Here is a 57671-nt window from a genome sequence, read left to right on the forward strand (position 1 = left end):
TAATGACATATCTTATATCAGTTTTTTGAGTTTACACAAAACTTGAAACGGTCTCCTCACCTTTGGAAATGAAGAAATCTCTTTAAATATTCTGTTTAATAATCCTTGTAATGATCCCCACTGCAACATTCCGATCTTCGTCAATATGTGTCACAACAAAGGACACCTTATCTTTCTTTCCAACGGTGCGGCTGTCGTAGCAACTGTGAGCAATGGCGTTGACACCCAGTTCTAACCGGACGAAAACTGTTCCTTTGTGGATATCTTCCACCGTTCCGGCATATTTTCCCTGTACCCGACAATTTTTCAGATTTTCTTTGCTGGTGTTTCCTTCCACGCTTTTTACATCTGCATGGATGGAGAGCGTTTCCGGGGAATCTCCCTGGATAGTTAAGATCCGGACCAGAATATGTTCCCCTACCTGGAATCGTTCCCTGGCATCACCCAGCCAGTCAAAAGACAGATCTCTTGCAAGGATGGAAGTTTCTACACCAAAGATTTCTGCCCGGACTACTTTTTCAGCAACGGCAATGACTCTGGCCTGCACAATACGGTCTTCATGAATTTTTGTCTGCCCGGAAGAGTCCTGATCAAAATAGAAAATCTGACGTTTCTTCAGCATAGCATCTTTCCGGCTGGCAACGATGCTTCTGGATTTGGTATCCAGTCCTTTGATTACAAAGTCGATTTCACAACCAAGCATATTGTTAAGGACTTTGTTCTGTCTAAGAGAGAGATCTCCGTAATCATGAGTTTCATCCTGGATCAGATTGATCATCATTTCCGAGATAGGGATGACTGCCCGATAATCTTTATAGTAAATAATTGCTATTAAGCTGCCGGCTTCGGTCTTTTCAATACCGCCCAGAATGCCGGTGAGAATTTTCCGGGTACGATAGGCATTTTGGATGTCATGCCAGATTAAATCCGCTTTTGATTGAGCAGTTTCTAATACAGTATCGGAGTCAAGGGTTAAAATAGGGGTGTTCAGGTTCATTGTTTCGTTTGCCATAAATGTTATCTCCTTTCAAAATGTGTTATGACATGATGGAATCTTTATCTAAAGGAACCATGCCAGAGTCGGGGGAATCTTCTATAAAATTTTCCTGAAGTAAATCCTCCATAAAATCATCGGGAGTAGGTTCCTGATAAACGGGTTCGGATGTAAAATGTGGTTTCTGTTTTGCTATTGACGCAGAAGATGAACGGCGTTTCCTTTTGGCAGATTCGAATGAGGGCTGTGGTCGATAATCTGTTTCTTCCGAGGAACCATTTTTGCGCCATTCAGGTATGTGTTCCGATGCTTTTCTTGGTGTCAGCTTTTTGGCATCTGGATGTAGGGTATAATCGTACTTTTCTACTTTTAGGACTTTTTGCCCACGTAGGATAACCAAGGCAGTATCAAGTGGGAGCCGCAAGATTTCATCTGGTGTTAAGAGTTTTCGTTTGCCGATAGATTTTGTTTGCCGGTATTCCGGTGTATAGTCGGATACCCGCCAACTATTGAGCTGCTTGGCTTCGCTGCTTACCCCTACGGTTACATCGCCGCTGCGGTTACTGATAAAGGTAGCAGTAACTTCATCTGTGCAGCCCAAAAAGAGCTGAGTGTCACAGTTGCCGATAATTTCCTGCCATTGGTTATAAGGATAGCGGTTCTGCATCTGGGGTAAATTCTGAAAGATGCAGGAAATGCTGAGATTCCGGCTTCGGATTACACTGATCTTCTTATTCAATTCCAGGATAGCTCCGGTGTTAGCAAGCTCATCAGCTAGTATATGTACAGCAACAGGAAGTTTTCCTTCTTCTCCATACTTATCTGCATAACGGACCAGTTTGATGAAGATGAAGGTCATAAACAGGGAAGATAAAAAATCGAAGGTGCTGTCTTGGTCTGAGGTAATGCAAAAGTAAGCACATTTCTGTTTCCCCGGAAGTGTCAGATCAATCTCATCATAAGAGGTAATCTGCCGAATGAGTTTATTCTGAAATACCTGAAGTCTGGCACCCAATCCGATAATAACTCCGCTTCGCACGGTATCACTGGCTTGTTTGTAGATGCAGTAAGGAACTTTTGCTGGATGGGACACTGGGAGCAGATCAAAAAGACTGTTCAGCTCCTTTTCGGAACTCATGGTCAGCAGCTTATAAACCTGTCCGATATTTCTGGCTTCCGGCGGAAATCCCTGATCCACATAGAGAACCAGGGCTTTTAGCAGGTTCATCTCCGCATTATCCCAGAAATGATCTCCTTTTCCGGAACCTGTATTCTGGATGATGACATCTGCAAATACCTGAGCCATCGTTTCCTGTCCATTGATTTCACCCAGGCAATTCCAACTATCCGAGTTTTCCGGATTGACCAGATTAAATGCTTTTACTACATAGCCCTCGTTTTCCAGATAAGCAGACATGCTTTCATAGAGTTCGCTTTTGGGATCGGTAATGATTAAACTTTCCCCGGAAGCGTTGTTGCCTTCCTGCCCTCTGGCGACACACTGGAAAATCATATTCCTGGCAAATGCCCTGGATTTCATGGAACCGCTGGCACCATACACGGCGATATTTTTATTCATTCGTGTTTGATATGGAAGACATACGGCTTTGCCATTCAATTTTCCTAAAATGGTTCCTTTATTTTTCTTTACATCTCCGGTCAGTTCCAAAACTTTCATCATTTCATCTGGAGTCATGAATCCGGATGTACCGTAGGTTCCTTTTGTAGAGTAATTTAAGTTCCGGTCATGGTCACTAATCTCCCCGTTTCTGTCATATCCCATACGCATAAGTAAAAAAGTAAGAAGCCCAAAGAGAACCAGGCAAAGAAAAATCCCATACAAATTGTATGGGAAATCGGTAAGGGCAGTATGAAAGCATACCAATGGGTGTAAAGAAGCTGCTTGCGGATAGGTTCCGTTGCCGGCAAAGTTTCCGGCAGAAGTCCATTCCTGATAGTTTTTAATAAATTGTGCTGCGTATCCTCCGGCATACAGAGTGCAGACGCTTATGGGAAGCAAAAACAGGAACTTCCACCATTTACGGTTCATTGAAAAACCTCCTTTTAAACTTTTGAAAATCAATGCTGGAGAAGTGTATATCTGCAGTTAGGTATTTTTTCAGGCAGGGAAGCTGAAAGTCAAAGCAAATCAGGTTCCCGGATAGCCCATATACATTTAATCCAGTATTGAAGCGGTTGATACGCTGCATGTCAAAATCATACGCAAGCAAAATAGGGTTTTCCTGGCTGTCTATTCCATCATGTTCAATTGGCAGATCCTCACGCTGGGGAAAACAGTCGGACAGTAGTAACTGATTAAGCTGCATCATACGCTGGGGTTGTACCAATAAACGGAGCAGGTATTCTCCGTAGCTGTTATTGGGCAGGAAATAGAAGTGTTCATACGCAGTATCCAGCATGAACAGTGTTTTTTTGTATCCCCCGGTACTGGTAAGGAGACGGAAAGCCATATCCATATCACTGCCGGTCATGATGGCATAAACGGTAGGCGGGCCATGGTAAGGAAGTCCTTGAAGATAGTGCTGCAAAAAAGCATTGAGTCGGACTTCCGTTTTGTATTCCCATTTTAGAAGTGTATTTCCGGTATTATAAACAGCATAGACACAGTGAGGAGCCATCAGGATTCCCATACTACGGGAATTTTTGATTTTAGTAGTGGATGCTCCAAGATTTTTTATTTCCCTAGAAGAGTAAAACAGAGGAAGGCTTCGCATAGGAAACGTAGCCGCTTCGCCGGATTCAGAAAAAAGCAGGGGCTTTTCATCTGGAAAGAATGGGATTCCAGCATGGGAAAGCGTCAAATAGGTTTCTGCTTTTTGATGAAGTCGCAGCCGTCTTGGTAATTCGCTACGTATGAGGTTGGTTTCTGCATTTCCGGTTAAATAGTTTTGAAAACGACAGGGATTTTGCGAAAGCAGCAGTTCTTTTGCCCGTTTGGTAAGGCGATAACCTCGTAGGCCATCTTTATAGTGTGTTCTTATAAGCTTACTCTGCTTTAAATCTGTAACCACCTTCTCTGCATAGGAATCACTCTCAATCAATCTGTTAAGCTGTCCGGAAGGGAATTCCCCACATAGTCCAACCATTTCTAAAAGCTGATATTTTATAGAATCGGTTTTTATCAAATAAGCATCACCTCAGTTCGATTTTTACCTATGACAGCCTATACTTGGGTAAAGTAAGGGCGGTATTAAGCATAAAAAATGCAGAGAATATGGCTTCTTTGCAGAAAAATTACCTATATCGGAAAAAGAAAGAAAAATATCAGGAAATTTCCGATATGGTTTTGATAGACGATTTTCTATTTTTCAGCCAGCCAGGAAAGATTTCCGGTTTCATTACAAAGATAACGGTGTGATCGTAATTCCCCAGTTCTGTAGTGTGATAGGAGTCGCAAAAGAGTCCCGTATCATCAACCAGAACATAGGAAGCGATAGTATCTAAAATCTGTTTGAACTCCAAATTATCGTAATCACGTATCCGTTGTAAAGAAAGGCTCTGGTCATAAATTTGACTAAAACAGACCACACATCTTTTATATAACGGAATAGAATGTTCTGTCACATAAGTCTGCAAGGCAAGGTTTAATGGCTCATGTAGAAAAGCGGTGTTGGTTCGCAATTTACGTTTGGGCAGTAGTCCTGGCATGGTAATGGAAAGAACACTATTTGAAAAAGAGATTTTGATTCCCTGCACAGCCGCAGCCTGTTTCAGATAGTCTTTCTTTCCAGTGTCAGTTGTGGTATATACCAGATTTCTGAGCTGGCAGGCAATCCTTTCAGAACGTAGGGCAGCACTGATACTCAGCTCTTCGTATTTGTCGGCATACGCTTGAATATCTGTTGTTTTCAATGCAAAAATAGTGTTGTGAAGTTTTTGGACTTCATCATCAATGCTCTGTAAACGGTCAAAAACAGTTTTGGTGTTCATACATACCTCATTTCTTTGCATAATAGCTGACAGATCCGGTAGAGGAGTCTACAAGGCAAAAGGCAATCACGCCTGTGATATGAATTTTTGCAGCCTGTTCTTCTGTTTCTAATACAACCAGCCGTTTCGCATCGCTTTTTGTCTGGCTTTCCATGACATGATTGATAAGATATTCTTGTTCCTGGGGGACATAGAGGACTTCATACCACTCATCTTTAGAGAAAAAGTTCAGTTTCACAGGAAATTCACCGTCAGTATGGTACACAATGGCTGTTTTGAAGTCCAAAAGCACCCAAAAGGATGCAATCATGCCATAATCAGGATTGTTTGCAGATTCCTGGCTGTCGAAGAGAAGCCCGTTCTCCTTATCATAGATAATGCGTTTTTGTTTTACCAGACTTGTGATCAGAGATTTGATAGACTCTCTGTTTTTGGAAAAGAGCCGTAAGACCTGTTCATATTGCAACGAATGGTAAGTTGTAATGAACCGGAGCAGTTGGGCACCTTCCCCTTGATAGATTTCATTTCTTGTTTTCATGGTAATCTCCCTTCATTATATAATAGGAAGTTTTACTTACACTGTACGCACAGAATACGTTTTATTTTAGGGGAAGTACGCTGTACGTACTGTGTAAGTATTGGCTACTGTCAGCGAAAGGTTTACGGGTACAAAAAAAGCACCGATTAAGGTGCTGGGGAAAATAGGAATACTATAAGCAATACCTATTGTAACATGGGTAAAATTACCCTTCAATCGCAGAAGTGTGCCAAGTTGTGGCATATTTAGGAAATGATAAAGACAGTTGAAAACCAATTAGGAAGAAAAAATGTCAATCTATACCAAAAATAAAGACGAAATTCGGAGATAGGATATAATAAAAATCAAGATACTTAGGTATCAAAAGACCCTAGTTCTGAAGAAAGGAATGGTGGATATTATGAGAAAATTTGACAGAACAAATATGAAATATAACAACCCGGCTGGAGATCTTTTGACAGAATTAGAAGCAGCAGATTTGACAAGTAACAAAGTTGATAGTTTAGCTTCATCAGGTGTGGTTTGCACAATTTCTGTTGAATGCGGAAGTATTTTTACACTTGCTTGTTGCTAATTAACCAAAGATGATTTTAGAACTAGGGCCTGGATTAAGAGAAAGGGAGATAACATGAAAAAATCTAGTTATTTATCTGAAAGAGTGTATGATGCTATTCCGTCTGAAATAAATATGGAGTCTTTAGAGTATTGGAAGAAAATACTGAAGGAGGAAGGATTACAATATGTAAAGAAAAACCACCTTGAGTATTTTTTTGGTTTTATAAATAATTGTGCTTTTAGTAGCCACGAGAAGAGTCAACCACGAAATTTTGTGAAATTGTCTTTGAACAAAAAGGCGTTTAGGCATGAGGGTGAGAAAATGGTTTTCGGAGCATTTTATGATCCTTTTGTGCAAGAGGCAAATAGACAGCTTAGAGAAATAGTTATACAAAGACGATATATCAATGAATCGATTCTATTTGATTTTCAGCAATTTTTGTTTAATTCGCTTAATAATCTTTGTATCCGAACTTTAATTTATGAAATGCATATATGTGGACAAGAAGGCGTGTTAAGGGGAAATGAATCTGAACAGTATCAATATTATATCGACCATTTTTTAAAGGATAAACAATATTTGAATGATTTATTTTCGCTTTATCCAGTGTTAGAAAGAAGGATAAATGAAATTATACAAAATGCGATAGATATTTACAAAGAAGTGATAGAGCGCATTGAGAAAGATGCAGATGTTTTAATGAAAAAATTTAATATCACTGAAAAAGGATTTGTCGTAAACCATCTTTCGACAGATTTTTCTGATTCGCATAAAAAAGGGAGAAGAGTATTTTGTGTGGAATTTGTATCGGGAGATAAAATTTTATATAAACCACGAAGTTTGCAAAATGAGATTAAGCTACAAGAGATTACAAATTATTTCTATAGAATATGTAATTTGGGAAGTTATGAGTATTCTATACTTGATAAAGAAATGTATGGTTGGTGCGAAATTGTAATACAAAGAGATTGTAAGTCTATAGAAGAACTTTCAAGATATTATCAAAGAATAGGGATTATTTTGTTTATAAATTATCTTTTGGAAGGAGGAGATATTCATTTTGAAAATCTCATTGCATGCAATGAATATCCAGTTATTATTGATGCGGAAACATTTATAGGAAATATAGAAGAGAATAATGGGAAAAGTGCAGCAGAAAAAGTGGCTAGTCTTTTAAGAAAATCGGTGTTGTATTCAGGAATACTCCCCTTTTATTCATGGAATAACGCAGGAGATACAGGAATCAATATGAGTGCCATTAGTGGAGAAGAAGGACAAAAATTCCCGATAAAAATCCCCTTTATTATCAATCCGAAGTCGGTTAACATGAGGGTTGTCTATGATTATCCAGTATCGAAAGGAAATCACAATTTGGCAATGCTAAAAGGAAGGTTTATTCAACCCTCCGAATTTGCAGATAAAATTATCCAGGGATTTGAAAGTGCATACTTAGGTGCAATGGAAAATACAGAAACACTATTAAGAATCATACAACAATATGGTGAATTAGAGGTGAGATATCTGATTAGAAATACACAACAGTATGCAATTGTGTTGAGTAGTTCATATCATCCTGAATTATTAGTGGATGGAGGAGCACGAAATTTATTTTTTTATTCATTGGCAAATGGAAATCTTCAAAATCAAAGGAGTAGATCTCTTATTGAGTATGAAATTGAAGATTTATTAAGTGGTGATATACCGTATTTTTATTTTCGTGGAAGTAAAAAAAACATTTATACTTGGGATGGCAGAGAAGTAAAGGATTTCTTTAGTAAGCCAGCTTTGCAGCAAATTGAGGAAAATATACAGAATTTGTCCTATAAGAATTTAGAACAACAGACGCAATATATTAAAATTACTTTTAATATGGAGAATGCAGGAACAAGGAAAATAAAGAATAAAAGGTTAAAACTAGATCTTTATAGTAATATGGCCAAAACGGCAGAAGAATTGGCAAAAGAGCTGCTAGATAAAATAGGAACAAATGCGATTTATAGCGAAGATGGAGCAGACGTTAATTGGATTGGCGTAAAATTATTTGGTATAAAAGAAAATCAGTGGATGATCCAGGCATTACCGAATACATTATATGATGGTACGGTTGGGATTAATTTGGTATTCCATTTATATGAATGGATATACCATGACAGAAAATATCATAAGATTTGTGAGGTTTTAGATAATCGTTTGTTGAGGTATATTGATACTATAAGTGAAGGGGAACAGAATATCGAAGACTTTAATACAGGAATCTTTAGCGGCGAAGGTTCGATTTTATATACGTTGGGTATTTTATATGAAATATATGATGATATCAAGTATAAGGAATATTTCGATAAGTGGCTAAATTGTATGGAAACACTTATCTTAGAAGATCGTTTGTTCGATATGATTTCGGGAAATTCGGGAATAGTTTTGGTTCTGATTAATATGTATAGAAAAACAAAAAAGCCTATTTATCTACAAAAAGCTATACAAATAGCAGAACAATTGATAGAGAATATGATTACTGAAAATGGAAAAGTTGGTTGGAAATCAGAGGTGGTTCCTGAAGTATTGGCGGGATTTGCACATGGAAACAGTGGTTTTATAGAACTATTTTCAAGATTATATGAGGTATATCCACAAACAAAATATTTAGATATCCTTTCAAGTTTAGTAGAATATGAAAATTCTTTATACTCAGAAAAGGATAATAATTGGATTGATTTAAGAAAGTTTTCAGAGGTTGATCAGCATAAGAGTCAACCAATAGCGTGGTGCCATGGAGCTGCGGGTATTCTGTTATCCAGATTAACCTTATATAATGCCATCAAGAATTTAGGAGAAACTGCATTGCTTCAGCAAGCTATTAAAGATATAAGCCTTGCTAAAAATAAATTAATTGAAGACGGGTTACATGCAGGTTTCTGCCTATGCCATGGAAACATGGGAAATTTATTGATTTTAAAAAGATATGCAGAAATTTTTGATGATAAGCAGGTAAGAAGCATTTGTGATTCTCGATTTGAACAGATTTTGGAATTCCTTAATGAGGAAAATATATTACCAACAGAATTATACAATCCAGGTTTTATGACTGGTTTATCAGGAATCGCTTATGCTTTGTTAAAATATAAGATGCCCAAATTACCATTGCTTATAGGAGTTGAGGGAATATATGATAGAAATGAAGTTTAGTAAAAATGATGAAGAAGATGGGTTGTTCCGCATAAGTTCGAGAGACATAGTTGGATTTTATAATTGTAGTAGTAAACAAGAGCGTAAGATAACAGACATTATAAAATGCTATGGAACAACAAAAAGCATAAAAGAAGTTGAACTGAAAAACATGAAGCCAGAGGATAATGTTACAGTATCTCGGTATATAGAGAGAAATGTAGGTTCAATTATAAACAAAGATTATGTGATTGAAGGCTTTCTGGGAATGGGGAAGTTGTCCGATTGTAAAGACGAAATGGTTAGCAGATTGGATATATCTAAGAGATACTGCTTAGAAATATTAGTGGCATTTCTTCAAGAAGCAGACATTATTATTTTGCATGAAATGTTTGAAAATGTTTGGAATCATACTATAGAGGAAATTTTAGTTGAATTTTCACTAAGAGGAGCAGTGGTTGTGTTCTCAGAACATGGTGAAGAATCATTGATGAAATTACCAATGCACAGTTACGACCTAAGTGGTAGGTGTGTTGGATGGTAGAATAATTGGGGAATATGATTTTTCATATTCCTTGAGATATATAGGGTAGAAAATATATTTAGCTGCAATGTTTTGTCCCTCCATAGTTAACGAATCTATCTAAATAAGAAATAGGTTATATCAAACAGATTTTACAAAGGAGAAATACATGGAGAGAGTTTTAATAATATCTTATATTATCAGTATGATACTTACGGCAGGCTTTATTTATTGTATTTATAGAGAGAAATATTGGGTTTTTGAATTTGTAAACAGAATAAAGAAGCCGATACAGCAACTTGTTTATGTTTTTCTTATGCTCCTATCATCGTATGCCTATATATGCTTTTCGTTACTCATAAAGGCTGATTTTAATGCTGTGATATGTGCGGTGCTATTACTTCTTTTGATTTGGGCTATGGACTATCTGTTTTCTTTATGTTTTAAAAAAAATGATTTGGGGATAAGTGAAAAAAAACGCTATATTTTTATGGCGTATGTGGGAGCCTGCATATCGGGATTTATTATTGCAAGTCGTGATGCTTCGAAAATGGCTTTAGAAATTCCAAATATAACAATTAGCGTTTTGATCGGAGCTTATGTACCTTTTACATTATTATTAGAGGATGGGAAAAAAGGGAAAGTAGAATTGCAAAGTATGAAAGAAGAATGGGAGGAAAAGTATAAGAAGACATTTCGTGAACGTAAGGTCAAAGACATTCTTTCTGCTCTACTATTTGCGATGGTATATGGCGTTTTACTGGTAGGGGCGTTATCTCCTGCTCAAAATATCATCAATGATATTGCTTCAGGGATAGGAATGGGGATGGCTACAGTGGTTGTTGCCTTTGTAGGGTTGGTTGAAGTGAAAAACAGGTTAACGAAAAGGAGGAATAAAAGAGAAGACGCAGATCAAGAGAAATCCGATACAGAGTAGAAGGGGCAAGACAGCAAGGAGTATTTAGCCGGAATTATTTCAAATGTACCTCACAAGATTGGATGTTGATGCGATATAAATGATATGATATACTGAAGTCCATATTATTAGATTTGTGGAGAAATAGGGATAGCCAAGAGAAAAAATATAAAATTAAATTTTGCAGAAAGAAGGCATTTTTATGAAACTTGTAGGAAGCAGAAAATTAACATGGGGAATTTGCAGTATTGGTGTTTTATTAGCAATAGTAAGCGTGTTTTTCTTACCTCAGATTATTCCTGTTCATTTTGCAAATGGGATAGCAGATGATTTTGGAAATAAGGTAGAGATTTTTTTATTTCCTATTTTGTTAATCATAATTACACTTTTGACTGGAAAAGAAAACATTAAATATTTCCTGACACATTCAAAAACATTTTTGACAGATATACAGTATAATTTGATGATAGATGGCGTTCTCGGAATTGTTTTGATTGCAGAAATTTATGTTATTTATGCTTCATTTGTTTAAGTGTTTCAACAAAAAATTCCAGTTTCTATAAAGAGCAAAGGAGAATGGTCATGATTGATATGCAGAATCAAGAGGAAATTCCGATCTTAGAGGATTTTGCGGCATATATTAGAAATCCAGTATTTATGAAATTTTGTTCCGAGATTAAAAAGAAGTACAGGTGCCATGAAAAAATAGAATTTAGCCGTTGTAGTTTAGAACGTGGTTGGAATGTAAAATTTAAAAAGTCTGGGAAAAGCCTGTGTACGATATATCCAAGAGAAGGGTATTTCACAGTGCTGGTTGTGATTGGTTCAAAAGTAAAAGAAGCAGTTGAGAATATTTTATGCGACTGTGCCCCAGAATTAAGAGAACTTTATGAAAAAACAAGATGGGGAAATGGACAAAAATGGCTTATGATTGATTTAGAAGATCAAGGAGAAATGTTTGCGGATGTACTTCAGCTTATTGAAATTCGCAGGGGATAATCAATTTTGGAGTGTGGAACAAGGAGTAAAGACGGAAGACTGCGAGGTAAACGATGAAGACGTATGAAAATAAAGAGGAACTAAAGGCAGAAATCAAGAGGGCTTACGACAAATATATTGCAGAGTTTAAGGATATCCCGGAATCCTTGAAGGACAAACAATGTATGGAGGTAGATCGAACACCTGCAGAAAATCTTGCATATCAGGTTGGGTGGACCGCATTAGTATTGAAATGGGAAAATGATGAACAGGCTGGACTTCCAGTGAAAACACCATCGGATGGTTTTAAGTGGAATCAATTGGGGGAATTGTATCAGTGGTTTACCGATACCTATGCCCATTTATCTCTAAAAGAACTAATGGGCATGCTGGATGATAATATACAGAAAATTTTTACAATGATTGATTCTATGACGGAAGAGGAGCTATTTTTACCACATAAAAGAAAGTGGGCAGATGAAGCTACCAAAACAGCAGTATGGGAAGTTTATAAGTTTATTCATGTAAATACAGTAGCCCCTTTTGGAACATTTCGGACAAAGATTAGGAAGTGGAAGAAGCTTTTACTTTGACACACAGATAGAGTTTTAGAAAATATCGTGCTTTTTTGTGCAAAAGAAAATAAATATATAATGCTATTTGGAGTGCATATTCAGTTTCAGGATATGCACTTTTTTAATAAAATAAAAGAGACAAACATTATTCAGATTCAAAGGGTAAGAAATTGTGATAAATCTATACGGTATGCTTTAATGGTTTTGGAATTTAACTTTTTTATGGTTTCACATGTTTTGAGATATTCGGATATAAAATTTGATAATTGATCCATAATAGGCACCCTCCTTTGTTTTTTTCAATTATGAGTGCCTATATGGAAAATGTCGATTTTATTTTGGGAAAAACTTATTTAAAGTTTCCAGTGTCCCCTTTGCAGAAAATCCCCATAGTATGCTGCTAAGAGCGTTAATAGCAGCCTGCCTCCTTCGGTAGTACGTCCGGTAGGAGATACTGGGAACGTGCTTTTCCAACTCTTCCAGGATTTCCTCTGTATTTTTCAGTTCATGGGGAGACAGAAAGGCGTAATATAATATCCAGTAATATTCTTCCCCATGCTTATGATTTTTCCGGAGCAGATCCACAGAAGAGAGAAGCAGCTTTATCATTTTGTTACTGCGGGCAATGCTTTTTGCCCATTCTTCAATCTGGCTGTCTCCCAGATCTGCTCCTGCAGCATAGATGGAATCTAGAAATTCGTCTACACTGGTGTTGTATTCCAGTTGGAATTGAATTTCCACCTGCCGGACAGCAACCATCAGGCTATAAGTAGAATCCCGGTAACAACGGAGCAGCTTATAGGTATCATGGTACAACGGATTATTTTCTACTTCAGCAGAAACAGGGTGGTGATTTTTCTTTGCCATTATACAACCCCTCCTTTCAACAGAACTTCTGGGATTTCAGCGAAGGCAGGTAAGGTATGCTGCAGAGGCGGAGTATGCCCTGGGACGTTGGTGACGGCGTGATTTTCCGGTTTTAGTTTTAATTCAAACTGATAGGCTGCTTTCCCCCAGGGGCAGATAATACGTAGTGAATATAGATATATACTATCCTTGCAGGCTGATAAAGGAGATAATATATACTTTGTTTTGGGGCATCTACAACAAGAAATGCCTTGTATTTCCAGTATTTCAGCGACTTTGCGAACAATGACTTTGATGTGCGATTCTGGAACGCAGGAGCCTTCCTGTGAAACGATGATTTGTTCGTCAGTAATAGATTCTGAAACGCATTCAGAATTGTTTTTGTCAGGCAAGGTATCTTCGGTTATATGTATTGGCAGTTGCATTTTCATGGCAATTTCCTCCTTATCAATCATGACATCACTGATATTAAACATAACGGACAGATAATTACGCAGATATACCATGCTACCATGTTTCCCGGAATAGGAAATCAGTGTGATCATGTCGGTATCTTCAAGTTTTTTAAGCAGACGGGATACAGAAGATTTCGACTGTTTCCAACGTCTGGCAAGTTCCTGATAACTGAACAAGGGATTTCCAGTCTGATTGCGAAAATATACTACTGGACCGGCATCAGAGCCTTGCACAGATGGATCATTATAGACTGCATGAATCCAAAGATCCAAAAGAGCATCCATTTCTGAACATTTTCCCAGTCCGATTAGTTTATGAACATCTGCGATTGGAAAAAAGAAAAACCCGATGTCTTTTTTGCATGGGTAATTATAGGAAAGGGCAGTATTATCTTTTGGCCAGTCTTTGATCTTGTATTGGATAATCTTATTTTTTTCGTGTAGTGAGTAGGTTAGAAGGTTTTGCTCTACCAGGGTATCCAGTATGGATATGACCTGGTGCTGGAATTTTTGGCGGAAGTGAATCTGTAGTTCTTTAAGAGAACAGATCCATTCTCCAGGAACAACTTTGTAAGTAAGGTGTTCGATGTTCCGATAAGAGGAACTGTAATTTGCATAAGAACATAAAATGAGAAAATAAAAAAGACAGGAACCTCCGTTGGTACGGATGCTTCTGTCTTTCATAAGGGTTTGTATAAATTCCCGGTAAATCCGGCAGCGTGGAAAATCCACAATTTGTTTTAATTCTAATTGATAATTCACGATAAACCTCCATATAATATTGTAGTTGTAGTAAAATAATTGTAGACGAAAGATACTAAAATGTTTATAATATGCCCATAGGGGTGCTAAGTGGCATAGATTTGGCACAGTAAAATACCTGATATGGCATGAAAGCAACATGAAAATTAGGGTGGATATAAGGTGGACAGTTTGGAAAACCTTAGAGTTTTAGAGGGTTCCGAGGTTTTTTTCCGGGGTCTGCAACACCTCTATCACCAGTTCAAATCTGGTTGGCGCCTCTTTTTTATATTCCTCCTTAGCTCAGTCGGTAGAGCATGCGGCTGTTAACCGCAGTGTCGTTGGTTCGAGTCCAACAGGGGGAGTTTTTTGTATTTTAAAATCTGCATAGATGTTTGATATAGATGAAGTTTTTGAGAGGCGGTTCCTGATTGGTCGCTTCTTTTTTTGTATGTTAGTTATGGTAGGTTGTCTATTTTTTCACGCAAACATCAGTAAGGGAATATACTAATAAGAACAAAAAACCAAAGGAAAGCAGTCATATGGCATCGATGGAGCATAGAAAGGCATTTTATCGCACAGAGGGAAAACATTACCGACAGGAAGCGGAGGCAGAAAAGGAGAAGTCCCTGATTTATTCCTATTATCCTAAGGAAACGGTTCTGGCCCAGGCGTTTGTAGAAGATGCATGCGACAGACTGGACTATGAGGGCAGCTTTATCTATGATGAATATCCGGATAAGTGGCAGATAGAGAGAACCTGCCGGGAAATCTGCAGGCAGATGGAAGGCGCAGGAGAACTGGAAGCAATGGAAAGCAGGGGAAAGAGGCAGGAGGGATTCTGGGAGACCCTGACGGGGACTTTGCTGTGCCAGGAAATTTACCGAAGAAGGTGCAGAAGAAATCGCTGCAGAAAACTTTGGTGAAAAAGAGAAAAGAAGTTCTCCAAAACTGTTCTTTTTGGGGTTGCGGATTTCCGCTAAAACTTTTACAATAGTAGTGAATTGCAGGAACTTTAAGAGAATAAGGGGAAATAGAAAAATACAGGGGAAAATTATGACAGATTTAAGAGAATTTTTGAATAAATATGTGAATGTAAATCTCAGACGAGTGATTGTCAGTAATGCCAGAAAAAAAGACGGCATTTCCAAGATACAGGTGCGTCCGATACAGATGAAAAACGGAATTTTTTATCAGGTAACAAGGACGTTAGGGCCTAAAGAAATTCACGAAAATTATGAAAAAGAGGCGTTGGTATCTTATTTATGCTGCCAGATGACAGAAAATTTCCGGCAGCTCCAGCTTGAATCCAGGACTGTACAGGGAACGGTTCTGGTAAGTAAAAAGGGAAGTATGAGAATTACAGTGAAAGAACAAAAAGGGAAGAAGGCCCAGGAGTATCCGCCTATGCTTTCACACAACAGGACGAAGAATTATGTACTGAAAGAGGGAATTCCCGTGCCCTGGCTTGTGGACCTTGGGGTTATGAGCCAGGAGGGAAAGGTGAAAAATTCCAGATATGACAAATTTAAACAGTTAAACCGTTTTCTGGAGTTTATTGAGGATATTCTGCCAAAGCTTCCAAAAGACAGAGAAGTGGAAATTCTGGATTTCGGGTGCGGAAAGTCGTATCTTACGTTTGCAATGTATTACTATTTGAAAGAATTGAAACATTATGATATCCGTGTGACAGGACTGGATTTGAAAGCAGACGTTATCGAAAAATGCGAAGCACTTGCCAGAAAGTACGGTTATGAGAAGCTGCATTTTCAGCAGGGAGACATTGCGTCCTATGAAGACATGCAGAAAGTAGATATGGTGGTTACGCTTCATGCCTGTGATACAGCTACGGATTATGCGCTGGCAAAAGCAGTGCAATGGGGTGCAGCCGTGATTCTTTCTGTACCCTGCTGTCAGCATGAATTAAATGGGCAGATCGATAATGAGATGTTGGCGCCCATTTTGGAATATGGAATTTTAAAAGAGCGTTTTGCAGCGATTCTCACAGATGGCCTGCGGGCACAGATGCTGCAGAGTGCAGGATATGATACACAGATTCTGGAGTTTATTGATATAGAACATACACCGAAGAATCTTTTGATTCGTGCGGTAAAAAATGAGAAAGTAAGAAATGAAAGTACGAAAAAACAGCAAAGGAAGGCATGGGAGAAGTGTATAGAAGAAGTTCATGCAGTGCCTACGCTCCAGAAGCTGTTGTTTGAAACCATAGATTAGGAAGGATTTTAGATGAAAAAACGAATAGCGAGAATTCTGGTACTGATACTTGTTTTTTTATTAGGCGTAGCTGGATTCAGTGGACTGATGAATAGTCAGAACACAGACAATAAGACAGACCTGCAGACAGCAGTCATTCCCTGTATGGCCATGAAAATCGGAAATACGGAGGTAAACCGCATGTACGGATATGCCCAGGATATGGACGAGTCTTACATGAGAGATACGCTGACCCCTGTGGGAACAGATAAAACACTGGCCGTAAGCATTACCCCGTATGGGAGAAAAATCGAAAGTCTGGTGTATGAAATCAGGACTGCAGATGGAAGTAAGGTTGTGGAAAACAATAAGATTAAAAACTTTCAGGAAGAAGCAGACGGAAAACTTACTGCGGAGTTTACTTTGCAGAAATCCATTCTGATGAATCAGGAATACTCTCTGAGTTTTACCTTAAATACAGAGGCCGGAAGCTGGACTTATTATACAAGGCTGATTCAGAGAGCAGGGCTTAGTACGGATAAATATATCGACTTTGTCAACAGTTTTTATACCAAGTCCCTGATGCAGGAGGACAACGGAGATTTGCGGACCTATCTGGAAACGGACAGCAGTATCTCCAACAATAGTTTTAATGATTTGGATATTCATGCCAGCCTGGAAATGGTGACCTGGGGGTCTTTGGCTCCGGAACTGAGCAGACCGGGTATTCCCTCCATTAAGGAAATCAATGAAAATACGGGAAGCGTTTCTATTACCTATTATATTACTGCTGAAAATGAAAACGGCGAAGTGGAGCGGTATCAGGTGGATGAGTTTTACCGTATGCGGTATGACCAGACGAGAGTGCGTCTTCTGGATTTCCAACGCTCGGCCAAAGAAGTGCTGACTACGGAACAGAATATTGTATCAGAAGGTCAGCTGAATCTTGGAGTTACCGGAAAAGATATTCAGTATCTGTCTGACAGCGCAGGGAAAATTGTGGCATTTGTGCAGCAGGGAGATTTGTGGTCTTACAATCTGGAAACCAATAAACTCACCAGGGTATTCAGTTTTCGGGATGTAGGAAGCAATGATGAGCGCAATGACTATTCACAGCATGATATTGATTTGGTTCGGGTCAGCAAGAACGGAGATATTGATTTTGTGCTTTATGGGTATATGAATCGTGGAGAGCACGAGGGCTGTGTAGGAGCAGCTGTTTATCACTATTCATCTGAACAGAATGTGATTGAGGAAAAATTTTTCCTGTCTTCCTCAAAATCTTTTGAATTTTTGCAGCAGGAAATTCAGGATTTTTCTTATATCAGCAAAGACGGACATTTTTATGTGCTGTTAGGCGGACAGTTGTATGACATTCAGATGGAAGATAAGAGTTATACTGTGATGCAGAAGGATATTGATAAAGAATGTTTCAAAGTTTCAGAAAATCAGCGGTATGCGGCCTGGATGGAAGGTATGGATAAGAATAATACGACGGTCATTACGCTTCTGGATATGGAGAAAAATATGAAACAGGAGATAAAAGCAGAGGACGGTACGAAAATACGGCTGTTTGGCTTTATTAACAATGATGTCGTTTATGGTGTGGCAAAAGATGGCGACATTAAGCAGAACAGTGCAGGAGAAACGGATTTTGCCATGACGGAAATTCGTATTCAGAATTCAAAAGGAGAGGTTAAGAAAACTTATCAGCAGGACGGATATTATATTATGGACGTTATCTTCCAGGACAACCTTCTGGAACTGGAGAGAGCCCAGAAGCAGGGAGATACCTATCAGAAGGTCAGTAACGGACAGATTTTGAATAATGTGAAGGACAAGCAGGATGAAACCTTTTCTGTGGTAATGCTGTCTACTGTACGTCAGGCCGCTGTTATGGGACTGCAGTTCACAGGCGGCAGCAGCCAGGAACCGTTGATTATGGAAGCAAAATTTACAGAACTTTCCGAAGATGATGTGCTGGATATGAAAAATGAGACGAAGGTCGGGGAAGAATATTATGTGTATGCCATGGGAAAACTATGGGGGATTTACGAAAGTGCTGCAGAGGCAGTAAAAGCGGCGGATGAGCAGGCTGGTGTGGTATTGAACAGCAGTCAGCAGTACCTCTGGGAGAGAAGGAATACAGCGGCAAAAGCCAGCATTGCTCTGGAGGATATTCCGGATGCGGTGAAGAACGCGCCCCTTGATGTCAGTCAGCTAAAGGACGACTTAAAAGGAGAAGGAACGGTTGTGAATCTCACAGGATGTACGCTGGAGCAGGTTTTATATGAAGTTGGCGTACAGCGTCCGGTCATTGTAAAGAGTAAGGACGGACAGGCGCGGGTGATTGTAGGATTTGACAGTTATAATACCACGCTGTATAATCCACAGACCCAGGAGACTGAACTTATGGGACTGCAGGACAGTACCAAGGCTTTTGAAGAAAACGGAAATGTATTTATCTGTTATGTAGAAAATATTGGAGAATAATTGCAGAAAGGAAAAAAACTATGGACGAAAGAATTAAAAAACTGGCAAAGGTGCTGGTACATCATTCCTGCCGTGTGCAGCAGGGGGAAAAGGTATACATCAATTATACCGGGTATGAAACCACAGCTTTGGCAAGACAGATTATCAAGGAGGTTTATGAGGCAGGAGGCCTGCCTTTCCCTCACTTTATTGACCCGCAGGTGGACAGAGAAATGCTGCTGCACTGCACAAAAGAACAGTTAGAACTTATGGCTGAAATTGACGGAAAAGAGATGGCGGAAATGGATTGCTATATCGGTATCCGGGGAGGGGCAAATGTCTCTGAAAAAGCAGATGTTCCGGCAGAGAAGATGAATCTTTTCGAGCAGTATTACAGCACTCCGGTGCACGGGGATATCCGTGTGCCAAAGACAAAATGGGTAGTGCTCAGATACCCAAACGCTTCTATGGCTCAGCTCTCCAATACCAGCCAGGAAGCTTTTGAAGATTTCTATTTTGATGTGTGTACACTGGATTACAATAAGATGGCAAAAGCCATGGAATCTCTTGTAAAATACATGGAAAAAACGGATAAAGTGCGCATTACGGCTCCGGGAACGGATTTGACTTTCTCCATTAAAGATGTGCCTGTTATTCCCTGCAGCGGCGAGTGCAATATCCCGGACGGAGAAGTATTTACAGCCCCGGTGAGAAACTCTATCAATGGTACGCTGTGCTATAATACACCGTCTGCATTCCAGGGATTTACTTATGAGAACATCTGTCTGGAATTTAAAGATGGTAAAATTGTGAAGGCTACGGCAAATGATACAGAGAGAATCAATAAAGTATTTGATATTGACGAAGGGGCAAGATATGTAGGCGAATTTGCTATTGGGGTGAATCCCTATGTGCTGCACCCAATGAAGGATACACTTTTCGATGAGAAAATCCAGGGTTCTATCCACATTACACCGGGAAGATGTTACGATGAGGCGCCCAACGGAAACGATTCTGCCATTCACTGGGATTTGGTGCTGATACAGAGACCGGAATACGGCGGCGGCGAGATTTATTTTGATGATGTGCTGGTGAGAAAAGACGGCAGATTTGTAGTACCGGAACTGGAAGGACTGAATCCGGAGAATTTGAAATGAAAATTGCCTTATTGCTGAAAGAACATTACAGGGAACACGCTGTACAGTGGCAGAATAGTCTTTTGCCAAAAGTGCAGACTGAATTTGTTTCCTACAGCACCTTTGAGGAATTGGAGGCATGTTTCTACGAATTAAAAGACCGGGTGGACGGAATTTATGTCAGTGGAATCATGCCTTACCATGCGCTTGAACTTCTTATATCCGAGGAAGACCAGGTGTGTCTGGCTTATTCTCCTATAGATATGGAAAACACTTACCGGATTTTGCTGCAGAAAATGGTGGAATCCGGAGTGCACAGCCTTTCCAGAATCGGAATGGATTTTCTGAGAGGAAATGCAGATTTGGAAAATCTTATTCGTACAGAGAAATTTTCCCAGGCCGTGCATGAATACGAAAAGAAATGGGAAAAAATGAAAACTGTGGAAGAGATTGACGAAGAAGAACAGGCTATCTGCCAATACTATAGAGAACAGTGCCGTAAGAACCGGTTTGATATGGTGATTACTTACTTTCATTCTGTGGCAGAAAGCTTACAGGAATTTGATGTAGAGTGTTTCTATGTATATCCCAGTGTACAGGCTTTCTTGCAGATTATGGAAGGGTTGCAGAAAAATATTTCTTTAAAGTCTATGAAAAAGAAAATACCGGCCGTGATATACATTGATTTGGATGAGGCAGACAGGAAAAGCCCGGATATCCGAAAGGCTATGGAACAATTCAATAAAAAGCATTTGAATCAGATGATGCTAAAGGAAAACTACGCAGGTCTGGAATATATTACCGATTATGCATTTCTGCGAAAAATCACAGAGGGATTTTCAAAATGCAGAATTGGCGCCTGGCTGCAGGAGCAGATAGGTTTTACGGGGGCCGTAGGATATGGATTCGGAAATAATTTGTCTCAGGCCAGACTAAATGCCATAGACGCGTCTCATTACGGGAGAAACATCAAGGGAAATGGCTGCGCCAGTGTGTTAATTGACGGGGAAGAAAACCTGATTGTTTTGAAAAAGGGCAGTACAGAACAGCCCATTAATGTTTCAGAAGGGTATATCAGTGAAATTGCCAATCGGGTAAAGTTGTCTTCTGAGACGATTCTGAAGGTTATCGGCGTTATGCAAACGTATGGAACAGCAGAAATCACATCACAGGAACTCATGGATGCCCTGCATATTTCTCTTCGGACGGCCAATAAGTTTCTTTCTAATCTGGAAAAAAACGGATATGCCCAAGTGGCGGGCTTGAAAAGAAGCGGAAACAAAGGGCGGCCTGTAAATGTATACCGGATTTTAATGAATTATGAAAATTAAAAATGCCGCATGCAGTGCATAGGGAGAGAATACAGAAATCCTTCCTATGGACGGCATGCGGCTTTTTATTGCCTTACCAAATGCAGGTTGCAATGGCGATTAAAACTCCCTGGGTTACAAGCAGTATGAGGAAAAGGGGAACAATAAATTTCCACCATTTATCCATTTTTACCCCGGCGATACCACACATAATCGGTGTCATGGCAGTTGGCCAGATAATATTGGAGAGACCGTCACCAAACTGGAATGCCAGGACTGCTACCTGTCTGGAAATACCGCATAAGTCGGCCAGAGGGGCCATAATCGGCATACTGGTTACTGCCTGTCCGGAATCGGCAAAGCTGCGGGCCACCTTTTTTGCAATGATATTGGGACCCCATCCCATAATAAGGGAACTGATAATTCCCATAATAAGGAAAACACCGCTCAAGTCTTCAAAGTACCAGCCTTTCATCTTTGTACCCCAGACAATAACGGCAATGCCTGCAGCCAGAACGCCCAGAACCAGTTTCTCCCGGATACCGAAGGGGTGCTTTTCGATTTCTTCCGGATTCATGGTCAGATGGTCAAAACTATCACCATGCACAAGACTTTTGGCAGGGTCTGCCTGGACTTTCAGCGCATATCGTATGGTAAAGGCAGAAGCTACGACAATCATGGTCAGATGACAGACGAGACGGAAAGGAATTCCAGACATCTGCGGAAGTCCGGCAATACTCTGAGCCATACCTACGGTAAAAGGATTCATCACAGCGCCGCTGTATCCTAGACCGGTTCCAAGAGCTACAATGGCCAGACCTACCACAGCGTCATATCCCAGGGCAATGGCAATTCCCACAAAAATCGGAATAAAAGGAAAGGCTTCTTCAAATACGCCAATAGTGGAAGAAGCACAGCCCAGCACCAGAATGAAAATCGGAATAATGACAGCACGGGTTTTTCCTTTTAATACTTTCAAAAGTCCTGCCACCAGTCCGTTGAAAGCGCCGGTGGAGATAATCAATCCAATGGCAGCGTAGGCAATAAAGACGAAGAAAATAACGTCAGCGCCATTTAACATACCATTGTAAATCGCTTTTATAGAGTCAAAGAGTCCAACAGGGGAAGACTCTACGGTATGATACGTTCCCGGCACTACTACTTCGGTGCCTGCTTCATTTACTGCGCGTTCAAATTCTCCGGCCGGGAGAAGCCAGGTAGCGATAGCGCATACAAGAATAATGGCAGAGAGCAGAACAAAAATATGGGGCAGTTCAAATTTTTTCTTTTGCTTTGTTTCAGAATTTTTCTTCATAGCATAACCTCCGTTTCTACTTTTCCGTTTTTTTCTTTAATTCCTGTTTCCAGACTTCCTGTATGTTTTCCCGGAAGTTCTGATCTTCAAATACCTTCAGCACCAGTGCAGAGAGGATTTCGGCGCCGTTTGCCAGAGCTTCGTAAGCGGGAGGCTTTTGGGTAGCTTCCCGGAAAGCAGAAGTGTGCAGGGCCAGATTTTCCTCTGTGATAGAGAGCAGAGGCTGGATGGAAGGACAGTGATAGCTGACATTGCCCATATCGGAGGAACCGGTAGCCGGCTGAACGGGACCGGAGCACAGACCGAATTCTTTAAAATAATCGGTGACCGTATCTTCCAGAAGGGGGATACGAACCATATCGTAGAAATCGGAAAGTCCAAAGTTTAAAGAAACTGTGCAGTCCAGCGCCATAGCTGTGGCATTGGCACATTTTTTTATCATTTCGTCCACTTCCTCCAGACGGGACAGAGAAGCGGTACGGAATTCCATACGGATTTTGGCATAATCGGGGATGATATTAGGGGCCTTACCTCCGTCTAAAATGACGGCATTCACATGAACATCAGGGGTAAAACATTCCCTTCGGGCGTCAATCAGGTCTAAAAACTTTCTGGCAGCAGCCAGAGCGCTCTTTCCGCGCCAGGGTGCGGCTACGGCATGAGAGGTTTCACCGTGAAATTCTGCAACATAGCAGCGCAGGCTGAGAACGTCCATGTTGGGAAGGGAAGTACCGCCTGCCCAACTGTGCATCATAACGGCCAGAGCCATGTTATCAAAGATACCCTGAGAAGCCATGCCGATTTTTGCGCCGTTTTCCTCTTCAGCAGGGGTTCCAATCACATACAGTTTGCCGCGAAACTGGTCTTTCAACTCCATGAGAGACATGCCTGTAAGAACAGAAAGCGCGCCGTGCAGGTTGTGTCCGCAGCCGTGTCCGATTTCCGGCAGAGCGTCATATTCCGTTAAGAGGGCCACAGACGGACCGTCTCCATTGTCCAGACAGGCGCAAAAGGCAGTATCATATCCGGCATAAGGGCAGGTGACGTCAAAACCGGACTGTGCAAGGAGTTCTGCGATTTTGCGGCTGGATTCATATTCTTCATAGGACAGTTCCGGGTGTCTGGCTAAAGATTCGCTTAAGGACCGGGCTTCGGGCAAATGCTGCAAGACAGCAGACCGGATTTGTTGTTTTCGTGTTGTTTCCATAAAAATCCCCTTTCTCTGAATAATAAAATACCGAATTGCGAGTGCGCTTTACTAAAGCATGAAATATTTAAAGCATACTTAAAGCATTGCATGGGTCGATGGTAGCATATGTGCATAGAAAAAACAAGCTATAATATTTACAATTGTTGAAAATAACGGTAAATATAAAAAAGATATGTGGATATTGTATTAAAAGTAGTAAGAAGAGGAAAAATGTCATAAAAATTGTATGAAAAATCAAAAAAGAGAAGAGAAAAATAAGACGGTACAGAGAAGAAAAACAGGATATGGGATACAGGAGGTTTGCTATGGACGAAAATATCCAAGTTTAGCCTTGCACACAGCAAAACAATGGGATATACTGTAAAGAAGTCCATTGAAATATCAGACAGATGACCATATGGGAAGGAGATAGAGCTAATGCAGTTAACAACAGTAAAAGAGATTTACAAAAGTACAGAGCAGTATCTGGACAAGGAAGTGACCGTGGGCGGCTGGGTCAGAAGTGTTCGTGATTCCAAGACCTTTGGCTTCATTGTCCTTCATGACGGAAGTTTTTTTGAAACTCTGCAGGTGGTATACCATGATACCATGAGCAATTTCCAGGAGATTTCCAAATTAAACGTAGGTGCAGCCATTGTGGTAAAAGGAACTTTGGTAGCTACACCTCAGGCTAAACAGCCGTTTGAAATTCAGGCAACAGAAATCAGTGTGGAGGGGGATTCTGCAGCTGATTACCCGCTTCAGAAGAAACGCCATTCCATGGAATATCTGAGAACGATTTCTCATCTGCGTCCCAGAACCAATACATTCCAGGCCGTGTTCCGTGTGCGTTCCCTGATTGCCTTTGCCATTCATCAGTTCTTCCAGGAGAGAGGATTTGTCTATGTACACACTCCTCTGATTACAGGAAGTGACTGCGAAGGGGCCGGAGAAATGTTCCAGGTTACCACCATGGATTTAAATGATATTCCGAAGACCGAAGACGGAAAAGTAGATTTCTCTCAGGATTTCTTCCGCAAACCTACCAACCTCACGGTAAGCGGTCAGTTAAACGGGGAAACTTATGCACAGGCTTTCCGCAACATTTATACTTTCGGACCGACTTTCCGTGCAGAAAACTCCAATACTACACGCCATGCGGCAGAGTTCTGGATGATTGAGCCGGAAATGGCTTTTGCAGATTTAGACGATAACATGGCGCTGGCTGAGGATATGCTGAAATACGTTATCCGCTATGTACTGGAAAACGCACCGGAAGAAATGAACTTCTTCAATTCCTTTATTGACAAGGGACTTCTGGACAGACTGAACCATGTGTTAAACTCTGAATTTGGCCATGTAACTTATACAGAAGCCATTGAAATTCTGGAAAAAGCAAACGATAAGTTTGATTACAAAGTATACTGGGGCTGTGATTTACAGACTGAGCATGAGAGATATCTGACCGAGCAGGTATACAAACGTCCTGTTTTCGTTACCGATTATCCAAAGGAGATTAAGGCTTTCTACATGAAGCTGAACGAAGACGGAAAGACGGTTGCGGCTATGGACTGTCTGGTTCCGGGAATCGGAGAAATTATCGGCGGAAGCCAGAGAGAGGATTCCTACGAAAAACTTTGTGCGAGAATGGATGAACTGGGACTGAACAAGGAGGACTATGACTTTTACTTAGACCTTCGTAAATACGGTTCCACCCGCCATTCCGGATATGGATTGGGATTTGAAAGATGCGTGATGTATCTCACCGGTATGCAGAACATCCGTGACGTCATTCCATTCCCAAGAACTGTAAATAACTGTGAATTATAAAAAAGGAGTATTATGAAATTTTTCCATATAGCAGATGTGCATCTGGGGGCAGAGCCGGACAAAGGGTATGGCTGGAGTGCGGACAGAAGCCGGGAAATCTGGGAAAGTTTTCGATACGCAGTGCAGCAGGCCGGCAGAGAACATGCCGGTCTGTTTCTCGTTGCAGGAGATTTATTCCACAGGCAGCCCCTGGCAGGAGAACTGAAAGAAGTGAATGCCCTTTTTGCGTCCATACCGGACACAAAAGTAGTGCTGATTGCGGGAAATCATGACTATATCAAGGGAAAACCCATGAAAGAGAGAATCCAGTGGGCGCCTAATGTATTCTGGCTGGAAAATGAAGAAATGGAAGTTGTAGAATTTGCCGACCTCGGTGTGCGGGTTTATGGTTTCAGCTATCACAGCCGGGAAATTCGGGAGCCCCGCTATGAGCAGTTAAGGCCGAAAGATAATGTTTGCAAAAACATTCTTCTGGCACATGGCGGAGACGAAAAACATGTTCCCATCAGCCGCGATACCTTTCTGGGAACAAAATTCGATTATGTGGCTTTGGGGCACATTCACAAACCGCAGATATTGGAAAAAGACCGGGCAGTCTACGCAGGTTCTTTGGAACCGTTGGATAAAAATGAAACAGGTCCTCACGGATATATGAAGGGAGAACTGACTTCCCAGGGGACCTCCATTACCTTTGTACCCTGTGCCCGCCGGGAATACAAGCGAATCAAGATACAGGTAAAAGAGCAGACTACCCAGTTTTCTCTGGAAGACACTCTGGAAAAAGCCATACAGGAACGGGGAGTGCAGCACTTGTACTGCGTGACTTTAGAAGGAAACAGGGCTTTCGGAACGGAATTTCTTCCGGACAGGCTGTATCCGTTGGGAAATGTGCGGGAAATTCAGGATAATACCCGTCTGGCTTATTCTGTAGATACATTAAAGGAAAAATACAAGGGCAGCATACTGGAAACTTATATCCGGCTTCTGGAAGAAGAAGATACAGAAGAATGGAAAAAGGCATTGGGTTACGGTGTGGAAGCACTTTTGGAATCCGGGGAGGAAATGCCATGATTTTAAATAAATTGCTGCTGAAAAGTTTTGGGAAATTTCAAAACCGGGAAATTGTTCTGAAGGAAGGTATCAATGTTGTGTATGGAGAGAATGAAAGCGGAAAATCCACCATGCATACCTTTCTTCGTGCCATGTTCTTTGGTTTGCGCAGAATGAGGGGGAAGGCTTCCCGGACAGACACTTACACCCGTTATAAACCATGGGGAGAGAACGCCCGGTATGAGGGGATTCTCTGGTTTACCTGCGGAGAGAAACGATTTCGGCTGGAGAGAGATTTTTCTGTACCCCAGTCCCCGGCAACACTTTTCTGCGAGACGGATGGGGAACTTTTGTCTGTTGCAGATGGGGATTTGGATATGCTGCTGGGCAATATATCAGAGACAGTGTTTCAAAACACGGTGTTTGTTCCCCAGGCAAAAAGCCGGACCGAGGAAGGCTTATATACGGAACTCAGAGACTATCTGGCAGATTTTCAGGGAACCGGAGATATCCGTTTTAACCTGGAAGGCGCAGAGGAAATTTTAAAAGGCAGGAAAAAGTTCTGGGAACAGAAGGAAAAAGAAGAACAGCAAAAGAAAGAACAGGAAGAAACCAGAATCCGCTATAAAATACAACATGAGCAGGCGGAAATGGAAAATCTGGAAGAGAATCTGAAAAGTCTGGAAAAAAACAGCGGTATGTTAAAGGGACAGACGGCAAAATTGGAGAGAGCGGAGCGAGAAGCAGAAAAGCAGAAAAAAAGCAGCAGGAGATTTCAGACAATCTGGCGAATTTGGACGGTTTTTCTGGCTGTAATTGCCATGCTGGGAATTGGAAACAGGATTTCTTTTGCTGTCATGGCTTTTCTGCTCTGTCTTCTTCTGGCAGCAGGAGCAGGACTCTGGTTTTATGAGAAGCGGCAGACCTTTACGGAAGATGCTGGGAGAGAGGATGCTGAAAATTATGCGCGTATTCGGGAACGGCAAAAAGTTCTTCTGGAAAGTCAGCGGGAGAGAGTAACGAGGCTGGAGAATCTGGAAGAAGAATATCGGGAACTGCGGCGGAACAATGAAGCGCTTCTTCGTATTCGGAAAGAAATCCGAAGCATAACCCTGGCCATGCAGAAACTCCAGGAAGCGGCAAAACGGATGCAGGGATTTACCGGAGGAATTCTGACCCGGAAAATGTCAGAAGCAATCAGCGGCATTACCGGGGGAAAATATAGACAGGTTGTATTGGACAAAAATTTTCAGATTTACCTGGATACGGAGGAAACATGTCTGGAACTTCATCAGGTCAGCTATGGGACAGCAGAGCAGGTATATCTGTCTCTTCGCATGGCCTGCCGGGAAATTTTATGCCGGGAGGAGGAACTTCCTCTGGTGCTGGACGAGACTTTCGCCATGTACGATCGTAGACGCCTTTTAGAAACCTTGAAATATATCAGTCAACGAAATTCTCAAGTGATTCTTTTTAGCTGTAATAAAAGGGAAATAGAGATTTTGGAAGAGGCCGGGATAGCGTTTCATTGTATAGAACTTTAATACGTATTACATGGGGCTTCAGAACATAAGGTGAATATTCCCAAACCACAGTTCTCAGCATATACTATAAAAACATTGTGAATGCATAAGGGATGCAGAGAAATGAAAGAGTATGTATCCACATCATTGGAAACCCATTTGTTTTTTGGAAGAATTATGAAAGAACACGCGCTGTTTCTTCTGGCTGCTTTTCCGGCAGGAGAAACGGAATATAAAAGCAAAGCAGACTGCTTCCGCGAACAATTTGAAAAAGTACTGGAGCAGACCGTACGCCTGGCAGACGGAATGGTAAGCGAAGAGGTTTTAGATTCCGGGGAAGTGTTCACGGAATTTACGGAAATGGCAGAGCGGCAGACCAGGAAACTGACTCAGATTCCCATTGATATCCGTATTACCCAGGCAGAAAAGAAACTGCGGGCAGGCTGCGGAAACTGTCCGGACAGGAGAATGACACAGCAGATACAGTGTTTGAACCGGAAAGTTCTTCATCTGTTAAATGGTTTGATTGCGTTTAAAAAGAAAATATTGCAGGAGGTTCTTGCTTGTAATCTGTATACGGCAAATTATCCGCTGCTCATTGAACATATTATCCGGGAGGCAAAATTATACCGGCAGACCATTACAGCGCTGGAACAAAAGGGGTGTATGATGTCCCAGGATTTAAAAGCTGCAGAGCAATTTTGGAATCAGATTATGATGGAGCATGCGTTGTTTATCCGCGGGCTGCTTGACCCCACAGAATGTGAACTGATAGAAAAGGCAGATGCTTTTGCCGGGGATTACTGCAGTCTGCTGGAAATGGCAAGAAAGCAGGATTGCCGGACTGTGGTTCAACTGACGGGAAAAACACTGGAAACAACGGAGAAGTACCGTGATTTTAAAGCAGCAGGTGCAAAAGGAATTACGGGCTGTAGTATACGTTCCGTAATCCTTCCTCTGTTGGCAGACCATGTCCTTCGGGAAGCAAATCATTATCTCCGTATTCTGGAAGAAGAGGGGTAAAAGAGGGCAGGTAACTCCCTATTGTTCCTATGTTCTTTTTGTGCTACAATCAAACCACAAAAGAGGAAAGCACAGTACGAGAAGGAATATGCCCATGGGATTACTGGATTATTTTTGGGGAGCGAGGAAAAAAACAAAGGCGAATGTGAAAAAAGAGGTTTCCGGCAAATGCCAGGAACTTTTGCAGTGGAGCGGGTATTGGAATCAGCTTGTGGATGCAGACCACTATATTTCACGCAAAGAGTATCAGGCAGAACTTCAGCAGTATACGGAAACTATGAGATTTTTTCATTCTCTGGACGAAAACGATATTCTGGAGGATTATTGCGCAAAAAACGGGTTTGATGCCAGCCAGGCCAGAGACTTGTATCACAAATATGAGCAGGCAGATAAGCTTGTGGAAGCAGCAAACGAGGCATATCTTGCAGCCCGGCTCATAGAAGAGAAAGAATATCTGGATCATATTCTGAAGGATGTAGACCCGGTGATTCGTCTGGATGATGACCAACGGCGGGTTGTTCTTTCAGACGAGGATTACAGTCTGGTGGTGGCCGGAGCCGGGGCGGGAAAAACAACGACGGTTGCGGCAAAGGTAAAATATCTGGTGGAAAAGCAGGGAATCGACCCCAGCCAGATTCTCATTATTTCCTTTACCAACAAAGCGGTGAAGGAATTGCGGGATAAAATTAATGAGAATCTGCAGATTCCCTGTCCCATCGCGACTTTTCATTCCACGGGGAATGCGATTCTGCATAAAAATAATCCCGAGCAGCTCAACATTGTGGATGGAAGTAAACTCTACTATTGTGTGCAGAATTATTTCAGAGAGAAAATTCTAAGGGATCCAAGTGTGGTGGACAGTCTGATTCTATTTTTCGCCTCTTATTTTGATGCTCCTTACGAAGGGGATGATATCAATCACTTCTTTCATCACATGGCCAATGCCAATTATGCGACTATGCGGAGTGAATTGAACGATTTCAAGGAAGAGATTATTGACAGAAGGAGCAAAAAGAAAACTACCATTCAGAATGAAACGGTGCGTTCCATTCAGGAAGTAGAGATTGCAAATTTTCTGTATTTAAACAGCATAGATTACGTTTATGAACCGATTTATAAATACAATATTTCCATGGCGAAAAAGCCCTATACGCCGGATTTTATGATAAAACAGGGGGAGCATATTGCTTATCTTGAACACTTTGGCATTACGGAAGACGGAAAGAACTTTCTGTATGACAAAGAAGAACTGGAAGCGTATAAGAAAGCGATTAACGATAAAGTTCTTTTGCACCGGAAACATCACACAGAACTTCTTTATACCTTTTCGTCTTTCCGGGACGGCAGAAGTATTTTCCAGCATTTGGAAGAAAGCCTTGTGCAGCATGGTTTTACGTTAAAGCGGCGTCCAAATGAAGAAATTGTCAGGAAGCTGGTGGACTCGGAGGAAAATAAATACATCCGCCGTCTTGTGTTTCTGGTGACGAACTTTATCAGAAATTTTAAAACCAACGGGTATGATGAAAGGGATTTCGACAGACTGGCTCTGACAACGGAAAATGTAAGAACAAAGTTATTTCTGGACATTACCCATGCCTGTTTTTTGGAATACAAGAAATTTCTGGTTGAAAATCATGCCGTGGACTTTGAGGATATGATTAACGAGTCTGTGCGGGTTCTCACCGAAGTAAAGGACATGAAGCAGAAACTGGATTTCAAATATTTGATTGTAGATGAATATCAGGATATTTCCAGGCAGAGATTTGATTTGGTGCAGGCTTTTTCAGAAGTAGCGGATGCCAAAATTATGGCTGTGGGAGATGACTGGCAGTCTATCTATGCATTCAGCGGTTCAGACATTACCTTATTTACTCAATTTGAGGAGAAAATGGGTTATGCAAAGCTGATGAAAATTGTAAGGACGTATCGAAATTCTCAGGAAGTCATTGATATTGCGGGGAATTTTATTCAGAAAAATACGTCACAAATCAGAAAGTCTTTGATTTCGCCAAAACATATGGAAGAACCGGTTATTATTTATACTTATGACAGCCGGGCAAAGGACCCTAAGGCAGACCGCAGAAGCGGGGCAGCCTATGGGGTAGCTTATGCGGTTCAGACGGCCCTGGAACAGATTATGAAGTATGAGCAGCAGGAGGAGAAGAAAGACAAGAAATCCAGTATTTTGCTGTTGGGAAGATTTAATTTTGATGGGGACAGGCTGGCCAGGACGGGACTTTTCGAGTACATCAGCAGAGGCTCGAAGGTGAAATCTGTCAAATATCCGGATTTGGATATTACCTTTATGACCGCGCATGCTTCAAAAGGTCTGGGATATGACAATGTCATTGTCATAAACGGACGTAATGAAACGTATGGATTTCCAGCCAAAATTGAAGACGACCCGGTACTGTCCCTGGTAATCAGAGAAGACCGGAGTATGCAGTATGCAGAGGAGAGAAGACTTTTTTATGTAGCTATGACCAGAACGAAGAACCGGGTATATTTCATTGCACCGGAACAGAATCCTTCGGAGTTTTTACTGGAAATCAAACGGGAGTATAAAAATGTCTTTCTGCGGGGGAAATGGTCGGAAGAAAAGCCGGAGATATCCGGCAAATATAAATGTCCAATCTGTGGATTTCCTCTTCAGCTGAAATATAAGCCTGCCTATGGACTGCGCCTGTATATCTGCACCAACGAACCGGAAATCTGCAGTTTTATGACCAGCAATCTTCGCGGAAAAAAACTTTCGATTATGAAGTGCCCCGATTGCCAGGATGGTTATCTGGTGGTGAAAACTCCAAAAAATCAGAGCCAGTGCTTCCTTGGCTGTACCAATTATAAAGTCAACGGTCAGGGGTGCAACAAGACGATTTCCATGCGGGAATATTATAAAATGATGGAATATCCTCTGTCGGAATTGGAAGGGACGGCTCATGAAAAGATGGCATCTGCCCAACCGAGACCAGGAGATAACTGGGAACAGGATATTATGGAGATTACCAAAAACAAGAAGGTGGACGAGTCCGGGTATCCTGTGTATAAGGACCACAATATTCTGGAAATTGCAGGAACTGTGCTGCAGTGTCTGGTTCATATCAGTGAAAAGAAATTTTACGGTGAAACCATACTCATCGGAAGCTTATGCGGTTCTTCGGATAAGAGAATTCTTCAGGACGGGCTGGAAAAATTGCCGGAATACGGGAAGCTTTCTTATCTGGGCCGAAGCAATGTCCGGAAAGTAGTGGACTGGCTTTTGGAGCAGCATTATATACTGGAAACAAAGGGAGCCAATCCGGTTCTGCATATTACCAATGAGGGACTGCATTATAAAGAGCATATGACGCCGGGGAAGATGAAAGGGCTTTTGAAGGTGCTGGATGAGGGATCATTCATTTGAGCTTTTAGTTTAGAAGATAGGTCTGTTCAAAATAAACCAATCAGAAAAAATCTCTGTACATTTTCTGCCCTCCATGCTATCATAAACAAAGAAATACCCATACAGCAGGCAGTTTGACAGGTCTGTAAATACAATTTGTACAGAGGGAAAAAATATGGAAATTCAGGAAAAGATGAGAAAGCCGATGTTGGAGGCGAAATATCTGAATGTGGAAAATACAGACAGATATCGCCCTATCATCCGGCTTTTTTATTTAAAATATGAAAAACTGAAATACTGGCTTTATCAGGAAGAGGTTTTTGAAGAATTAAAAGAAGACCCGTATTTTGCGGATTATACCATGGAACAGTGCCAGCAGGACCTTACAGCCCTGGCCTCCTGGGGAAACCTGGTTACCATTCAGGATACCAGAAAGGTGACGACCATTGAAGAGTTCAAGAATAAAAAGTTCCGGTACCAGTTGTCGGAGACAGCCGTGGAAATCGAGCGTATGGTCATACGAATCGAAAATCTGTTTATTGAAGGCTCTTCACTGGAGCCGACTCTGTTGGAGCGGATTCGGATCAATCTGGGAAAACTGGAAGAAATGTCTGTAAAAGAGGATGAAAAACTGCATGCCTGGTGGAACGATTTGAACAATGATTTCATTCGGTTAAACCAGAACTATCAGGATTATATGCGGGAACTGAACAGTGTAAAAGCAGAAGAGATGATGAAAACCAGGGAGTTTCTTTTATTCAAGGACCGCTTAATGGAATATCTGCGTTCCTTTGTGAAAAGCCTGCAGGTGAACGTGGCGGCTATTGAACAGGAACTGCGGAAGGTGCAGGAAGAAACGGTGAAGGATATTCTGAAGAAAGTCACTGCTTATGAGCTTTCCATTCCTCGTATGGATGTGGAAATTGATGAACAGATGATTTACGAAAAAATGAGCGGCCGCTGGGAAAGTATGGTGGAATGGTTTGCAGGAAAAGACGGACAGGAATCGGAAGCCGGGAAGGTGTTTGATACCACCAACGAGATTATTCGGAAAATTACCCGCTATGCAACCCGCATCAGCGAGATGAGCAATCAGGGTTCCAACCGGCGGGAGGAATATAAAAAGGTGGCACAAATGTTCGCAAAATGCAGGGATCTTTCTGAGGCGCATCGGCTGGCAGCAGTGGTTTTTGGCGTGGAAAAACCACTGCATTTAAAGGGCGAAATGCCCAGGGAAACAGATAGTATTAACAGCGGTGTGTATGAAGAGAATCCTCATGTAGTTACGGTAACTCCAAGAGTTCGCACCTATCGGGAAAAGGCGAAAAGAAGTGGGATTATAGACCGCTCAGAAGAGAAAGAAGCCATGCGTAAGGCTGAGATACAGAGGCTGGAAAAGGAACGGAAATTATTAAGAAGTTACATCAAAAACGGCCGGCTGGAGTTTGCAAATCTTCCGGTGATTGAGCCTTATGTGCGGGATATGTTTCTTCTGTGGATGTCTAAGGCCCTGGAGAAGAAAAACCACAGAGCTAAGACAGAAGACGGTCAGATTTACTATATTGAACAGACCGATACCAAGGAATACTGTACATTAAAATGCACAGACGGAGAGTTTCAAATGCCTTGTTATACCATGGTATTTGAAGAAAGGGAACAGGAAATATGAAGGTACTGGAAGTGTTGCTGAACCGCAGATGGATTCTGAAATCCAGGGAGCGGGAATTGTATTATCAGGTAAAAGAAGCACTGGCATCCGGAGAGGAAAAGAAGTTTTTAAGAGAAAAGCTGGGGTATCAGGTGCTGATCAATCCCTATATGATTAAGGTGGAAAAACTGCCGGCAGTTCCGGAAAACTGGATGGGAATCTCAGACTTTCGTGACCCCATTGAGTATGTATTTTTCTGCCTGGTTCTCATGTTTCTGGAGGATAAAGAAGCAGAGGAGCAGTTTGTGCTTTCGGAACTGACGGAATATGTGCAGAGTCAGTATGAGAAGGAGCAGATTGACTGGACCATTTACCGCTACCGCCGCCATATGATAAAGGTGATGAAATACTGTGTGGCTTGCGGTATTCTGGATGTAAATGACGGAAGTGAAGAGGGATTTGCAAAGGATGATACCAGTGAAGTCTTGTATGAAAATACAGGTGTTTCCCGGTATTTTATGAAGAATTTTACCCAGGACATTATGGGATATACAGCGCCAAAAGACTTTGAAAAAGAAGAGTGGATTGACTTAAACGAGGACCGGGGAATTGTCCGCAGACAAAGAGTTTACCGAAGACTTCTGATGCCCATGGGCATGTACAAAGACACAGATACAGAAGAAGATTTTGCCTATGTGCGGAATTACCGGAATATGATACAGGGCGAATTATCGGAGTTATTTGAATGTGAACTGCAGGTACACAGCAGCAGTGCTTTTCTGATTTTGGGAGAAAATTGCAGGCTTGGACGGACTTTTCCGGAAGAAAATACGTTGTCCGATATTGTGCTGCTTTTGTATCAGCTCTTGCAGGAAGAAATCCGGGAAGGGAAAATTGAGGTGTCTTTGGACGAACAAATCCGCCTTCCAAAAGAGAATTTTCAGCGGCTTATAGAGAAATGCAAGGAGCGGTTTGGGGCTGGTTTTAATAAGACGTACCGGGAAATGACCTTTGCAGAGTTTTACCGGGAAGTCTATGACTATATGGAAAATCTGATGATGATAGAGCAGGCTTATGGGGATGTATGCATCAAACCTGTGGCAGGAAAAATTGTGGGAAGATACCCGGAAGACTTTAGGAAAGAGGGAGGAAACGATGAATAGTGGGAAGTGGCAGATAAACAAAGTGGGACTGGTGGATTTCTGGTACTATGATGAGGAAGCCTTTGATTTTTCGGAAGGACGCATGCTGTTAAGAGGTGCCAATGGTTCCGGAAAATCGGTTACCATGCAGAGCTTTATTCCTCTTTTACTGGATGGAAATATGCGTCCGGAGCGCCTGGACCCCTTCGGTTCCCGTGCAAGGAAGATGGAGAATTATCTTCTGGAAGAAGGGGATGAGCGGGAGGAAAGAACCGGTTATCTTTACATGGAATTTAAACGGCTGGAGAGTGAAGAATACCTGACTTTGGGGCTGGGAATCCGTGCAAGAAAGAATAAAAAGCTGGAATCCTGGTATTTTTGCATTACAGACAACCGACGAGTGGGGCGGGATATTTTTCTGTATAAAGATGTGGAAAACAAAATCACCTGTTCAAAAATAGAGTTGAAAAACAGGATTGGAGAGGGTGGAAAGGTCATGGAAACCCAAAGCGAATATACCGCCTGCGTCAACCGTCTGCTCTTTGGATTTGAAACTCAGGAGGAATATAAGGAACTTCTGGAACTGCTGATTTAGCTTCGTACTCCGAAACTCTCCAAGGATTTTAAACCTACGGTTATCAACGAAATTTTGAGCAGTTCGCTGCAGACCTTGTCGGAAGATGATTTGCGGCCTATGTCTGAGGCCATTGAAAATATGGATAATCTGAAAACCAACCTGGATACCTTAAACGAGAGTATCCGTGGGGCCAGGCAGATTGAGAAGGTCTATGACCAGTACAATCAGATTGTGCTGTACGACAAAGCCCTGCTGTTTGCAGATGTGGGAAAGGCTTATGAAGCCTGCCTGACTACGGAGAAAAAATTCACAGAAGAACTGACCCAAAAAACAGCTGCTCTGACAGAAGAAAAACAGAGGTATCAGGAACTTGTGCAGGAGGAAGAGGTTTTAAAAGAAGAAAAAGAATCTCTTACGAAAAGTGATGCGGCAAAGTTAAAGGAGCAGGAACTGAAGCTGGCAGAAGAGCTCCGGGAAAAGGAAGAAGAGAAAAAGACCAAGGAACGTCAGGAGCAGGAGAAAAAGGATAAGCTGCTGGAGGCAGAGGAACGGTTAAAAAAAGAGCAGGAACACAACGAAACAATCTGGGAAGAGATGGAAAACTGTCTGGAAGAAATGGAAGAGGAGATGGAAGAAGTCCCATTTGATGACTTTGCATTTTTGAAAAAAGAACTGCTGGAAGATAAAATCCCGGATTATTCCTTTGGGTCTCATACGCAGCTTTTGAAGGATTATACAGAGAAAGTAGAAAAGGGAAAAGAAAGTCTGACAGAGGAGAAAAACTGTCAGGAAAAATACGACCGGTATTTGAAGGAACTGGATGTGTGCCAGGAAGAACGAAACGCAGCAGAACGGGAAGTCCAGCAGTATGAGCGGCTGCTGCAGGAAACAAAGGCAGAGCTGACAGAACAAGTGTATCTCTGGGAACGGAAAAATCAGGAGCTTTCTCTTGCGCCGGAAGTCTTGCAGGAAATTTCCAGAAAGATTCAGGAGTATGAGCAGGGAAAGGATTATTCCGAAATACGGGAACTGGCGAAGCCGAGGCTGTATGAGAAGGAAAGCAGTTTTACCAGAGAAAGGCTGCTGCTGGAGCAGAATCTGGAAACAGAAAGCCAAAAACTTCAGGGATTGGAAGAAGAACTGACAGAGTGGCAGAATCAGAAAGACCCGGAGCCCCGGCAGCCGGAGTGTGTACAGGAAAACCGCCGTCTTTTAAGAGAAAAAGGCATTCCGTACCAGCAGTTTTATAAGACCATAGAGTTTGGACAGAACTTAGAGCCAGAGCGGGCAGACAGGCTGGAAGAAGCCCTGCTGCAGATGGGAGTACTGGATGCGCTGATTATTTCAGAAGAATACAGGGAAAACGTGCTGGCACTGGACAGCGGCGTATGCGACAAGTACATCTTCAGTGATGTTTCTCATGTGCAGGAAAACCTGAACAATGTGCTGGATGTGGATAACGGGGAACATGATATTTTGCTGTACCAGAGCATTTCCAATATTTTATCTTCTATTGGTTTTGGCAGAAAGACAGAGCAGGGAACTTCCTGGATTGACGAACAGGGTAACTACCGCCTGGGGGTTCTGGAAGGAACTGTTACCGGGGAATACCGGGCCAGATTTATTGGCGTGGGGGCAAGAGAGCAATATCGAAGGGAAAAGATAGAAGAACTGGAAAGTCTTTGCCGGGAGACGAAGCAGCAGGTGGCAGAGATAAAGGCCGCACTGGAGAAAAACCAACTGCGTCTGGAGCAGCTTCAGAAGGAATGGACAGAATTTCCAAAAGACGAAGATTTGAAAACAGCGGCGAAAGAGCTTGCGGACTGGGAATACCGCCTGGAACTTGCAGTCAGACGAGTGGGAGAGCAGCAGGCACTTACAGAAAAAGAGCGGAAGAAATTAGATGCAATCCGGGTCAAAGTAAGGGAATTATGCGGGAAATGTTACCTCTCCCCACGGTTGGATCTTTTTGCTGCTGTATTGGAATCCCTGTACAGATATAAGGAACTGATTTCGGACCTGCAGGTGGCTTACGGCAAGTACCAGAACGGAATCCGGTATGTGGAAAGTCAGCGGGAATATAGGGAAGGAATCGAGCTGGACTTAGATGATATCCGATATGATTTGAACAGGATTCTTTTAAAAGTCCGGGAACTGGAAGGTTTTCTGGACTCTGTGCGGAAACAATTGGCGCTTACGGATTATGAAGAAATTAAGGATCGTCTGGACTACTGTATGCAGCGTCTGGTTCTTCTGCCCGGTGAGAGAGAAAGCTGTGTGGGAAGGCAGAACAGACTGGAAAAAGATGCAGATGTGCTGCAGGAAAAAATACAGGAAAATGAGAAGAAAAAGGCAGAACTTCTGGAGAGAAAAGAGAAATACTGCCGTGTTTTTGAACTGGAATACCGTCTGGGATATGTGGAGCAGACTTTTCAGGAAACGGAAGATATGGGGACACTGGCTAAGGCGGTATGCAGCCGGTTTGCGGGCAGTTTTGGAAATAAAAAGCAGAGTGATGTCTTTGGCAGTCTGCAGGAAGCCTATCACCAGAACCGGGGATATCTTTTGGATTATCAGATTACCCTGTCCTCTCTTTTCGGAGAACTGGATGAGGAAAGCTCCTTCCTGGACATGAGTGTAAAGCGGATTGATATTTCGGCAAAATACAGGGGAACGGCAGTAAAATTTAAAGAGCTGCTGGAAAAGCTCTGTGAAGATGCAGAAGCCCTGGCGAAGATTTTAAATGAAAGGGACAGGGAGCTGTTTGAAGATATTCTGGCCAACACCATCAGCAAGAAAATCCGTGCAAAAATCCAGGCAAGCAGGCGCTGGGTAGAGAAAATGAATGCACTTATGGAGTCTATGCAGACCTCCAGCGGACTGAAGCTGAGCCTGCGTTGGAAAAATAAAAGAGCAGAAAAGGAAGAACAGTTAGACACCAGGGCTTTGGTGGAATTATTGCAGAAGGATGCAGAAATCATGCGTACGGAAGAGATAGAAATGCTCTCCCGGCATTTCCGTTCCAAGATTGAGGAAGCAAGGAAAATCGCAGGGGATATGGGAGCTGTGCAGTCTTTCCATGCAACCATGCGTGAGGTTCTGGATTACCGGAAGTGGTTCGAATTCCAGTTGGAGTGTCAGAAGACAGGAGAGAAGAAGAAAGAACTGACAGACCGGGTCTTCTTTACCTTCAGTGGAGGAGAAAAGGCCATGGCTATGTATGTGCCGCTGTTTTCTGCAGTTGTGGCCAAATATGCAGGAGCGCGTCCGGATGCACCCAAACTGATTTCTTTGGATGAGGCTTTTGCAGGTGTAGATGAAACCAATATCCGCGATATGTTCCGCCTTATGGTAGAGTTTGAGTTTAACTTTATGATTAATTCGCAGATTTTGTGGGGAGATTATGATACCGTCCCGGCCCTTGCTATTTATCAGCTGATTCGCCCGGAAAATGCCAGATTTGTATCCGTGATCCGTTATCTCTGGAATGGAAAAAAGAAGGTGATGGTGACGGATAAGACAGAAGAAGAGGTATAGAATATGGCTGAAATGGAACCGAAAAAGTTGGCAGAATGCCTGGACTATTTCAGGCAGCGTCCGGTTTATGAAAAACTTTTTCAAAAGTTCAGAGAAAAGTATGCAAGCCTTGGACATATGGGCGGAAAAGTGGTTCTGTCAGGACTTACTTTGGAAGAAAAGCAGCAGTTAGGCGGATTTCTGCAAAAGGATTACACAGAGAATAAAACCGTGACAGTTTCCGCCGAACTCCTGGAAAAACGCCTTGGTGAAAGCCGGTTTTCCGGGATTTCCGGGGAAACGCTTCTGCGGGCTTATTTCGGCAAAAAACTGACTGTGAAGAAAGAAGAAAAGCAGAAAGAAGAGGAAAAAAGGAACGCCTGTTTTGCAGAAATTCTGGAAGGCCAGGAAGAAAATCCGGCAGGAAAATGGCTGAAGGAGGTCTTGGAAAATCGCGGGAGCGGGTATGAGCTTCTGATGCAGCAGTACCGGGAAAATCCTGCGAAACTGGAGGAAATTCTGGAGAGTGTTATGAGGGCCTCAAAGCAGCTTAACCACATAAAAAAGAGGCAGCTTCTGGCAGTATTTGCAGCTCAGACAACGGGAAATCCTCATTACTTTGATACCGGAGAAACAGCAGAAAAACTCTTAATTTTATTCCTGAAACATCAGTTTCCAGGCAGTTATGAGAAAGGAATCTCCCCGGCAGAAGAGAGGAATCATCTGCTGTATCAGGCAGGGATTCTAAAAGATGACTTGTCCAATGAAACACTGGCTTATGGTCTTCATGCATGGAAACAAGACGGGAGTATGCATGAAGGAATCGAAGGATTTTTGAGAGAACAGGAACCTGTGCGTCTGACTCTGCGCACCCTTGGGGAAATCGGCGAAATCAGGGCACAGCAAAAAGAAATTTATGTAGTAGAAAATCCGGCCGTGTTTTCCGTTCTGACAAGCCGGAACCCAGCTTGTGCAGCAGTCTGCGTCAGCGGACAGCCCAGGCTTGCGACTTTGCTTTTGCTGGATTTTCTGAAAGAAAACCACAGGTTTTGGTATGCAGGAGATTTTGACCCGGAAGGGCTTTTGATTGCCCAGAGGCTGAAAGAGCGATATGGAGAGGCGCTGCATTTCTGGAAGTATGAGGCGCAGTGGTATGAGCAGTATCTGTCTTCTGTAAGACTGAGTGAGAGCCGGATAAAAAAGCTGGAGCATATTTATATGCAGGAACTGCAGGGCATTAAAGAAGGGATACAGAAACGAAAACGGGCGGCTTATCAGGAGGCCATGCTGGAAATTTATCAGGAAATACAGACGGCCTCGCTGTGACTGCGCCTCTTACCGGCACCTTTTTCCATGATACGGAAGAAGGTGCATTTTTTCACCCTTTACATGAAACCCAAATCCCAGGTTATTGCCCGAATCAGTAATACAGCCGCAGTCTTCCTGATACAGCAGTTCAAATCCATTGTTTTTTAATTCTTCCCGGAAGTAATGCAGATTGAAATTTTTCTCCGAGGATTCAGGGTACTGGCTTAAAAGCAGCTTCATGGACTTTTGAGCATGCTCAAAGTAAAAGTAAGTGCCGATAAGGTCTGCATCTTTTTTCAGATAAGGCAGAAGCCGTTCATACAAAAAGGTGCCATGATAAAAATTGTGCTCATTTGCAGCAAAGAAATCCAGATGCACGTCTATACATTCTGATTTTAGAGGGAATCGTGTGCTGCTGTCTGCCAGATATAAAATATCCAGATCCGGGCGTTGTTTTTCAATGAGATGTTTGTACATCAGCAGGGTTTCCGGGTATTTGTCAATGACGAGATACAGGCTGTCCTTTGGCAGGGCGGAAAGGTGATTATGCATAAAAAACCAGGCGTTGATATAGGTTTCTGCAACCACCTTTCCCCGGAGACTGGTTTCTTCCATTTGCTTCAACATCTGCTGGTAAGAACGCTCAAACATGGTGATAAGCTCCGGAGGCAAATCTTTGTAAAGTTCTCTGGTAACGTCCGGGGTGTCCTGCAGGTTGGTATTCTTGTTGGGCGTCATAAGGATTCCATTCTGAATCCGGGCCTGGTAGCCGCAGGAGCAGGAAAGGGCGCCTCCATAGAGAAAACGGGGATTCATTTCCACGTCTTTTAAGGACAGGGAACTTCCGCACACGGGGCAGCACAAAAGAGGCAGGGCAGACACCGGGACTCCGGTCTGCGGTATCCGGTCGGGCTGGTTTTCTTTCAGAGCCGCGATTTTTTCATCAAGTCTTCGGATAATTTCCTGTTTTCGGCTGATTTCCTGCAGGCAGAATTCCCGCTTGCCCTCGTAAACAGCCTTTAATTCTTCCATATCCTGGGAATCCGCCAGCCCGGAAATACGCTTGAGGGAAAGCAGCATGTGGATTTCCCGAAGGGTAAAATCCAGTTCTTTTAATTCCAGAATCCATTCCAAATCCTGAAGTACAGTTTCATCAAATACATACTGGCTCCTGGGCTTAGGGGGGACTAAAAGCCCGTAATTAATATAGTAATAAAGGTTATCCACGGAGATGTGGTAACGTCTGGATACTTCACCGATACGCATGAAAAGGACCTCCCGGTTTTGATAAAACCACTGTAGCATAAATCTTTAGTATACTCAAGGTTTTGGAAAAATATCCCGAAAAAAGACCGTTGACACAGGGGAAACTAAAGGTTTTACAATGTTTCCAGAAAGAAAAGCCGAAGACAGAAAAATCAGAACGGGAGTGTGTGGAGATGAAAGTTTTAAAAGAAGCGGTAAAGAGAACAGAAGAGGACAGAAAAAATCTTACAGAAACGGTAAGCCGCATGATAGAGGAAGTAAGATGCAAAAAAGACGAAGCCTTAAAAGCTTATAATCTGCAGTTTGACGGCTGCACCAGAGAAACGCTGCAGGTAAGCCGGGAAGAAATACAGAAGGCATACAGCCAGCTTACCGGGCAGGAGATTGAGGACTTAAAGAAAGCGGCAGGAAATATCCGGGCATTTGCCAAAGCACAGAGAGAAACGGTAAAGCCTTTGGCAAATTTCAGCCCCATGCCGGGAATTTTCTTAGGACACAGGATTCTTCCGGTGGAATCCTGCTGCTGTTATGTGCCCGGTGGGAATTATCCCCTGTATTCTACAGCGTTAATGCTGATTATTCCTGCAAAAACCGCAGGGGTAAAGCGGGTGGCAGCCTGTTCTCCGGTGATGAAAGGAACCAATGCTATCAATCCCAAGACTTTGGTTGCCATGGACATTGCAGGCGTGGATGAGATTTATGCCGTAGGAGGCGCCCAGGCAGTGGCTGCTTTTTCCTACGGGACAGAGGAAATTCCGGCCGTGGATATGATTGTCGGACCAGGAAACCGCTTTGTGACAGAAGCGAAACGCCAGTGTTACGGTCAGGTTGGCATTGATTTTGTGGCAGGCCCCAGCGAAGTCATGGTGCTGGCAGACGGCAGCGGAACCCCGGAGGTGGTGGCCGCAGACTTGTTGGCGCAGTCTGAACATGACCCTAATGCAAAGGGAATTTTGGTAACCACAAATGAGGAATTTGCAGAGAAAGTGATAAAAGCAGTAGAAAAGGAACTGAGCATGCTCTCTACCGCAGAAATTGCAGAGAAATCCTGGAACACTTTCGGAGAAGTGATTCTGGCAGACAGTGAAGAAGAGATGGCAGACCTGGCAAATGCCTATGCGCCGGAGCACCTGGAAGTCAATATGAAAAACGCCGAAGAAATGGCGGAAAAGCTTTACAACTATGGTTCTCTCTTTATTGGTGAAAATACGGCAGAGGTGTTTGGAGACTATGCTTCCGGAACCAACCACACGCTTCCCACTCTCCGGGCAGCCCGTTATACAGGCGGCGTATGGGTCGGCACCTTTTTAAAAACCTGCACATACCAGAGTATGACAAAAGAAGCCATGAAAGAACTGGCGCCGCTGGTGGCAAGACTGGCAAAGGGCGAAGGTCTCATGGGACACGCAGAAGCCGCAGAAGTGCGGGAAAAGAAATAAAAGTTGGGATTTTCTCTGAAAATGGGTTCTTGCTGACAGGCAGTGCTTGTTATATACTGTCTATAGAAAGAGAAAGGCAGGAAGCTATGTTTAGAAAAATTGAGAAGGAAAATCCTTTTGAGGAAATTTTAGACCAGATTATTGAAAATATCAAAGAGGGAACTCTGAAAAAGGGAGATGCGCTTCCGGCAGAACGGAATATGGCAGAGGCCTTAGGAGTTTCCCGCCCTGTGGTGCGGGAAGTGTTAAGAACCCTGGCTCTGCTGGGGATTATCAAGACGGTGCGGGGAGGGGCAAGTTATGTATCCGAAAACCTGGAAAACAGTCTCATCGAGCCGCTGTCCATATTGCTGCGGTTAAACAACAGCAGCGTTTACCATAATCAGCAGCTTCGCAGCGCTCTGGAAGTAGAGGCTGCCCGTCTGGCTGCCAGAAACTGTACACCGGTGGACGCCGCAGAACTCCAGCTGATTCTGGCCAGACTGGACGCGGCAGAGGAAGAAAGAGTCAGAGGAGACTTAGACCGGGATTTGCATATCAAAATCGGAAAAATGGCGCAAAGTCCCATGCTGTTTTCCGTAATGAGCGCCTCCGCCCAGTTGACGGAAAACATCATTACAGGAATCCGAAGCTATATGATGCAGAAACAACATTCCGTTTCACAGATGGATGAACAGCACCGGAAACTGGTGAACGCAATTGTGGAGCACCGGGAGGAAGATGCTGAAATCTGCATGAAGGAGCATATGAAAACCATAGAAAATTATATATTGGAAATAGACCGGAAAAAAGAGAATACACAGGTCTGAAACGGAGCTTAAAAGCTGTTGCATAAAAAAATGCGGCGGCTTTTTTTATATCCAGGTAGTTTACAGGCATTATTTCTCTTTTTTCCATTGCATTTTGTATTTTGTGGTGGTATAATTCGTTTAAAGATTGGTAATACCAATAAAGATAATGGAATACCAGGAGGCCACGTTATGGGATATGTAAAATGGAGTTATCCGGTTCTGGAACATTTTTGTTATGATGTGTTCAGAGCTTTTGGATTTAGTGAAAAGGAAAGCAAAGAAATCGAAGATGTACTGCTGACTGCGGATTTGTTCGGAATAGAAAGTCACGGTATGCAGCGTATGGTGCGGTATCACAAAGGAATTGAAAAAGGTACGATTCACCCAAAGGAAAAACCGGAGGTAGTGTTTGAAACACCTGTTTCTGCAGTGGTTGACGGACACAACGGTATGGGACAGCTGATTTCTATTTTTGCCATGAATAAGGCGATTGAAAAAGCGAAGACAACGGGAATCGGTATTGTGACAGTAAGAGAATCCAACCACTTTGGAATTGCCGGCTACTACGCAAAGATGGCCAGCGACCAGGGACTGTTGGGAATGGCCTGCACCAATTCCGAAGCGATTATGGTGCCTACTTTCGGGAAAAAAGCCATGCTGGGCTCCAATCCCATTGCGGTAGCTATGCCGGCAGACCCCTATCCTTTCCTCTTTGACTGTTCTACCACGGTGGTAACCCGAGGAAAGCTGGAAATGTACAATAAGATGAACAAACCTCTTCCGCAAGGATGGGCCTTGGATGCAAACGGACACGAAAGCACACAGGCGCCCACGGTACTGGAAAATATTGTTTCCAAACGCGGCGGCGGTATTATGCCTCTGGGAGGAAATAAGGAAGTGAGCGGCAGTCATAAAGGATATGGATACGGTATGCTGTGCGAATTATTCAGTTCTATTTTTTCTATGGGGGTTACCTCAGAAAAATGCTGTACTTTCCCGGATAAAACAGGTATCTGTCATGGATTTGCAGCAATAAATCCAGAGATTTTCGGAAACCCGGAGGAAATTAAGGCACACTTATCCGAATATCTGGAAGCTTTACGGGAAAGTCCGAAAGCAGAAGGCGAGAGCCAAATCTACACCCACGGAGAAAAGGAAATTTTTGCAGAAAAGGACAGAAGGGAGAACGGAATTCCTGTAAATGACAATACTATGGCGGAACTGGCAAATCTCTGTGCTTATCTGAAGCTGGATTTCCATTCTTATTTTAAGGACTATGAACTGCCCGGAGACGGAACGTTTTTCACAGGAAATTATTAATCAAACCCATAGACGGAAAAAGTAGGGATTAGGAGGACGTATCATGGATTATGCAAAAGAATCATTGAGATTACATAAAGAGTGGAAAGGAAAAATTCAGGTTGTGGCAAATGTGCCGGTAGAAACCAAGGATGACCTGTCTTTGGCTTATACGCCGGGTGTGGCACAGCCTTGTCTGGAAATCCAGAAGGATGTAGAGAAATCTTATGAACTTACCAGAAGATGGAATATGTGCCTGGTGGTTACAGACGGTTCTGCCGTTTTGGGACTGGGAGACATTGGCCCTGAAGCCGGAATGCCGGTTATGGAGGGAAAATGTGTGTTGTTCAAAGCTTTCGGAGATGTAGACGCATTTCCTCTCTGCATTAAATCACAGGATGTCGATGAGATTGTAAATACGATTTACCTGATTTCCGGTTCTTTCGGCGGTGTCAATCTGGAAGATATTGCGGCTCCCAGATGTTTTGAAATCGAGAAAAAACTGAAAGAGAAATGTGATATTCCTATTTTTCATGATGACCAGCATGGCACGGCAGTGATTACTTTGGCAGGCTTAAATAATGCTATGAAGCTGACTGGCAAGAAGAAAGAGGACGTTTCCATTGTTATGAACGGCGCCGGTGCGGCAGCAATTTCCATTGCCAGACTGCTTTTGAAAGCAGGATATAAAAAGGTTACCCTCTGTGACAGAAACGGAGCGATTTACGAAGGCAGAAAAGAGGGCATGAATGCAGTAAAAGAAGCGATGAGTAAAATCACCAATCTGGAGAAAAAGCCAGGAAGCCTTGCAGAGCAGATGAAGGGTGCGGATGTCTTTATCGGTGTATCTGCACCCGGAGTAGTGACAAAGGAAATGGTAGAGAGCATGGCAAAGGATGCAGTTATTTTTGCCTGCGCCAACCCGGTTCCGGAGATTTATCCGGAAGAGGCCAAAGCAGCAGGAGCGAAAGTGGTAGCAACAGGCAGAAGCGATTTCCCGAACCAGATTAACAATGTTCTGGCATTCCCGGGAATCTTTCGCGGAGCGTTTGATGTGAGGGCAAAAGATATTAATGATGAAATGAAGATTGCGGCAGCAGATGCTCTGGCAGGACTGATTACAGAAGAGGAACTGACCCCGGATTATATTATTCCCAAAGCTTTTGACAAAAGAGTAGGCCCGGCAGTGGCGAAAGCAGTAGCCAAAGCTGCCAGAGACACCAAAGTTGCAAGAATATAAAACAGAAAAAGAATAGACGGGAAAATGGGACTGCAGGGGCAGTTCCATTTTTCGGTAAATTGTACATGCAGATACCGGAAAAGAAAGACAGAAGTAAGTCATAATAAATAAAAAAGCCGCGGTAAAGGAAAAAAGGATAGGATAAGGATTCCTTGTTTTTTCTTTTTGTGTTAAAATGGGCAAGGATATATACAATAAGGGAGTATACAAATGAGAAAGAGGTATTTTTCACGAGTAGACCGGCAGGTAGCAATGCTGCTGAGTACGATATTGATTTTATCCAGTTTATCTATATATTTCGTGACCACTCAGATTTATTATCGTTCCGTACTAAAAAGTCTGACCGGACGTGTGAAAAACATACAGGAATATATTGAGCACCAACTGACGCCGGAGACGTTTTCAGATATTAACAGCAAAGAAGATATGAATAAGGAAAGCTATCAAAAACTCAAGAATCAGATGGAAGAAGTTCGGGATATCGGTGACTTAAGGTATCTGTATACGGCGAAGAAAAATGATGCAGGGAAGCTAGTGTATGTAGTGGATGGTCTGCCCGAAACAGCAGATGATTTTCGTTATCCGGGAGACCTGATTGAGGTGGAAATACAGGAAAAACTGGAAAGCGCACTGAAAGGAGAAATGGTACTGCCGGATAAAATCATGGATACGGACTGGGGAGACATATTTATTGCTTATTTTCCCCTGCACGATGAGGATGAGAAGGTAATCGGGGCTCTTGGAATTGAACTTGCAGCGGATGTAGAGGCAGCGACTTTTCAGGAAGTGTCCAAGTCGGTAAGTGCGGTGTGCGTGACTTTCTGTGGGATTGCTATTGCCGCGTCCATTCTGATTTTCCGGAGAATTTCCAATCCCTTATACAGGGATATGGCGAATACGGATTTTATGACAAAGCTGAAGAATAGAAATTCCTATGAAACAGACAGAGAGAATCTGAATGCCCGGAAGCGGATGGAAGGTATGACTGTGGTGGTCATTGATGTCAATAACCTGAAGCTGGCCAATGACTGTCTGGGACATGATATAGGAGACAGCTGCATTATCAATGCGGCAAAGATTTTACAAAGTGTGGAGTCAGCCCGGATTACAGCGTACCGCTACGGCGGTGATGAATTTGTCCTGCTGATGGAGAACCAGCCTGAGCCGGAAGCGCTTCTTGAAAGCATAAAGGACAGGTTCCGAAAATACGCAGATAAGCTGAAAGTGCCGGTAGCCCTTGCTGTGGGATATGCGCAGTTTGACCCTAAGCTGGATAAGGACATCAGGGATACACAGAAACGGGCGGACGAACAGATGTATCAGGACAAAATGAGAATAAAGGAAAAAGAGGAGCCGATGGAATCTGTGTGATTCTGTCGGTTTTTTTGAAATGCTGTTTGCAGGGAGACGGAAATACTGCTGCAATAAGGCGCAGAGAAATCAGTGGGAAAGGTGTGAAGAAGTCTATGATGAAAAGTCAAAGAGTATCGCAGGAATAGAATGACAAGGTTGAAAAACTTCAAAAAAATTAGCACTCGACCCTTGACCTGGCTAACAGAATGTGATATTGTTATAATATAAATAGAACAAGTAAACAACATTCGGAGTTTCTTCCGAAGATAGGATAACCAAAACGGAGGGATTTTATGAACATTACAAAATTTACACAGAAATCACTTCAGGCTGTTCAGAACTTAGAGAAGACTGCTTATGAATTCGGCAACCAGGAAGTGGAGCAGGAACATTTGTTATATAACCTTTTACATCAGGAGGACAGCCTGATTTTAAAACTCATTGAGAAAATGGAGATTCAGAAAGAGCATTTTCTGGACCGTGTGGAGCAGGCCTTAAATGCCAGAACGAAGGTTTCAGGGGGTCAGCCTTACATCGGTCAGTACCTGAATAAGGCTCTTGTGAGTGCGGAGGACGAGGCATCTAATATGGGAGACGAATACGTTTCCGTAGAGCATTTGCTTCTGGCGCTTTTGAATCACCCCAGCCCGTCTATGAAAAAAATCTGGCAGGAGTATGGTATTACAAAGGAACGTTTCCTGCAGGCTTTAAGTACCGTGAGAGGAAACCAGAGAGTCACCACAGACAATCCGGAGGTCACTTACGATACTTTGAATAAATACGGACAGGATTTGGTGGAAAAAGCCAGAGAGCAGAAACTGGACCCGGTTATCGGCAGGGACAGTGAAATCCGGAATGTGATTCGGATTCTGTCCAGAAAGACGAAAAATAATCCGGTGCTTATCGGTGAACCCGGTGTGGGTAAAACAGCGGCTGTGGAAGGGCTTGCCCAGCGTATTGTGCAGGAAGATGTGCCGGACGGCTTAAAGGATAAGAAAATTTTCGCTCTGGATATGGGCGCTCTGGTGGCAGGCGCCAAATACAGAGGTGAGTTTGAGGAACGTCTGAAAGCCGTTCTGGAAGAAGTCAGAAAGAGCGAAGGGCAGATTATCCTCTTTATTGATGAGCTGCACCTGATCGTAGGAGCCGGAAAGACAGACGGCGCCATGGATGCGGGAAATATGCTGAAACCGATGCTGGCCAGAGGCGAGCTGCACTGTATCGGCGCTACAACCCTGGATGAATACCGCAAATACATTGAAAAAGACGCGGCACTGGAACGTCGTTTCCAGCCGGTTATGGTGGATGAACCTACAGTGGAAGACACGATTTCGATTCTTCGTGGACTGAAAGAACGGTATGAAGTATTCCACGGAGTAAAGATTACGGACAGCGCCCTGGTGGCTGCGGCAACTCTTTCCGACCGTTATATCAGCGACCGTTTCCTGCCGGATAAGGCCATTGACCTGGTGGACGAGGCCTGCGCCCTGATTAAGACCGAATTGGATTCCATGCCTACGGAACTGGACGAAATGCGCCGGAAGATTATGCAGATGGAAATCGAAGAAGCGGCTCTGAAAAAGGAAAATGACCGGCTGAGCCAGGATCGTCTGGTAGATTTACAAAAAGAAATGGCAGAACTGCGGGACGCTTTTAATACTCAGAAAGCCCAGTGGGACAATGAAAAATCCACGGTGGAGCGTCTGCAGAAATTAAGAGAGCAGATAGAGGACATGAATAACCAGATTCAGAAAGCTCAGAGAAATTATGACCTGGACGAAGCGGCAAGGCTGCAGTACGGTGAACTTCCCAAATTGCAGAATCAGCTGGCAGCAGAGGAAGAGCGGGTGAAAAATCAGGATTTATCTCTGGTGCACGAAAGTGTTACGGATGAGGAGATTGCCAGAATTATTTCCCGCTGGACAGGAATTCCGGTGGCAAAACTCACGGAGGGTGAGAGAAGTAAGATTCTGCACCTGGAAGATGAACTGCACAAGAGAGTCATCGGACAGGATGAGGGTGTCACCAGGGTGACAGACGCCATTATCCGCTCCAAGGCGGGTATCAAAGACCCCACAAAGCCCATTGGTTCCTTCCTGTTTCTGGGACCTACGGGTGTAGGTAAGACGGAACTGGCAAAAACTTTGGCAGCAACGCTTTTTGATGATGAGCAGAATATGGTTCGCATTGATATGAGTGAGTATATGGAGAAATATTCCGTATCCAGACTTATCGGGGCGCCTCCGGGATATGTGGGATATGAGGAAGGCGGCCAGCTGACAGAGGCTGTCAGAAGAAAACCGTATTCCGTCGTGCTTTTTGATGAAATCGAGAAGGCTCATCCGGATGTCTTTAACGTACTTCTGCAGGTGCTGGATGACGGACGAATCACAGACTCCCAGGGCAGAACCGTGGACTTTAAGAACACCATTCTCATTATGACTTCTAACATCGGTTCGCCGTATCTTTTAGAGGGAATCGAGGAAAACGGTGAGATTAAGCAGGAAGCAAAGGAGGCTGTGGAGAAGGATTTGAGAGCCCATTTCCGTCCCGAATTTTTAAACCGTCTGGACGAAATTATTATGTTTAAGCCTCTGACCAAAGGAAATATCGGCGGCATTGTAGATTTGCTTATGGCAGATTTGAACAGAAGGTTAAAAGACCAGGAATTATCCATAGAATTGACAAAAGCTGCAAAAGATTATATTATTGAGGGCGGATATGACCCTGTATACGGCGCCCGTCCACTGAAAAGATATGTGCAGAAATATGTGGAAACACTGACTGCGAAACTGATTCTTTCCGGGGACATCAGCACGGACAGCAGGATTATCCTGGATGTGGAAAACGGGGAGCTGACGGCTCATGCAGAGAAGGTGCAGCCCTCATAAACAGGAGGCAGCCATGATACCAAAAGATCCGGTAATGCTTTTGAGTTATGTAAACACACAGCTTCGTGATTTTTATCCTTCCTTTGCAGCACTTTGTGAGGACAAAGAGTTGAGTGCAGAGGAAATAACAGCGAAATTGGCGGGAATTGACTACGAATACGACAGAGGCAGAAACCAGTTTATTTAATCCGATAGGGATACTTCAGGAACAGATACGGCCATTGGCCGGAAGTTCATGGAGTATTCCTGTTTTTTTCTGCCTTTTTTAATCCAGAACCTGCTATAATAGAGGCAGGACAGACAAGAAAAGAGAAAGTTGGAATAGGGATGAAAAAAATAGCAGTAATTGAAGATGACAGAGTGCTTCGGCAGTCCCTGGCAGGGATTTTAAAGGAAAACGGATATGAGGTATGCTGTGTGGAGGATTTTGCACATGCGGAAGAAGAGGTGCGCAAGGCGGAAGCAGATTTGCTGCTGCTGGACATTATTCTGCCGGGAAGCAATGGACAGGAGATTCTGCGGAATCTGCGGAAAACTTCGGATATCCCGGTGCTGATGCTTACCAGCAAAACAGGGGAAACGGACGAAATTCTGGCTATGAGTTACGGGGCGGACGATTACATGACAAAACCGTATAATCCGGCGCTCTTACTTTTGAAAATCGAAGCCATTTTCCGGCGGATACAGCCCAAAAGCAGTGAAGAGGAGACAGAGTATCAGGGGGTCCGGCTGAATTTGCTGCGCAGTACTGTGGAATATGGGGAAAAAGAGGTGGTGCTTTCCAAAAATGAAATGTCAATTCTTCATTACCTGATGAAGCACCGGGGGAAAATTGTGTCCAGAGACGAACTGATGGATTATCTCTGGGACTGCAATGATTTCGTAGATGATAATACACTGACCGTGAATATCAACCGTCTGAGAAGGCGCATGGAAGAGGCGGGCATTTCCGGTATGATTGAGACGCGGAGAAGACAGGGGTATATATTGGTATGAATCTGAAAAATTATGTGAAGGACCATGGGATTTTTCTGCTGATACAGCTTACAGCCATAGCGGTGCTGGAAGGGGTGCTGCTTTTGTTTCATGCAGCCTTTGCTCTGCAGATGTTTTTTCTGTTTGTGGAACTTTTGGCTTTGTTTGGAGTGCTGTTTTATGATTATGGAAGGAAGCGGCAGTTTTACGCGCATATGGAAGGCCAGATGGAGACGCTGAAGGAGAAGTATCTGCTGATGGAAATGCTGGAGGAGCCGGAGTTTTTGGAAGGAAAGATTTTCTGTCAGGTCATGCAGGAAATGGAAAAATCCATGAATGATGAGATTTTCGGGCAGATACGCAGGAATAATGAATTTAAACGGTATGTGGAAACCTGGGTACATGAGGTGAAACTGCCCATTGCCAGTATCCGCCTAATGCTTCATGAACACAGAAGTGAGGTTTCCAGAGCCTTGAAGGAACAGGTAAGCCGTATTGAAAGTGACGTGGAACAAGTGCTGTATTATCTGCGCAGCGAGGTACCGGAAAAAGATTATCTCATACAAAAGTATTCGTTAAAAGAACGGACAGACAGAGCTATCGCAGACAATAAGGACAGCCTGATATTCCATCATATGAGAATCCGGCAGGACACAGAGGCTGTCATGGTGTGCACAGACGGAAAATGGCTGAACTTTATGCTGGGACAGATTCTGAGCAATGCGGTGAAGTATAAGAAAGACGAAGAACCGTGTATACAGCTTTGGAGTGAGGTTCAGAAGCATTGTGTAAAGCTGCATATCCGGGACAATGGAATGGGGATTCCCAAGCAGGATTTGCCACGGGTGTTTGAAAAGTCCTTTACAGGGGAAAACGGAAGAAAAGGGCAGGCGTCTACCGGAATGGGGCTGTACCTTTGCAAAACCTTGTGCGAAAGGCTGGGACACCGGATAGAAATTGCGTCCCGGGAGAGGGAATACACAGAAATCATCATCATATTTCAGCAAAATGCTTTTATAGAGCTTTCGTAACCTTACGAAGATGTAAGGTTCTGTAATCTAAAACCATGGATTTCCGTTCTCGCTCTTTCTATAATAGGGATATGAAAAGCAAGAGAAAGGAATGGAGTATGAAACCTTTATTAGAAGTACAGAATCTTATCAAATATTACGGTAACAAATCCAGTTTGACGAAAGCGGTAAATGACATCAGTTTCACCGTGGAGAAAGGGGAATTCACGGCAGTGATGGGAGCCAGCGGTTCCGGAAAAACTACGCTTTTGAACTGTATTTCCACCATTGACCGGGTGACAGGAGGACACATCTTTGTGAATGGGCAGGAGGTCACGAAATTAAAAGGGCACAGTCTGACGAAATTTCGCTGCAGGCAGCTTGGCTTTGTGTTTCAGGATTTTCAGCTTCTGGATACATTGAATGCCTTTGACAATATCGCATTGGCTCTGCAGATACAGAATCAGAAGCCGGACGTCATTCGGAAAAAAGTTATGGAAATGGGGGAACAATTAAACATTACCGATGTTTTGCAAAAGTATCCCTACGAAATGTCCGGAGGGCAGAAGCAGCGCTGCGCCTGTGCCAGAGCTATGGTAACGGAACCGTCGCTGATTCTGGCAGATGAACCGACAGGGGCTCTGGATTCCCAGAATGCGGGCATGCTTCTGGGCAGTCTGCAATACATGAATACAGACCTGGACGCCACCATTTTCATGGTGACCCACGACGCTTTTTCTGCCAGCTATACCAGGCGGGTACTGTTTATGAAGGACGGAAAACTTTTTCACGAGCTGCGGAGAGGCCAAGAGGGCCGAAAAGAGTTTTTCGACAGAATTATGCATGTGATTTCCCTTTTGGGAGGTGATTTGAACCATGTTGTTTAATCTGTCATTGAAAAATTTCAGGAAAAGTATCCGGGATTATTCTATCTATTTTTTTACGCTGATTCTGGGCGTTGCGGTGTTTTATATTTTTAATGCCATTGAAACCCAAAGCGCTATGCTGGAGGTAAGCCGGACGAAAGAAAACATTCTGCAAATCATGAACTCCATTTTGGAAGGGGTCAGCCTGGTGATTTCTTTTATTTTGGGATACCTGATTGTATATGCCAGCAGCTTTATGCTGAAACGGCGGAAAAAGGAGTTTGGAATTTATCTGATTCTTGGCATGAAGAAGCGGCAGGTGGCAGGGATTCTCTGGCTGGAAACCGTGTTTATGGGGATGATTTCTCTGGCGGCAGGGCTTATCATAGGAATTGGACTGTCCCAGTTTATGTCTCTTTTGGTGTCCAACCTCTTTGAGGCAGACGTATCGGCTTTTCGCTTCGTGGTATCCGCAAAGGCGGTGGGAAAAACCATCCTATATTTTCTGGTGATTTACCTTGTGGTCATGTTCTTGAATACTTTTGCGGTAAGCCGGGCCAGACTCGTGGATTTTCTTTTGGCAAAGAGAAAGAAAGAGAAGAATCTTCTGAAACATCCGCTGCTTTGCGTTTTGATTTTTATTCTGGCATGGGGAATTCTGGGCCGGGCTTATTACAATGTGACGGCAAATCAGGAAAGTCTGGCAACAGAAGCAGATGTGCTGTTTCAGATTCTGCTGGGCTGTGTGGGAACCTTTCTGGTGTTCTGGTCGGCAGCCGGATTTCTGGCGGCAATTATGGGAAAACTGCCGGGCATTTACCGGAAGGGGCTGAATTCTTTTACCGTGGGGGAAATTTCCAATAAGATAAATTCTACGGTGGTTTCGGGAACGGTTATCTGTCTGCTGATTTTTCTTACCATTTGTACACTGTCCGCAGTCTTTACCAGGAAGGATTACAAGGAGAAAGAGGCAAGAATTCTGGCGCCTGTTTCGATTTCCATGTCAAAGGAAATGACGGACTCGGTGACCGTGGAAGAATTGGTAAGAGAGAAAACAGATTTGACAGAGAATCTGGCAGAGCAGGAGAGTATCTTTACTTATCAGTGTGCAGATGTGACCCGTAAAACCGTTCTGGGAACCTATTATGACGAGATAAAGGACGGTTATGGCAGCTATTATGCCAAACAGTTTGGGGAAGAGAAGGCCGTGCTTGTAAAAGTCAGTGATTACAACAAAATGGCGGCTCTGTATCATCTCTCGTCTTTTGAACTACAGGAAGATGAGTACATGATTGTAGCAAATACGCCAAAGGACATGGAAAATACGTACAACATGGGATTAAAGAGAAATCAGACCATAGATATCAGAGGGAAAACTTATCACGCAAAATATGACACGGTTCAGGAAGGTTTTCTGATGATGAACTATGACCGAACCTATGAGGTTTTCATTTTGGTGCCGGACAGTGTGGAATTAAAGGACACGGAAAGATATAAGAATTATTTTGCGGCAGCGTATAAGAAGGATAGCAAGGCCTTTCGCAAGGAAGTAGATTTGCATTTACATGAGCAGTTAAATTCCGCGGATAGTACCCATGCGCCTGTTTATATCTCCACACAGTCTAATATTTATGACGATACCATTGGCAGCAGTGCTATGTATATTTTTCTGGGCCTGTATCTGGGCATCAGTTTTCTGATTTCAGGGGCGGCGATTCTGGCATTGAAAATGCTTTCCGACGCAGCGGACAGCCGGGACAAATATGTAATTCTCCAAAGGCTGGGGTGCAGTAACCGGAATATCCGGAAGGCTTTGTGGAAACAAAACGGAATTTTCTTTCTGTTTCCTCTTCTGATAGCGGGGATTCATTCGATTTTCGGGATTCAGGTATGCAATGAAATGCTTTCTATTTATGATTCGGGAAGTATTCTTCCGGGAGTGTGTATTGCTGCAGCGCTGGTTCTGTCTATTTACGGAGGATACTTTTTAGTGGCGCAGGTGTGCAGCCAGAGAATTGTGGAAGGAAAATAGGAAATAATCATGAGACACGAAATAGTAGCTGCAAATACAGATATTGAGGCCAGATTTTATCTGTCTGTGGACGAGGGGAGCTTTGTTACACCCCACTGGCACAATAGTCTGGAAATGGTTTATATGCTGGAAGGCAGCATGGAGGTCAGCTGGGAAAATCACAGGACGCAGGTGCATCCGGGCGATGTGGCGCTGGTGAATTCCAGAGTGATTCACTCGGTGCGAAGCAGCCAGAATAAAGCCCTGGTGCTGCAGGTGCCCGAGGAGGTTTTGAAGAAATTTGTACCGGAGATTTGGAGGTATTCCTTTTTTGTGCCGGTACATCCGGAGAGCAGAGAAGAACAGGCGGTACTGGAGAAAATGAAGGGAATTTTTCTGGAAATGCAGCAAATTTATGAGAACCGCCCGGAGGGGTATTTGCTGAAATTTAACAGTCTTCTCTACGATTTGCTGTATGAACTTCTGCAGTCCTGTTCAGAAAAGCTGGGAGAGAGACAGATTTCTCAAAATAACCGCCATTTGGCAGAAATCACGGCAATCATGCAGGAGATAAAAGACCGCTATAAGGAACAGATTCCTATTTCCAGTCTGGCAGAGCAATGGGGATATCATCCCGACTATCTGGCGCGGATTTTTCGGAGATACACAGGTATGACCATAACAGAATATGTGTATGCCGTGCGGATTCAGCATGTATACCGGGATTTGGCAGACACGGAAAACAGTATTGGTGAAATTTTTGCTGTCCATGGATGCCAAAATTACCGGGTAGCCATGCAGGTGTTTAAGGAAAAATACGGGTGTACGCCCAAAGAGAAAAGACAAGAGAGAAAAAGTCGGAATCGTCCTATAAATGAGTAGGAAAAAGCGATAGGAATCAAAAGGGTTTTTCTGTAAAATAAAGGCAGAAAAAAGTATCTGGAGGGAATGAAAGATGATTCAAAATCCGATTTTTAAAGGGTTTAACCCAGACCCCTGCGTATGCAGAAAGGGAGAAGATTACTATGCGGCAGTTTCTACTTTTGAATGGTTTCCGGGAATTCCGATTTATCATTCAAAGGATTTGAAAAACTGGGAACTGTATACCCATGTATTGAATGACGATGAGAAGGTGAATCTACGGAAACTGCCTTCTGCTAAGGGAATCTGGGCGCCTTGTCTGACTTACTGTGAAGAGGAAGATTTGTTTTATGTGGTGTATGGAGTGATGAATTCCATGAATGCCCGTTATTTTGATGTGAACAATTATCTGATTACGGCAAAAGATATTTGCGGACCCTGGAGCGAGCCGGTGTATCTGCATTCCTCTGGTTTTGACGCGTCTATTCTCCATGATGATGACGGCAGAAAGTGGATTGTCTCTTTGGAATGGGAAACCAGGGAGGGGTATGAAAAGCCGGGAGCCATTTGCATGGTAGAATATTCTCCGAAGAAGAGAGAAATCATCGGTTATCCCAAGCGTATCTGGAATGGGGGAACAGACAGAGGCTGCATTGAAGCCCCGCATCTGACCAAGCGAAACGGTTTCTATTATCTCATGTGTGCAGAGGGAGGAACCGGATACAATCATTGTGTAACTATGGCCCGTTCCCGGCAGGTATGGGGGCCGTATGAAGGT

The 57671-nt window shown here is 43.0% G+C and carries 44 protein-coding genes, 1 tRNA gene and 1 pseudogene (1 of these 46 running past the window's edge); 36 read left to right on the forward strand and 10 right to left on the reverse strand.

The genetic code is table 11. The annotated features are described in order from the left end of the window. Positions 1-82: 82 nt before the first annotated feature. The 5 genes from G5A70_RS06505 to G5A70_RS06525 form a co-directional block, all read right to left on the reverse strand. A complete protein-coding gene (locus tag G5A70_RS06505; protein ID WP_173680729.1) occupies positions 83-1012 on the reverse strand; it encodes an RNA-binding protein in 930 nt (309 codons plus the stop codon). Positions 1013-1037: 25 nt separating this feature from the next. After that, positions 1038-3044 carry a VirD4-like conjugal transfer protein, CD1115 family gene (locus G5A70_RS06510; RefSeq protein ID WP_173680728.1) on the reverse strand — a complete coding sequence of 669 codons (2007 nt, stop codon included), beginning with the start codon at positions 3042-3044 and terminating at the stop codon, positions 1038-1040. Further along, a complete protein-coding gene (locus tag G5A70_RS06515) occupies positions 3034-4101 on the reverse strand; it encodes a hypothetical protein (protein WP_173680740.1) in 1068 nt (355 codons plus the stop codon). The genes G5A70_RS06510 and G5A70_RS06515 overlap by 11 nt, the downstream gene beginning before the upstream one ends. A 178-nt stretch (positions 4102-4279) precedes the next feature. After that, the gene (locus G5A70_RS06520; RefSeq protein WP_015526862.1) at positions 4280-4945 is read right to left on the reverse strand and encodes a DUF6100 family protein; all 666 of its coding nucleotides are present in this window, start codon (positions 4943-4945) and stop codon (positions 4280-4282) included. Between the two features lie 7 nt (positions 4946-4952). Continuing rightward, positions 4953-5483: a DUF5697 family protein gene (locus tag G5A70_RS06525; protein ID WP_054338136.1), complete on the reverse strand. Its 531-nt coding sequence runs from the start codon at positions 5481-5483 to the stop codon at positions 4953-4955. Between the two features lie 400 nt (positions 5484-5883). On the opposite strand from G5A70_RS06525, the gene G5A70_RS06530 reads away from it, so the two are divergent. The 7 genes from G5A70_RS06530 (at position 5884) to G5A70_RS06560 (ending at position 12211) form a co-directional block, all read left to right on the forward strand. Continuing rightward, positions 5884-6057 (forward strand): plantaricin C family lantibiotic, encoded by a 174-nt coding sequence (locus tag G5A70_RS06530; RefSeq protein WP_114002469.1) that lies wholly within the window; start codon positions 5884-5886, stop codon positions 6055-6057. Positions 6058-6111: 54 nt separating this feature from the next. Beyond that, positions 6112-9222: a type 2 lanthipeptide synthetase LanM family protein gene (locus G5A70_RS06535; RefSeq protein ID WP_117843977.1), complete on the forward strand. Its 3111-nt coding sequence runs from the start codon at positions 6112-6114 to the stop codon at positions 9220-9222. Beyond that, positions 9203-9745: a hypothetical protein gene (locus G5A70_RS06540; RefSeq protein WP_054338131.1), complete on the forward strand. Its 543-nt coding sequence runs from the start codon at positions 9203-9205 to the stop codon at positions 9743-9745. The genes G5A70_RS06535 and G5A70_RS06540 overlap by 20 nt, the downstream gene beginning before the upstream one ends. A gap of 148 nt (positions 9746-9893) precedes the next feature. After that, on the forward strand, positions 9894-10661 hold the full coding sequence (locus G5A70_RS06545) for a hypothetical protein (RefSeq protein WP_114002467.1): 768 nt from the start codon (positions 9894-9896) through the stop codon (positions 10659-10661). A 181-nt stretch (positions 10662-10842) separates the two neighbouring features. Continuing rightward, entirely contained in the window at positions 10843-11172 is a 330-nt protein-coding gene (locus G5A70_RS06550; protein ID WP_054338147.1) for a DUF1648 domain-containing protein, read from the forward strand. Positions 11173-11222: 50 nt separating this feature from the next. Continuing rightward, a complete protein-coding gene (locus G5A70_RS06555) occupies positions 11223-11639 on the forward strand; it encodes a DUF3788 domain-containing protein (RefSeq protein ID WP_054338130.1) in 417 nt (138 codons plus the stop codon). A gap of 53 nt (positions 11640-11692) precedes the next feature. Then, entirely contained in the window at positions 11693-12211 is a 519-nt protein-coding gene (locus G5A70_RS06560) for a ClbS/DfsB family four-helix bundle protein (RefSeq protein WP_054338129.1), read from the forward strand. Between the two features lie 315 nt (positions 12212-12526). Here G5A70_RS06560 and G5A70_RS06565 read toward each other — a convergent pair whose 3' ends face one another. Both G5A70_RS06565 and G5A70_RS15585 read right to left on the reverse strand, forming a co-directional pair. Further along, positions 12527-13060 (reverse strand): hypothetical protein, encoded by a 534-nt coding sequence (locus tag G5A70_RS06565; protein ID WP_015526878.1) that lies wholly within the window; start codon positions 13058-13060, stop codon positions 12527-12529. Then, a complete protein-coding gene (locus G5A70_RS15585) occupies positions 13060-14277 on the reverse strand; it encodes a MarR family transcriptional regulator (RefSeq protein ID WP_055154206.1) in 1218 nt (405 codons plus the stop codon). Before G5A70_RS15585 ends, G5A70_RS06565 begins: the two co-directional genes overlap by 1 nt. 271 nt (positions 14278-14548) lie before the next feature. On the opposite strand from G5A70_RS15585, the gene G5A70_RS06575 reads away from it, so the two are divergent. The 6 genes from G5A70_RS06575 to G5A70_RS06600 all read left to right on the forward strand — a co-directional run bounded on the left by G5A70_RS06575 (position 14549) and on the right by G5A70_RS06600 (position 21409). Beyond that, positions 14549-14621, forward strand: a tRNA-Asn gene (locus G5A70_RS06575). Positions 14622-14798: 177 nt separating this feature from the next. Continuing rightward, positions 14799-15182, forward strand: a complete 384-nt coding sequence (locus G5A70_RS06580; protein WP_226853537.1) for a hypothetical protein — start codon at positions 14799-14801, stop codon at positions 15180-15182. Between the two features lie 130 nt (positions 15183-15312). Further along, positions 15313-16491: a class I SAM-dependent methyltransferase gene (locus G5A70_RS06585; RefSeq protein ID WP_173748871.1), complete on the forward strand. Its 1179-nt coding sequence runs from the start codon at positions 15313-15315 to the stop codon at positions 16489-16491. A gap of 12 nt (positions 16492-16503) precedes the next feature. Next, positions 16504-18963: a hypothetical protein gene (locus G5A70_RS06590; protein WP_173748872.1), complete on the forward strand. Its 2460-nt coding sequence runs from the start codon at positions 16504-16506 to the stop codon at positions 18961-18963. Between the two features lie 20 nt (positions 18964-18983). After that, on the forward strand, positions 18984-20099 hold the full coding sequence (locus tag G5A70_RS06595; protein ID WP_173748873.1) for an aminopeptidase: 1116 nt from the start codon (positions 18984-18986) through the stop codon (positions 20097-20099). Continuing rightward, positions 20096-21409 carry a winged helix-turn-helix domain-containing protein gene (locus tag G5A70_RS06600; RefSeq protein ID WP_173748874.1) on the forward strand — a complete coding sequence of 438 codons (1314 nt, stop codon included), beginning with the start codon at positions 20096-20098 and terminating at the stop codon, positions 21407-21409. The genes G5A70_RS06595 and G5A70_RS06600 overlap by 4 nt, the downstream gene beginning before the upstream one ends. A 73-nt stretch (positions 21410-21482) precedes the next feature. On the opposite strand, the gene G5A70_RS06605 is transcribed toward G5A70_RS06600, so the two are convergent. Together G5A70_RS06605 and G5A70_RS06610 are read right to left on the reverse strand one after the other, a co-directional pair. Further along, on the reverse strand, positions 21483-22703 hold the full coding sequence (locus G5A70_RS06605) for a YfcC family protein (protein ID WP_173748875.1): 1221 nt from the start codon (positions 22701-22703) through the stop codon (positions 21483-21485). Positions 22704-22719: 16 nt separating this feature from the next. Further along, positions 22720-23910 carry an amidohydrolase gene (locus G5A70_RS06610; protein ID WP_173748876.1) on the reverse strand — a complete coding sequence of 397 codons (1191 nt, stop codon included), beginning with the start codon at positions 23908-23910 and terminating at the stop codon, positions 22720-22722. Positions 23911-24330: 420 nt separating this feature from the next. Between G5A70_RS06610 and asnS the strand changes: the two genes are divergently transcribed. From asnS to G5A70_RS06655, 10 genes and pseudogenes are all read left to right on the forward strand, one after another. Then, positions 24331-25722: an asparagine--tRNA ligase gene (asnS, locus tag G5A70_RS06615; protein ID WP_173748877.1), complete on the forward strand. Its 1392-nt coding sequence runs from the start codon at positions 24331-24333 to the stop codon at positions 25720-25722. 12 nt (positions 25723-25734) lie between these two features. Then, positions 25735-26793, forward strand: coding sequence for a metallophosphoesterase family protein (locus G5A70_RS06620; protein WP_173748878.1), 1059 nt, complete (start codon positions 25735-25737; stop codon positions 26791-26793). After that, positions 26790-28316 carry an AAA family ATPase gene (locus G5A70_RS06625; RefSeq protein ID WP_173748879.1) on the forward strand — a complete coding sequence of 509 codons (1527 nt, stop codon included), beginning with the start codon at positions 26790-26792 and terminating at the stop codon, positions 28314-28316. The genes G5A70_RS06620 and G5A70_RS06625 overlap by 4 nt, the downstream gene beginning before the upstream one ends. 102 nt (positions 28317-28418) lie before the next feature. Continuing rightward, on the forward strand, positions 28419-29318 hold the full coding sequence (locus tag G5A70_RS06630; RefSeq protein WP_173748880.1) for a DUF2935 domain-containing protein: 900 nt from the start codon (positions 28419-28421) through the stop codon (positions 29316-29318). Positions 29319-29412: 94 nt separating this feature from the next. Beyond that, on the forward strand, positions 29413-32721 hold the full coding sequence (locus tag G5A70_RS06635; protein ID WP_173748881.1) for a UvrD-helicase domain-containing protein: 3309 nt from the start codon (positions 29413-29415) through the stop codon (positions 32719-32721). 154 nt (positions 32722-32875) lie between these two features. Further along, the gene (locus G5A70_RS06640) at positions 32876-34369 is read left to right on the forward strand and encodes a TIGR02677 family protein (RefSeq protein ID WP_173748882.1); all 1494 of its coding nucleotides are present in this window, start codon (positions 32876-32878) and stop codon (positions 34367-34369) included. Beyond that, positions 34366-35511, forward strand: coding sequence for a TIGR02678 family protein (locus G5A70_RS06645; protein WP_173748883.1), 1146 nt, complete (start codon positions 34366-34368; stop codon positions 35509-35511). Before G5A70_RS06640 ends, G5A70_RS06645 begins: the two co-directional genes overlap by 4 nt. Next, positions 35504-36085 (forward strand): hypothetical protein, encoded by a 582-nt coding sequence (locus G5A70_RS15700; RefSeq protein ID WP_226853539.1) that lies wholly within the window; start codon positions 35504-35506, stop codon positions 36083-36085. Before G5A70_RS06645 ends, G5A70_RS15700 begins: the two co-directional genes overlap by 8 nt. A 12-nt stretch (positions 36086-36097) precedes the next feature. Continuing rightward, positions 36098-39604: pseudogene (locus G5A70_RS06650) on the forward strand (TIGR02680 family protein); the annotation flags it as partial. A 3-nt stretch (positions 39605-39607) separates the two neighbouring features. Continuing rightward, positions 39608-40909, forward strand: a complete 1302-nt coding sequence (locus G5A70_RS06655; protein WP_173748884.1) for a TIGR02679 domain-containing protein — start codon at positions 39608-39610, stop codon at positions 40907-40909. A gap of 9 nt (positions 40910-40918) precedes the next feature. Here G5A70_RS06655 and G5A70_RS06660 read toward each other — a convergent pair whose 3' ends face one another. Then, positions 40919-42157, reverse strand: a complete 1239-nt coding sequence (locus G5A70_RS06660) for a MerR family transcriptional regulator (protein WP_173748885.1) — start codon at positions 42155-42157, stop codon at positions 40919-40921. A gap of 173 nt (positions 42158-42330) precedes the next feature. Between G5A70_RS06660 and hisD the strand changes: the two genes are divergently transcribed. From hisD to G5A70_RS06725, 13 genes are all read left to right on the forward strand, one after another. Next, positions 42331-43596, forward strand: a complete 1266-nt coding sequence (gene hisD / locus G5A70_RS06665; RefSeq protein WP_173748886.1) for a histidinol dehydrogenase — start codon at positions 42331-42333, stop codon at positions 43594-43596. A gap of 86 nt (positions 43597-43682) precedes the next feature. Beyond that, the gene (locus G5A70_RS06670; protein ID WP_173748887.1) at positions 43683-44405 is read left to right on the forward strand and encodes a FadR/GntR family transcriptional regulator; all 723 of its coding nucleotides are present in this window, start codon (positions 43683-43685) and stop codon (positions 44403-44405) included. A 171-nt stretch (positions 44406-44576) separates the two neighbouring features. Further along, positions 44577-45707: an Ldh family oxidoreductase gene (locus tag G5A70_RS06675; RefSeq protein WP_173748888.1), complete on the forward strand. Its 1131-nt coding sequence runs from the start codon at positions 44577-44579 to the stop codon at positions 45705-45707. A gap of 43 nt (positions 45708-45750) precedes the next feature. Further along, positions 45751-46926: an NAD(P)-dependent malic enzyme gene (locus tag G5A70_RS06680; protein WP_173748889.1), complete on the forward strand. Its 1176-nt coding sequence runs from the start codon at positions 45751-45753 to the stop codon at positions 46924-46926. Positions 46927-47136: 210 nt separating this feature from the next. Beyond that, positions 47137-48297, forward strand: a complete 1161-nt coding sequence (locus tag G5A70_RS15705; RefSeq protein ID WP_173748890.1) for a GGDEF domain-containing protein — start codon at positions 47137-47139, stop codon at positions 48295-48297. Between the two features lie 275 nt (positions 48298-48572). Continuing rightward, positions 48573-51170: an ATP-dependent chaperone ClpB gene (gene clpB / locus G5A70_RS06690; RefSeq protein WP_173748891.1), complete on the forward strand. Its 2598-nt coding sequence runs from the start codon at positions 48573-48575 to the stop codon at positions 51168-51170. 13 nt (positions 51171-51183) lie between these two features. After that, complete coding sequence (locus tag G5A70_RS06695; RefSeq protein ID WP_173748892.1) at positions 51184-51357, forward strand: DUF4250 domain-containing protein; 174 nt, start codon at positions 51184-51186, stop codon at positions 51355-51357. Positions 51358-51497: 140 nt separating this feature from the next. Beyond that, complete coding sequence (locus G5A70_RS06700; RefSeq protein WP_173748893.1) at positions 51498-52166, forward strand: response regulator transcription factor; 669 nt, start codon at positions 51498-51500, stop codon at positions 52164-52166. Next, complete coding sequence (locus G5A70_RS06705; RefSeq protein ID WP_173748894.1) at positions 52163-53176, forward strand: sensor histidine kinase; 1014 nt, start codon at positions 52163-52165, stop codon at positions 53174-53176. Before G5A70_RS06700 ends, G5A70_RS06705 begins: the two co-directional genes overlap by 4 nt. Before the next feature lie 98 nt (positions 53177-53274). Further along, a complete protein-coding gene (locus G5A70_RS06710) occupies positions 53275-54042 on the forward strand; it encodes an ABC transporter ATP-binding protein (protein WP_173748895.1) in 768 nt (255 codons plus the stop codon). Beyond that, positions 54032-56053: an ABC transporter permease gene (locus G5A70_RS06715; RefSeq protein ID WP_173748896.1), complete on the forward strand. Its 2022-nt coding sequence runs from the start codon at positions 54032-54034 to the stop codon at positions 56051-56053. Before G5A70_RS06710 ends, G5A70_RS06715 begins: the two co-directional genes overlap by 11 nt. A gap of 9 nt (positions 56054-56062) precedes the next feature. Next, the gene (locus G5A70_RS06720) at positions 56063-56914 is read left to right on the forward strand and encodes an AraC family transcriptional regulator (RefSeq protein ID WP_173748897.1); all 852 of its coding nucleotides are present in this window, start codon (positions 56063-56065) and stop codon (positions 56912-56914) included. A 73-nt stretch (positions 56915-56987) separates the two neighbouring features. Then, positions 56988-57671, forward strand: the beginning of a protein-coding gene (locus G5A70_RS06725; protein WP_173748898.1) for a glycoside hydrolase family 43 protein. The gene runs 963 nt beyond the window's last position; the window shows 684 of its 1647 coding nt (coding positions 1-684); it begins with the start codon at positions 56988-56990; its stop codon lies off the right edge, out of view.

The organism is Blautia hansenii, from assembly GCF_013304445.1.
Classification (GTDB): Bacteria; Bacillota; Clostridia; order Lachnospirales; family Lachnospiraceae; genus Blautia.

Coding starts and splice junctions, on each gene's coding strand:
- G5A70_RS15705 (WP_173748890.1), top strand. CDS start 47,137: ATGAGAAAGAGGTATTTTTCACGAGTAGACCGGCAGGTAGCAATGCTG.
- G5A70_RS06545 (WP_114002467.1), top strand. CDS start 9,894: ATGGAGAGAGTTTTAATAATATCTTATATTATCAGTATGATACTTACG.
- G5A70_RS06540 (WP_054338131.1), top strand. CDS start 9,203: ATGATAGAAATGAAGTTTAGTAAAAATGATGAAGAAGATGGGTTGTTC.
- G5A70_RS06535 (WP_117843977.1), top strand. CDS start 6,112: ATGAAAAAATCTAGTTATTTATCTGAAAGAGTGTATGATGCTATTCCG.
- G5A70_RS06670 (WP_173748887.1), top strand. CDS start 43,683: ATGTTTAGAAAAATTGAGAAGGAAAATCCTTTTGAGGAAATTTTAGAC.
- G5A70_RS06635 (WP_173748881.1), top strand. CDS start 29,413: ATGGGATTACTGGATTATTTTTGGGGAGCGAGGAAAAAAACAAAGGCG.
- G5A70_RS06680 (WP_173748889.1), top strand. CDS start 45,751: ATGGATTATGCAAAAGAATCATTGAGATTACATAAAGAGTGGAAAGGA.
- G5A70_RS06595 (WP_173748873.1), top strand. CDS start 18,984: ATGGACGAAAGAATTAAAAAACTGGCAAAGGTGCTGGTACATCATTCC.
- G5A70_RS06645 (WP_173748883.1), top strand. CDS start 34,366: ATGAAGGTACTGGAAGTGTTGCTGAACCGCAGATGGATTCTGAAATCC.
- G5A70_RS06675 (WP_173748888.1), top strand. CDS start 44,577: ATGGGATATGTAAAATGGAGTTATCCGGTTCTGGAACATTTTTGTTAT.
- G5A70_RS06565 (WP_015526878.1), bottom strand. CDS start 13,060: ATGGCAAAGAAAAATCACCACCCTGTTTCTGCTGAAGTAGAAAATAAT.
- G5A70_RS06640 (WP_173748882.1), top strand. CDS start 32,876: ATGGAAATTCAGGAAAAGATGAGAAAGCCGATGTTGGAGGCGAAATAT.
- G5A70_RS06515 (WP_173680740.1), bottom strand. CDS start 4,101: ATGGTTGGACTATGTGGGGAATTCCCTTCCGGACAGCTTAACAGATTG.
- G5A70_RS06695 (WP_173748892.1), top strand. CDS start 51,184: ATGATACCAAAAGATCCGGTAATGCTTTTGAGTTATGTAAACACACAG.
- G5A70_RS06525 (WP_054338136.1), bottom strand. CDS start 5,483: ATGAAAACAAGAAATGAAATCTATCAAGGGGAAGGTGCCCAACTGCTC.
- G5A70_RS06555 (WP_054338130.1), top strand. CDS start 11,223: ATGATTGATATGCAGAATCAAGAGGAAATTCCGATCTTAGAGGATTTT.
- G5A70_RS06655 (WP_173748884.1), top strand. CDS start 39,608: ATGGCTGAAATGGAACCGAAAAAGTTGGCAGAATGCCTGGACTATTTC.
- G5A70_RS06580 (WP_226853537.1), top strand. CDS start 14,799: ATGGCATCGATGGAGCATAGAAAGGCATTTTATCGCACAGAGGGAAAA.
- G5A70_RS06550 (WP_054338147.1), top strand. CDS start 10,843: ATGAAACTTGTAGGAAGCAGAAAATTAACATGGGGAATTTGCAGTATT.
- asnS (WP_173748877.1), top strand. CDS start 24,331: ATGCAGTTAACAACAGTAAAAGAGATTTACAAAAGTACAGAGCAGTAT.
- G5A70_RS15700 (WP_226853539.1), top strand. CDS start 35,504: ATGAATAGTGGGAAGTGGCAGATAAACAAAGTGGGACTGGTGGATTTC.
- G5A70_RS06715 (WP_173748896.1), top strand. CDS start 54,032: ATGTTGTTTAATCTGTCATTGAAAAATTTCAGGAAAAGTATCCGGGAT.
- G5A70_RS06585 (WP_173748871.1), top strand. CDS start 15,313: ATGACAGATTTAAGAGAATTTTTGAATAAATATGTGAATGTAAATCTC.
- G5A70_RS06705 (WP_173748894.1), top strand. CDS start 52,163: ATGAATCTGAAAAATTATGTGAAGGACCATGGGATTTTTCTGCTGATA.
- G5A70_RS06630 (WP_173748880.1), top strand. CDS start 28,419: ATGAAAGAGTATGTATCCACATCATTGGAAACCCATTTGTTTTTTGGA.
- G5A70_RS06510 (WP_173680728.1), bottom strand. CDS start 3,044: ATGAACCGTAAATGGTGGAAGTTCCTGTTTTTGCTTCCCATAAGCGTC.
- G5A70_RS06620 (WP_173748878.1), top strand. CDS start 25,735: ATGAAATTTTTCCATATAGCAGATGTGCATCTGGGGGCAGAGCCGGAC.
- G5A70_RS06505 (WP_173680729.1), bottom strand. CDS start 1,012: ATGGCAAACGAAACAATGAACCTGAACACCCCTATTTTAACCCTTGAC.
- G5A70_RS06520 (WP_015526862.1), bottom strand. CDS start 4,945: ATGAACACCAAAACTGTTTTTGACCGTTTACAGAGCATTGATGATGAA.
- G5A70_RS06660 (WP_173748885.1), bottom strand. CDS start 42,157: ATGCGTATCGGTGAAGTATCCAGACGTTACCACATCTCCGTGGATAAC.
- G5A70_RS06720 (WP_173748897.1), top strand. CDS start 56,063: ATGAGACACGAAATAGTAGCTGCAAATACAGATATTGAGGCCAGATTT.
- clpB (WP_173748891.1), top strand. CDS start 48,573: ATGAACATTACAAAATTTACACAGAAATCACTTCAGGCTGTTCAGAAC.
- G5A70_RS06530 (WP_114002469.1), top strand. CDS start 5,884: ATGAGAAAATTTGACAGAACAAATATGAAATATAACAACCCGGCTGGA.
- G5A70_RS06710 (WP_173748895.1), top strand. CDS start 53,275: ATGAAACCTTTATTAGAAGTACAGAATCTTATCAAATATTACGGTAAC.
- G5A70_RS06610 (WP_173748876.1), bottom strand. CDS start 23,910: ATGGAAACAACACGAAAACAACAAATCCGGTCTGCTGTCTTGCAGCAT.
- hisD (WP_173748886.1), top strand. CDS start 42,331: ATGAAAGTTTTAAAAGAAGCGGTAAAGAGAACAGAAGAGGACAGAAAA.
- G5A70_RS06625 (WP_173748879.1), top strand. CDS start 26,790: ATGATTTTAAATAAATTGCTGCTGAAAAGTTTTGGGAAATTTCAAAAC.
- G5A70_RS06560 (WP_054338129.1), top strand. CDS start 11,693: ATGAAGACGTATGAAAATAAAGAGGAACTAAAGGCAGAAATCAAGAGG.
- G5A70_RS06590 (WP_173748872.1), top strand. CDS start 16,504: ATGAAAAAACGAATAGCGAGAATTCTGGTACTGATACTTGTTTTTTTA.
- G5A70_RS06700 (WP_173748893.1), top strand. CDS start 51,498: ATGAAAAAAATAGCAGTAATTGAAGATGACAGAGTGCTTCGGCAGTCC.
- G5A70_RS06605 (WP_173748875.1), bottom strand. CDS start 22,703: ATGAAGAAAAATTCTGAAACAAAGCAAAAGAAAAAATTTGAACTGCCC.
- G5A70_RS06600 (WP_173748874.1), top strand. CDS start 20,096: ATGAAAATTGCCTTATTGCTGAAAGAACATTACAGGGAACACGCTGTA.